The organism is Pseudoruminococcus sp., from assembly GCF_047012705.1.
In the GTDB taxonomy this organism is placed as follows: Bacteria; Bacillota; Clostridia; order Oscillospirales; family Acutalibacteraceae; genus Pseudoruminococcus.
In genome coordinates, this window is sequence record NZ_JBKXNW010000004.1 from 1 (window position 1) to 57671 (window position 57671).

Here is a 57671-nt window from a genome sequence, read left to right on the forward strand (position 1 = left end):
AGTTTTGCTCAAGCTTTTTCAAAAGCTTGCAGTTTCCAAAGGCGGAGCCTTTGGTCGCTCTCCGCAGAGAGCGAAACTCTTTATGCTCCACAAAGCGCAGGAGGGTAGAAAAACATTCCTTTGGAATGTTTTTCGTAGGGAACCCTCGCAGGGGGTTCCCTATTGGACTAATGTTGTTAATACAAAAAAATTAAGAGGTGGACTTTGTCCACCTCTTTGGGAGTAAAGAATGTTAAGGGCGTTGCCCTTAAAACCCACGAGGGACTCCGTCCATCGACCCTGCGAGCCTTTTCAAAGGCTCGCAGCGAAACTTTTAATTTTTTAGGATAGTTAGTTTGCTAATCGGTAGTTTCATCGGTCGCAGCAATTGGTTTTCCTTGTCAGTGTCGAGCGAGGCTTGCCGAGCGATTCCGCGTTTTGGGAGCGGCGGCTCGCCGCCTCGAGCGAAACTTTTAATTTTCTTAGGATAGTTAGTTTGCTAAGTGGTAATTTTGTTAGTTACGGTTCACCGCTGAGTTTATGTTGATTAAGTTTTGTTATGTTATGAAAGGGTGTTGATGATGAAAAAATTAGAATTTCCTAATACTCCGTCACCTTGCTATATTGTTGATGAGGGTGCATTGATTAAAAATCTCAAAATACTTGAATCAGTTCGCAAGCGTACAAGCTGTAAGATTCTGCTTGCACAAAAGGCTTTTTCTATGTATAAATTATATCCGCTTATTTCTAAATATCTTGACGGTACAACTGCAAGTGGTATCTATGAGGCAAGGCTTGGCTTTGAGGAAATGGGCAAGGAAGTACATGTTTTCGCACCGGCTTTTTCAGATAGTGATTTTAACGAACTTCTGAAATATTGCAATCATATTGTGCTGAATTCATTCTCTCAGTGGAAGCATTTTAAAGCTATTGCAAAGCAACACCCTGAAATAGAATTTGGCCTGCGTGTTAATCCTGAATATTCTGAAATTGAAACGGAAATTTATAATCCTTGTGCAAAAAATTCCCGTATGGGCATAACTCTTGCAAACTTCGATGAAAGTGAGCTTGACGGCATTTCCGGGTTACATTTCCATACTATGTGCGAGCAAAATTCAGATGCTCTTAATCGCACAATTCCACATTTTGAGGAAAAATTCGGAAAGTATCTCAAGCAAATGAAATGGGTAAATTTTGGTGGCGGACATCACATAACTCGTCCCGATTACGATATAGAAACCCTTATAAAGTGTATTGATTATATACAGAATAAATATGATGTTACTGTATATCTTGAGCCTGGCGAGGCTGTGGCACTCAACGCAGGATATTTACTTACAACGGTGCTTGATATTGTTAATAACGGAATGGATATTGCGATTATAGACGCATCTGCAGCTTGCCATATGCCTGATGTTCTTGAGATGCCATACCGCCCTGAAATAATTGGAGCAGGAAAGGCAGGAGAGAAAAAATATACTTATCGTCTTGCCGCACCTACCTGTCTTGCGGGAGATATTGTAAGTGATTATTCCTTTGATGAGCCGTTGAAAATAGGCGATAGACTTCTTTTTTGCGATATGGCTATCTATACTATGGTTAAGAATAACACCTTTAACGGTATGCCGCTTCCTTCTATTGCGATTTCTCACGAAAATGGTGATTTTGAACTGTGGAAAAAGTTTGGATATGAAGATTTTAAGCAAAGGCTTTAATCGCTGTTAGGGGATAATGAAATTATGTTGGAAAGCTTTTTGACGGTAGGGCTTCAGGTTCTGACCTTGTTTATATTGATTGCGGTAGGTTTTTTCTGTGGAAAAGGAAAAATGCTCGATGAACATTCAGTAAAGAAAATTACTGATATTTTGCTTTACATAATAGCACCTTGCGTTATTGTTCGTTCATTTATACGAGAATTTGACCCGGATATGATGATTGGAATTTTGATTGTTGCGGTATCTGCCATTGCTGTACACGCATTTTCGATAGCTGTTGCAACGCTTGTTTTCAGAAGTAAAGACGAGGGTAGAAAAAGGGTTTTGAGATTTGGAACAATTTTTTCTAATTGTTCGTTTATGTCAATTCCGCTTCAACAACAGATTATAGGAAATGACGGCGTACTTTATGGCGCTACCTTTGTTGCAATGTTTAATCTCATAGCTTGGAGTTATGGTGTAACGCTTATGCAAGGTAGGGGAAAGGGAATTTCCGTAAAGAAAATCATTATTAATCCAAGTATTATATGTGTTTTTGTTGGAATGATAATTTTCCTATGGTCTATACCAGTTCACGACATTATATATAAACCGCTTAGCTATCTTGCTGACTTGAATACTCCGTTACCTATGCTTGTAATAGGTTATTATCTCTCAAAGGGTAGCCTGAAATCTGCTTTTACTGACAAAATGGCTTATGTTTCTGTTTTTCTGCGTATTATAGCTATTCCTGCGGTTGCGATGACAGTTTTATATCTTTGCGGTGTAAGAGGAGATATGCTTACAAGTCTTGTTATTTCAGTTTCAGCACCGACCGCTTCGATAACAACAATGTTTTCTGCGAAATTTGATTGTGATACAGAACTTTCTGTAAAGCTTGTAACTCTCTCAACCTTACTTTCTATGATAACAATGCCGATTTTCGTATCAATAGCACAATTAAAGTAGCTACCGATTAGCTGATAAATTTCTTTAAAATTATTATAAGTTAATAATTGTTATCAAACCCATATTGTAAATAAACCGACCACCATTTGTTAGATTTTATGTCTAATAAATGGTGGTCGGTTTTCTGATTATATAACTAATAGAAATTTTTTATTATTCTGCGCTAAGCAGAACTACTGCGTGTGCGGCTATTCCTTCTTCTCTGCCTGTGAAACCAAGCTTTTCTTCAGTTGTAGCTTTTACACTTACTTCATCAATATTAAGTTTCATAGCTTTTGCAAGCTTACCTCTCATTTCATCTATGTAAGGTCTAAGTTTTGGTGCTTGTGCAAGAATAGTAGAATCCACATTTGAAATTTCATAACCTTTGTTTCGTATAAGCTCGCAAACCTTTTCAAGTAAAATTAAGCTGTCTGCACCCTTATATTTGTCATCATTATCCGGAAAATGCTTTCCTATATCTCCGAGAGCAGCTGCACCAAGCAGTGCGTCACATATTGCGTGAGCAAGAACATCAGCATCAGAATGACCTAAAAGGCCCTTTGAATGTGGAATTTCAACGCCGCCAATAATAAGTTTTCTGCCCTCAGCGAGTTTATGTACATCATAACCATGACCTACTCTGAATCTCATAAAATATACCTTTCTTTAATCACATAGCTGCGGCATAATTTTTAAAGGTACTGCACATAATAGCCTGACCTTTTTCATTAAGATGTATGCCGTCAACACACAGATAGCTTTTATAATCACGAATTTTAAGGAAAGGCTCTCTTATATCTATAAGCGGAAGATTATATTCATAAGCGAGCTTTTCTATTGCGTGTGAATAGATTTCCTGCTGACGATAGATTATAGTCTTATCTTTAAGCCAGTATAAGACCTTATCACCATCTACTCCGTCCATATGGCTTATCCAGTCAAAATACATATCAGAGCTTATCGGAGGAAGATTAGACAGAATAGGCTTTATATTATGCTTGGTAAGTTCATCAACCATATTTTTCATAGAATCCACAAATTCAGGAAGTGGTGTGTTAGGCTGATGTTCTATCTCAGGATTTGCAGAAACCTCCGCCCAGTTAAAATCGCAGTCATTTCCGCCAAATTCCAAAAGCACTGCGTCTGCTGAAAATCCTTTTTGTAAGGATTTTTCAAGATTAGCTTCTGCTTTTGGAGCGGTACAACCAAAGCGGGAATTATTTTTAATATCTACTGTACTAAAAACTCTTGAGAAAAGATTTACCGCACATTTTTTAGTTGCACGATATTTTCCGGTAACCTCATCGAAGATAACGCCTTTAAGTAAAGAATCGCCCCAAATACCTATTTTTTGCACTACATTTTTCATAAAATCACCCTCACTTAACAAACTCAGAAAATATTTGAGAGTTTTTAACCTATAAAATGCTTATGCTTGATTATACTACCTAAAAATCCCAAAATAATTACCTAAAAGAAAAATAGTTCAATAAATAACAATATAATATTTTAAATTCATAAACTTTCGATATTTCTCTGTAAATAATAACACAATAATATACTTACCAAGGATATGTTTCTCCACCTTTTATATTTAATTCCTTATAATAAAGAAGTTCCTCAACAGTTACAAGCTGATAGCCTTCCGCTATTAACTTAGGGACTATTTCCTTCATAGCCTCTGCTGTTGAACTATGTATATCATGCATAAGAACAATACTTCCATCAGAAACTTGATTCATAACAGCTTTAGTTGTTTTATCCTTATCCAAATTCGCCCAATCTTCTGTATCAACACTCCAGAAAATCAATGGCGTTTTGTTAAGAATCTGTTGAACCTTTTCACTATATGCACCATAAGGAGGTCTGAGTGCTGTCGTCGGACTTCCTGTTGCATTTTTAACTATCTTATCGACATAATCAGCTTCTTCTTTTATTTCATCATCTGTAAGTTCTGTGAGATTAGAGTGGTCTTTGGTATGATTACCAATCTGACAGCCGGCGTCTGAAATCTTTTTAAGAACATCAGTATTTGCTTCCGCATTATAGCCTACAACGAAAAATGTTGCCCTTGAATTATACTTTTTCAGAACATCAAGAATAATTTCTGTATTTTCAGCATGAGGACCGTCATCAAAAGTTAGTGCAACCATAGGCTTATTAGGGTCTAAGTTATCACGAATAGTAGATGCTTTTTTGATAGTATTTTTCGCATTTTCAAGAGAAATTTCTAAATATCCATCAAGCTCAGAAAGAGCTATCGGAATTTCATATATTGTGCTTCCCGAACCGAATAGTTCTTTCTGATTCATATAAAGAGTACACTTATTATCATTTATCGAGTATTCTCCGAAATGAATTTTATCAGCGGTTGTAGCAGATAAAAATGTTTCATCTGATGTTTTTTTCTTTGTATCAATGTTATTATTAAAATAAGTTCTTACATATTCAGAAGCAAAATTATAAAAACTATTTTTAAATACCTGCTCATCGTCAAGAAGCTTATTAGAATCAAGTTCAAACATCATTGTAGAAACATAATCTGAAATCAGTTTTTTATTATCATCATACTCCTTAGCTGTAAATACAAGTGAAAGATATTTGTCATCTGCCGTTTCTGTAATATAATCAATCGCAGTAAATCTTGCTGAAGATGCCTCAGCACATTTTGAAAGATACGATACCCTATCATTTATTTCTTTATCAATGTTGTCAATTTTTGTTGCGGGATAATTTATAAGATAATCTTCTGTGCTAACATATTTTGATTCATATTTTTCACCGTTATATGACATATGTTCAATCTTAGATTTATCTAAAAATGTAGATTTTATATTTGAATCATAAAGACCTCCGTTAAAAATTGACATACCTCCCATTATAAAAAATGCCGCCACACAGGCAGCAAGAACAAATAATATAGAAACTAAAGCAATAATCCATATATGATTTTTCTTTTTTCTGCTTCTGTTGTTAGCCGTATATGTATTCCTTACTCCTAAATAAGAATACTGTCTATTATTTCCGTAGTTATAATGATAACGCTTGTTATTTTTCATATATAAGCAACCTCCCTTTTAGTTGTCTTATAAGATTCATTCTATCAAATTAAATATATTTGTCAACATAACTTTCAGAATATTGACGGGTTTTATAGAAATATGTCTGAATTTTTTAAAAGAATTACTTCAAAAGCTTTTATTTATTGTGTTACTTTTTGCTAAAATAATATAAGTGATATTAATTTTTTACAAATTTTAAAAAAATCTATAATATACTTGAAGAATTATATTATAAAATGTTATAATCAATCCATAATTAAAAATAATAAATTAAAAATTATTAGATTGGAATGATTTAGATGTATAACAAAGCAGTCGCTATTATAAATGAAGTTCGCAAAGCAGTTGTAGGAAAAGATGATATTATTGCAAAAATTCTTATGGCTATTCTTGCACAAGGACATATACTCCTTGAAGATTGTCCGGGTGTTGGCAAAACCACTATGGTTTTAGCATTTTCAAAAGCGCTCGATTTATCATATAAGCGTTTACAGTTTACGCCTGAGATTCTTCCGGGAGATGTTGTCGGATATACTATTATAAATAGAGAAACAGGAGGAACAGAATATAAACCCGGTGCGGCATTATGCAATCTTTTTCTTGCTGATGAAATCAACCGTACAAGCTCAAAAACGCAGAGTGCCTTGCTTGAAGCGATGGAGGAGGGTAGTATTACCGTTGATGGAGTAACGCATATTATTCCGAGACCCTATACGGTTATTGCAACTCAGAATCCTATCGGTTCAACAGGAACACAGCTTTTGCCGGAATCTCAGATGGATAGATTTATTATAAAGCTTTCTATCGGTTATCCAAGCGTCAATGACGAAGTTCGTATTCTTAAGCAAAAACAAGGAAACAATCCACTTGATAATGTTGAGAAAGTTGCTGATAAAAACGATATTATAGAAATGCAGAAGTCTGTTGAAAATATTTATATTTCAGATGAAGTATACGAATATATTGCAAGGCTTGCTGCGGCTACAAGAAACAGCCAGATGATAAAGATGGGAGCAAGTCCAAGAGCTTCAATAGCTCTTGCAAGAATGAGCAGAGCAGCAGCATGGGTTTCACGCAGAGAATATGTTGTTCCGGAAGATGTTCAAAATGTATTCTTTGATGTTTTTGAGCATAGAATTTTGATAAATTCTCGTGCAGGTGTAAGTGGTATATCTGCACATACAGCACTTGAAGATGTAATAAAGAGGGTTCCAGCCCCAAGACTTTCATAAAGGTGGCTCACTATGCTCTTTAATAGAATTATGTATTTTTTACTGTTTTTTGCCGCAATAATATTTTTAATATTTTTTGATGGCTATCTTGCAGTATTCTTTTTGTTATTAGTTTTATGTATGCCTGTTATATCATTTATAATTATGTTCTTTTTAAGAAAGCAGATAGTTTTAAATCTTTCATCAAATAAGCAGGCATATCTCAAAGACGAGAAGGCTGTCATTCGCCTTACAAGCTATACTAAGCATCAATTTCTTTCAGGAAAAATTGCAATAAGATTTAAAACAACTAATACTTTTACAGGTGAAGAAAGTAAAGATTACATTTATATTTCACCTACATATTATCCACAAAGTATAGATATGCTTTTCAGCTCTAAAAGCTGTGGTTCTCTTTTATGTGAGATAGATGAGATTAAGATATATGATTTTTTAATGTTGTTTTCTATAAAGAAAAAGTCAGATATTAATTCAATTTTCTGTCGTGTAGCGATATTGCCGGATGCTCGTGTTAATACAATAGAGAATGAATTTCAAAGCGGAATAGAGGACGAAAGCCTGGAGTATTCAAAGCGTGTTTCAGGCGATGACCCATCAGAAATTTTTGATATAAGAGAATATCGTGAAGGTGACAGAATAAGAAGAATACACAGATGGCTTTCCGAAAAGCACGATACTATTATTATAAAAGATTTTGGAGAACCGATAGTAAGTAAGGTCTTAATTCTTGTGGATTTTTCAGATAGCATAAGACTTTCTGAAACAACACTTGAAGTTTTATATGGAGTGCTTCAAAATTTAAAAGATAACGAGATAAAGCCTGTTGTTAAATGGTTTAATTCTAATAATAAAAATATAAATGAATATTCTGAAAATGATTTCGACATTCAAAGCTTTTTTACAGTTATGCTCGAAAGTTCAGGTTGTTGTTCCGGTCTTATATATAATTATAATATTTCAGAGGATTTCGGCAAATATTCTTCAGTTATATATATGGGTTCTAAAATCAGTAAAGATTCAATAGCAGCTTTATATGAACTTTCAAATTCTGTTTCAACAACTGTTTATGAGATATGCGATATGCAAAATCAGCCTCTAAAGGAGCTTAGAAGTCTTCCGGTGAAATCATATGTTTTTAATGCATAGCATAAAGGTGAGTTTTTATAAATTATGAAAAATACAACTTTAAAAAAGAAACAAAATCCAATAGTTTTAGAAGAATTAAAACTTTCAGCCTCTGAACCTAATTTATTTCAAACAGCAATATTTTATTTGTTGTTTCTTATGTTGGGTGTAGGCTCGTCACTTGGCTGTCTTTATTCATCATTTTCAATTCCTATATCAGTGCCAGTAATTGTTTTCTTTTTCATTATTTTTTCTGCAGCGTTTACAGCAATCTATCTTATGAAACGAAAAAATATATGGTTTGTTATAGGCGGAGCAGTCTTTGGAGTGTTATTTTATCTTATATTTCAGAAAGCAATATATCGAGGCTTTCTTATAGGCATAAAATTTGTTTTAGAGCAATTTCGAGAGAAAGGTTCAGGTGTATCATTTCCGATAGGTTGGAATGATATAATAAAAGGTTCAAATTATACATTTGATTCTACAATTTTTCTGCTATTTTTAATGTATATATTTATCTTTCTTGAATCTTGGGCAATAATTAAAAGAAGAAATCTATTTCTTGCAGCATTCGTAACCTTGCCATTTATAATTACTCCTGTATTAGTACCGCTCACACCTTCGTATATTGCAATAGTGCTTTTATTTGCTTTTTATGGAATGTCGCTCTTTCTTTCACCTACTATTAGTGGAATTAAAATTTTCAAGCGAGGATTTCGTGGTTATCATATTTCATCGCCTGCCGCTGCACAACCTATTGCATTTGTGGCATTACCGATACTTCTATCATTAATGCTTATTATTTCATTAGCTTTTCCGCAATCAGCATTTCACCGTTCAGAATTTCTCAACGCTGTCAGGTCAAGTTTAGTAAACGGCTTTGATAGCACGGAAATTTCACGCTATCTTAATTCAAAGTTTGGTGGGGATACAAGCTCTATTAACTTTAGTGATGTTGGAGATATAAGCTTTAAAAATAAACCTGTTTTAAGACTTACACTTACCAATGGTGCAGAATTGAGGAAAGAAGATATACCTCACGATGAATATATAAAGAGCTATGTCGGAAGCGTTTATAGTGAAAGTGGCTGGGGATTGCTTCCAAAAAACAAGTCAGCAGAAGTTAAAAATATTATTGGCGATAACAGTACACAGCAAATTTTTAATAATGTAAATAGAATATTTGGACTTTCAGGAAATTCAACTACATTTTCTGTTATAGCAGAATGGTGTAACGGAGGAAATCCAAGACTGATTTATACTCCATATAATCTAGTTGATATAGAACCAAAAGATGAAATTTCATATATTGATGACGGTTATATAACAGCAAAAAATGAGGAACGAGGTATTGATAAATATTCTTATAGTGCATATTCATCAACAAGCTTTATGAATTTTTCTCTTGATGATTTAGTTCAAATGATGTATAAGCTTAATAGCTATCATTCATTAGATGATTATTTAGACAGAATGGCTGCATTAAATGATTATTTAGACAAAATAACTGTTGAAGATGGAACACTAAAAGTAGATAGCGAAACTGGTGAAATTACCTTCATAGATGAAAATGGAAATGTATATCCGGCAAACGAAAAAATCAATCTTGACGAATACAATTCAAGAAATAAATATATAGACTCAGATGCAGATACACGAACTCTTGTTTCTGAATTATATAATTCTGGTAGTATAGATAGGAATGATTTTAATTATCTTAATATGTTGATAGATTACGACAAGTTTGTTAACGAAAATTACACACAGCTTCCTGAAAATACAAAAAGTTTTCTTCAAAAATTTATAAAAGATAAAAACATCAATACAAGCTCTATGGATAATACAATAATTGATGTTATGAATCTTTTAGTAGGTTCAGATGAATATAAGTATACCCTTTCACCAGGAAAAACTCCTGATGGAGAAGATTTCGTTGAATATTTCTTAACAAAAAATAAAAAAGGTTATTGTAGGCATTTTGCGTCATCAGCAGTTCTATTACTTCGTGCGGCAGGAATACCGGCAAGATATGCAGAAGGATTTAAGTTCGACACATCAAAGCTTTCAAGTATAGGTTCTATTGAAATGCTTGATTCGGACGCACATGCTTGGGTAGAAGTTTACTATTCAGGTACAGGCTGGAAAGCTTTAGAGTTTACTCCGTCTAGTGCATTCAATAATAATGAGAGCAGTATAGAAAGTAGTACGGAAAGCAGTGTGGAAAGTAGTTCTGAAAGTAGCGATTTTGCAGAAAGCAGTTCAGAAAGCCCTGCAGAAAGCCTTGCGGAAAGTAGCAATGAAAGTAATGCAGAATATTCATCTTCACAAACTCCTACAGAAACTAAAAATAACTCAAATTCCACCTCGGTTATATTGTATATACTGTTTATTCCGATGTGTGTTGTGATAGTATTTGCTACGCTTTGGATAAATAGATTTATACGAATTAAAAAGAGAAAATCAAGGTTTAGCAATAAAGATAAGAATAAGGCTTTGCTTGAGATTTATTCATATATAGTTAAGCTATTGCTATATAAGATAAATATTGATGAGGATATTTCAACGTATGATAATATCAAAAAGCTCATCGAGAAAGAAGAAATCTCACCGGAAAAGAAAAAATGGTATGAGATTTTCTGTAATGATGTTTATCCGATAGCGGAAAGGGCTAAATTTAGCGGAAAGGCTATAACTTCTGAAGAACTTTCACTTGTTCTCAGATATTCTCAAGAAATTTATAATTCAACTATAAATAGCTTGAATTATTTTCAACGCTTCATTGCAAAGTATCTTGATGTACTTTGATTTTTAAAAATCTGCAATTTTTTTACAAATATCGAAATTTATGCTTGACATTTCATTTCAGTTGTGCTATTATAAATGAGCGGTTCAGCAAGGACCGTAAGTGCGCCAGTAGCTCAGCTGGATAGAGTGTTTGGCTACGAACCAAAAGGTCGGGGGTTCGAGTCCCTCCTGGCGCGCCAAGTTCAAAAAGTCCGTTACTTCGGTAACGGGCTTTTTTCTGCGATTTAAAAAAACATAATAACTTTATGTTTTTATATGATAATTTTATAGAAGGTCTGATTGTATGAAAGAAGTTAAAGAAGCAAAAATGAGCAAGAAAGAATTAACAAGAAGATATTTACTTTTTGTGATAAGTCTGTTTATATCAGCTTTAGGTGTAGCAATTACTAAAAAAGGTGAATTGGGTGTATCCCCTATATCATCAGTCGCAAATGCTCTTAGTATGCAGTTTAGTTTTTTGACCTTAGGTAATTGGCTTATTATCTGGAATTGCGTTTTGATTCTTGGACAAATTCTACTTATGAAAAGAAAGTTTCAGCTTATTCAACTTTTGCAGATTCCACTTTCGTTGTTATTTGGTTATTTCACAGATTTTGGAATGTGGCTTATGTCACTTTTTGAGATAGATGGCTATATAATACGCATAATCTTTGTAATTATTGGAACTCTTGTTTTGGGTTTTGGCATTTCTTTATCAGTTATAGCAAATGTAGTTATGAACTCTGGTGAAGCTTTTGTAAAGGCTCTTGCAGATTCCTTACATAAGAATTTCGGAAATCTTAAAGTGTTTTTTGATGTTTCATGTGTAGTTACAGCAGTAATTCTTTCTTTGGTATTTTTTAATATGAAAATTGAGGGAACGCGAGAAGGAACGATAGTAGCTGCACTTTTAACAGGTATTGTAGTTAAATTTTATTTGAAGTTTTTAAATAAACCCTTAGATAAGCTTCTTACAAGATAAATGAAAAAAGCATCGCTAAAAGAAGCCTTCACTTAGGGATTGTAAGAAAAAACAGTTTTTGAGTGACGTCTTCAAGCGGTGGCAAAAGAAATAACGACCATACAAGAGTAGAAATGCTCCTGTGTGGTCGTTTTCTTATACTCAAGTACCAAAATGGTATGTGAGATATCAATACCCTCTAATCGCACTAACTATAGAGTCGGTATTCCATTTAACAATTCTATCTGCCGCAGTTTTAACAACAGTCGATGTTCTTTCAGAACCCCATGGTTCGATTGCTATTATTTTTTTATTCATGTTCTTTGCAAGTTCTATTTCAATGTTTATCCATTTACTGTAAGTTGAATAGACACCTGCCATGATTAAGACGCAACTGGCAGGTTGCATTTGTTTTCTAATAGCTTCTTTGAGTTGATATGTATATGGGGCATTGTGAATTGGATCATTCTTTGGAACAGAATAGTCACGATAATCAAAATATGGCTTAGCTCTAAGCATATCCGTTAATTTATCGTATGCATCTCCATATGCCCATGAGTGGCTGATAAATAAATTGTAAGTCATGGTGTTCCTCCTTGTGTATAACATTTGATAGCAACAATAGCAGCAATTGCAATCACATATAAAACAATAAACATTATTGGTAGTGTATTTTCTAATTTAGTACTATCTCTGTATTTTTTATTGCTTTTTAATTTTTTCCATTCATCATTGAATGGTTTAACGGGTAACTTTTTTTCAATGTCGTTAATAACATTAAACTTCTCCGTGTTGAGCAACTTATAGTTTCGAATGAATAATATCCATATAATACAAACAACTATTCCTGCAGCAAGAATAAATAATGATTTTAGATCCCAAGTGATTGAGACAGCTGCGATAATAGCTAAATTTAATGTTACAAAAATATTATTCATTGTATCTCTTCGTTGACTAACTGAATTAGCCATTTCAACACACGTTTGCCATTGTGCTAATATAATTTCTGTTTTATCATCTGTGTTTTTCAATAACAGCCCTCCTTAAGTTCTTTCTTTGAATTTTTATTGTTATTCATTTCGAAATTCAATAAGCATTTTCTGTAATATCTGAGAATTCAAATATTCTTCCTTAATTACATCCATATTGTAACTCTCGATTTTTTCGAAATATGGCATCCATATGTTGTCAGTATAGCTTTGTTTGTTTTTCCAATTAAGTTTGAGATATTCTTTGAAATTTTCTTTTTCACAATCAGTTTCAAACACAAGAATGCATTCCATAAACCTATCATGCGCAATCGTCTCATCGTCACCATCTGGATGATAGTAAAACTCATGGACAATATATTCAATAGAGTTTTTAATATAATACTTAAACGCAATATCCCAATGATGATATTGTGTTAATGATACACCGTCTGTTCTTGGTGAAGGCGTAAAATAGCGTCCTCCATCAAGAGATAGTCCTTCTAATGAAGCAAGCATTGTTTGGTGATAATATAAATTGATATCATACCATCTAGGACGAATATCGGTTTGATTAAATAAGTAATATTGATATCCATTTTTGCTATCATCCATTACTGTTTCTATTGTGAATTCAGGTGAAAATCTGTAATACATTTTTTCTTCATAACTACTCGGAGAAGAATCCCACAAATCAGGTCTTTTCAGATATATCATCATTCTTTCCAATGGTGGTGAAAGTAAGCCGAAACGTTTTTTCCACAGTATCTCAATATGTGATAAATCCGCAGATTTATTCTTTGGCGTATTAGAGTCCATTACTCGTGTATAGATGTTATTAGGCATGACAGATTGAAAGTTTTCAGTCAAGTAAAATGGCGTTGCATCACTGTTATGTATAACAATTACATCTATTTCAATTTTGCCAAAGCCAATACTTTCGACACTGACAATCGGTCTGACACCACCAGCAAAACGCTTTTCTCTCATAAAATCGACCAATTGTTGTGTATTTCTTCTGTTTGGATCATTTTTTACTGAGGAAAATGAATAATCATTTTCCTCATCAACACCAATAATAATATAAGCATCTCTATTAGATAGATTATTTGCCATGCAAATAATATCATGAAGTAAATCTGATTTTTTGTCTTGAGAATACCATTCTCGCTTAAAATCCCAATAGGAGCCTTCTTGTTTAAGTAAAATTAAATTTTTGATTTCACTTTTATTCACAAAAGACACCTCCTACTATATGTATATAACATTTATATTACTAATTACCCCGCTATTACATCATCGATAATCTGCTTAACTTTCTTATTGCTTAACTGTGTATGGAATGAAACAGTATATCCATCAATAGTGAGCTGCTTGAAGAAAGCTTCAGCACATTTTATCTTAGCGTCTTCAATTCCACGAAGTGTGGATTTATTTTCTACCAGTTTTGTTTCGACAACAATATTCAATTCCTTAGTTCCGTCCTTATGCTTTACAACATACATAAAGTCTGGACTATAGTTTTCACCAACTATCGTAGGGATTGCAACACTTGATTTTGGTATTTTTCCGTATACTACAACTTCGTCTATATCGGTCATAATATTTGCTTTTTCAAGAGGTGAATCAAACACAATCTTGTCATATAAATATTTATCAGAAGGTGTACCTTCAGCAAATTTAGTACCTACATTTCCCTGTTTGATAACATCTCTAGGCGAACCGTCTTTATAAGTTAAGGCTGTTTCAGTCACAGGTTGTGCAGAACGTTTATACTTAAATCGAGTTTGCATTTTTTCTATATGCCAATCAGTAAAAGCTGAAACAATATTAGCAACAGAATATTCATTGATGTATTCATCTGGAATATCTTTTTCCTTAGAAAACTCACACATAGCTTTGTGGAGTTCTCTAATAGGAATGCTTGTCTGTTGGCTGATTCTCTTTAAGAATTCATTGTAAGGGATAGGGCGTTTTATGGAATATGATACACCAGAATCCTCTCTTACAATCATAGCGTTTCCTTCTGTTGCAACCTGATCTCTATGGCTATACAAAGTGACATTACCGAAAATTCCGGACTTTCTCAAAATGTCATGAAGCGCCTGTGGTATTTCATCAGACAAGTCTACATCATAAAACAAATAATATTTGTGATTGATACGTTCCCATAACTCCTTTAGTTCAGAGTAAACTGCTTTTCTTACATGGATTTCTTCTTTCTTATTCTTGTTGACATCAGTAACCTTGTTACTGTCCACACCTGTAGCGAATTCAGGATAATCAGCAAAGAAAGTATCTCTCTTGTCTGCGATAATTTCACGATTCATATTAATATAACCCTTTGCTCCCAATTCAAAGAACAGAGCGTTAGGATCTACACCACGCTTTTCAGCTACAATTTTAAGAATGTCATCTGTAATCGTATGTGTCTCTGGCAATTCACCATTTATTTCATCAACAACTCTTTGAGCAAAATCTGCTTCTGTAAAATCCACAATATAGTTAAGTTTGAATTCTTCGTTAGAAATTCTATTACCATTTTCATCAACAGGCAGACGAAGTCCACGACCTACTTCTTGTAGTTTGCTATTATCACTTCCACTGGAACGCAATTTCGCAATTGTAAATACGTTAGGATTGTCCCAGCCTTCTTTAAGTGTCCATTTAGAGAACAAGAATCTTCTTGTATTGAATGAACCATCTTCTTTACGGAGGGAAATAAGTCCTTTCTTGTTGTGAAGAATATCAGCAACTTCATTTGCAATAGCTTCATCTGAATCACTGTTGTCCTGTGCGAAATATCCTGCGTGGCAAGCAGAGATATCAGCTTTACTTGCTTCAAGGTAATCTTTATATTCCTGTTCACTATCTGGAAGTGTTCGCAATAATTCTTCGATTTTTTCAAGTAGAAGTTTTTCAAACATCACTTTTAAATATGCTTCTTTTCCGTCATCAGAATCACGATAAGATGTAATGTCATCTATGAAAAATAATGCTAGAGTTTTAATTTTGAATTGTCTGCCAGAAAAATTCTGACGCTCTGTTTCAAAATGTCGCTGAATTGCTAATTTCAACATTTGCTCTTGGTAAGATGATGAATAGATGTCTGTATTAAATTCTTCACCTTGAAATTTCACTTGTCCGTTTACAAGTTCAATGTAATTTTTACCAATAGCACTTATTGTCAGTCCTTCAAAGGATGAATCAATAACAGATAACGAATCACCTGACGTAAGAGTATATGTTTTTGTTTCTTCTCCACGTTTCTTGAATTGGAATGTAGCAGAAGTTTTTGACGCAACGGACAACAACTTAACCTTTTCTTCCTTTTTCGATAAAGGTTCAAAATGTTCCTTTGCGATACCTTTAATCAAGTTTAGATTAAATGAATCACAAGCATTCAACTCATACACAAGGTTATTAAAATCCTTGAAAGTTACTTTGTTTCTTCCTTTACCAACAGTTGTATCAGGGAAGGTTGCTCCATAACGAATAATCATCTGTGGACATAATTCCTCAACAATAGCTTTATATGCCTTCTGGTCACGAGAAAATCTATGTGGTTCATCAATAATTACAACCGGCTTTGTTGCCTTTAATGCATCAAAGGGTCTGTAAAATCCCTCAACTAAATAATCGTAATCTGATCGTGTAAGCATATTACCATTTGTTAACAACTGCATATTAACAAGTAATACATAAATCTTGTTTGAATTCTGACATGAGCCAGTTACAAAATCACGGACAGCAGGAGGCATAGCTAAAAAGCCTTTTTTCTTTTTCTTCGGACTTTCTAATACACCTAATTCAATATCACAGTTATATCCACACGCATCAGAAAAATGATGCTTTACATAACTGTCATCAATAAACTGTGATGTGCCTGCTTTGATAGGAAGAGATGGTACAGCAATAATAAACTTGTTAAAGCCAAACTTTTTATGCATCTCATAGATGGTTTGAGTGTATACATAGGTTTTTCCTGTTCCTGTTTCCATCTTAATATCAAGATTAAGGTAATCTCCATCATCACGACAACCTCTATAGTCTGCACGGATATTCTTTTGAACTTCAATCAAGTTATGAATAAGACGCAGCTCTTTTCTATCAAATGTAGGATTCTCATAAGCGAGATGAGGCTTTATCATTGTAATTCCATCAAGGGCAGAAATTATGGCATCAACTGCTTTCTGTTGATGGTCTAATTCTTTTTCTAGTATCAGTTCCAAAACCTACACCTCCCTTAATATCTAATGTCCAGATTGATTTTTAAATTCTTTTCAGAGTCACGGAGAATCTTAACATTTGTTTTCAAGTTCTCCATTTCTACATAATTAAAGCTATAACCGAAGAGAACAATGTTCTGAGGGTTAAATGCACCGTCAGTATTGTATTTCTCAACAAGAGACTTAATGGATTCTTCGGTAAGTCCCGGATTGATAAGGTATAAGTGATTTTCACACCAATATGCTGTGTATCCTGCAAGGTCAACCATATCGCACTTATTTATAAATCCATAATTGTCATGCACCAACCAAGTTATAAGCACAGTTGCAGTACCGAATTCATCATATACAGTTGTATCAGTAATAATTCCGCTGTTGTCAAACTTCTCAATCTTATCCAGCGTAGTCTGACTAACCTCTGCTAAAGTATAATGCTTGAACCCAAGGTCTACTGTGGTGTCTGGATTTTCTTCTTTTATTTTCTTTGCTGCACGAATGATTCTTTCAATTCCAACATAATCAAGAGTATGTGGTCTGTTGGCAGAATCCAGAAAATCTAAAACCTTTTTTACTTTAGGTTTTTCAGTTTTTCCAGCAGTTTCATATTTATGATTAAGATTTTCTGGAAGTTGAACAGCAATGATTTTTCTTTTTCCGTTGTCCTCTGCATTTAAAGACATAATTGCTTCTGTTGATGTTGCCGAACCAGAAAAGAAGTCGATGAACAAAGAATCTTCAGAGCCACCTATTTGCATAACTTTTTTCACAAGATAAGTTGGTTTTGGAAAATCAAATGCATCTGCCATACCATACATGCCCAATTCTTTTGAGCCCTGTTCTGTAATAACCCCTGTTTCTTCCCATATATCATCATCTTCTTCAACCAAATCTCCAACGATATTATCTTCATACCATATTGTTTTAGCTTTATATGTGCCTTTACGATATTTCTCGTAAACTCCATATTCACCTGTATTTTTTAATTTGGCAACAACATCACTCTCCATCGAATCAGGATTGTTGTTATCTGCAAGTTTTTTCATCCCCCAACGCCAGCAGCTTTCTTCACCTTCGCTATTAAACGGAAGAATTTCAATTGAAAAATCAGGTGTTTTTTCTAATGAAATTGGACAGTATCCACACTCGTCAACAACATTAGGATTAGCATAAATAGGATAGAATAGATTAGGACGATTAAATTTACCAAACTTTGGATTCCTATTTCTAAGTTCACGTTCTTCAAATTCTCCAATAGAATCTTGTTTGTCGAAAGCACCAGCTGCCTTTGATAATTCGTTCAAAAGTACATCTTCATTTTTTACGTATACCAATAAATATTCGTGAGTCTTTGCAAGTTGCTTATAAGTTTGCCCTCTCTTATTAGCTTGCACAATAATACTAGCAATAAAATTATTTTCACCGAAAATATCATCACATAGCAATTTCAGGTTGTCTTTTTCATTGTCATCAATAGACATAAAAATTACTCCCTGCTTACTCAATAAATCTCTAGCCATTTGCAATCTAGGATACATAAACATCAGCCACGCTGAATGTGATGCACTACCTCTGTTCGTCAAATCAAGAATTCGCTGTGCCTGTTCCTCATCAATACTTAGCTTTTCAACCAAATCCTCAACAGTGAAGTTAAACTTATCATTGTAAACAAATCCATCAGACCCTGTGTTGTAGGGAGGATCAATGTAGATGCACTTAACCTCTCCTGCGTATGATTTAAGCAGGTGTTTCAAACCATCAAGGTTATCACCACTAATATATACATTCTCACTGTTCATATTTTCAGGAAGGCTGTTATGAGCTTCGTCTGGAACAATTACAGTTTCTGTGTCGAGTGATGCCAGCATCTTTGAGTAGTTTTTGCCTAAGAATTTCAATTCATAACCTTCATGGGTAACATCAATTTTGTCCTTTAAAAACTCTGAAAATCTTACCATGTCAAAAGCGCCATCAGCATTAAAACATGATGGGAAATTTTCTTTTAGAACATTTATTTCTTTTTGATTTGGTGTAACCAATTCATTTGCAGTCATTATGTCTTTAATCATTTTGATTTTCCCTCCACTTTAAAATCAAGCCATGCCTCTTCAACGCCTGCATAGTCAACATCATTCTTAAGGCAGAACTCCTTTATATTTTTCATTGCAATAAGGTTAGGCTTTGCTTTACCGCCTTCCCATCTATTAACAGTAGAAAATGCCACTTGTACTTCTTTGGCAAAGTCCTGCTGTGTCAAAAAACATCTCTGTCTGATTCTTTTAATCTCTTCTGTAAATCCCATATTGCATCTCCTTCCCGGAATTATCTCAAAAATATAGCGTTATTATACCACAATATTATGAATTTTTCTACCCCTCCAGTCCATCTGTAACATTTGCAGATGGATTTTTTATTTTCTTCCTAAAAAACGTCCTTTTGATGCCTCTTTCAAGGCTAACAGTTAGGAAGGACAGAAATTCTTTCAAATGTATCCGCTCAAACTGTAAAGCTTTCTCCAGCGGGAAAGTGTAAAGACGATACAGAGAGCTGTCCTTAGGAAGGAGGTCATACAGATGTATGGATAAGAAAAACGAAAAACTGAATGTGGAGATTTTCGATTACTCCACGATACCCAAGTTCATGAAAGACCATGGCAGGTTCTGTCTGTGGAAGCTTGTAATGAAACCGGGTAAGACAAAGCCTGACAAAATACCATATCAGCTTAACGGAAAACGAGCCGATGCTACTAATCCACAGCATTATTCATCTTTTGATGAAACTGTGGAGGCATTTGCTAATGGTGGTTATGCAGGTATCGGTATTGGGTGCTTTGAACCATTAAGGCTTGTGGATGTTGATGACTGCGTTGTTAATGGAAAGCTTGATGCAAGAGGTCAGGATATTGTTGATACCCTTGACTCCTATACTGAACTTAGTCCGTCAGGCAATGGTATTCATATCTTTATTCTTGCAGATGGATTTGCCTATGACAGTGAACGCTACTACATCAATAATCGCAATACCCATGTGGAAGTCTATGCCCCTGATGTTACAGGCAAATTTCTCACACTGACAGGAAAAGCAATTCATGGTGCAGATGTTAATGAACATAGTGAGCAATTACAGATGGTTTTGGATAAGTACATGAAAAGACCCGATGCAGATGTTACTGCTCCTGTTGTAGACACTCCCGGTAGTTTTCTATCCGATGAAAGTGTCTATACCAAGGCATCAAAATCAAAGCAGGCAGATAAGTTCAACTCTCTGTGGAATGGTGAAATACCTGAAGGTAAATCTCAAAGTGAAGCAGATATGGCATTAGCTGAAATACTTGCTTTCTGGTGTGGTGGTAACACCGAGCAGATGGACAGACTTTTCAGACGATCAGGCTTGATGCGTGACAAGTGGGACAGAGTTCAAAGTGGTTCTACCTATGGAATGATTACACTCACAAATGCAGTAAAGAAATGTACTGCATTTTACAGTCCGATGATGGCAACTGCTGATGAGGATTTCAACGACATTCTTTCAAAGCTTACTGAATTCAACCTGCTTGAAAACAGACGCTACCGAAGTGGTGATATCGGCTATGGCAGACTCTTCGCAGATATGTTCAAAGCAATCGCAAGATATGTACCTGAACGTAAGAAGTGGTTTGTCTATGACGGTAAACGATGGGTACCCGATATTGCGAATCTTAAAATCATGGAACTTGGTAAGGACTTGGCAGATGCAATGCTTCTTTACACTTCAACGATTAAGGATGAAGAAAAAAGACTGCTTTTCTTAAAGGAAAGCAAGTACTGGCAGCAACGCAGATTCCGTGAAACCTATATCAAGGAGGCACAGAGCGTTTATCCCGTGCCGATGGAGAAATTCGACAGTAACAGATACCTGTTCAACTGCAATAACGTCACTTTTGATTTAAGGACAGGCATTCCTAAGGAGCACTCCCCGGAGGACTTCTTAACCAAAATCAGTCCTGTCGATTATGACCCCGATGCAACAAGTGAACGCTTTGATAGGTTTATTGATGAAGTTATGAGCGCTGACAGAGATAAGGCATTGTTTCTTCAAAAGGCACTCGGCTATGGTATCTGTGGTGATACCCGTTATGAATGTATGTTTTTCCTTTATGGCGAAACTACCAGAAATGGCAAAGGAACGCTTATGGAAAGTGTACTCAGGGTTCTTGGTGATTATGGTAAAGCCGTAAGACCTGAAACTATCGCACAAAAGCATACTGTTAATTCGCAGGCTCCAAGTGAAGATATTGCCCGACTTGCAGGTATCCGATTTGCCAATATATCTGAGCCGAGCAGAGGCTTAGTACTTAATGCTGCACAGGTAAAGAATATGACAGGAAATGACACACTTAACGCAAGATTTCTCAACGAGAACAGTTTTGATTTTGAACCACAGTTCAAACTCTACATCAACACCAATTATCTTCCTGTGATTTCCGATATCACGATGTTTTCTTCAAACAGAGTTATCATCATTCCTTTTGACAGGCACTTCGAGCCTTGGGAGCAGGACAGAACGCTCAAAGAGGAATTCGCAAGACCAACAACGCAGAGTGCAATCCTTAACTGGCTTATAGCCGGGTATCGCATTCTTCATGATGAAGGGTTCGTACAGCCATCAGCAGTAACTGCAGCTATCAGTGCTTATCAGTATGAAAGCGACAAGCTGGCACAGTTTGCAGAAGAAAGGCTTGTGCCTGATGCTACCGCTGAAGTTAAGACTGCAGTTGTATATGAAGAATATCGCAGATGGTGCAGTGACAATGGGTGCTACTGCGAAAACAACAGAAACTTCCTGCACGAACTTCGCAAATTCGGTCGTGTAGAAAGAAAGAGACCACAGTCAGGCGGTGACAAAACCACAATCCTGATTGGTTATTCCATTAAGGATTATGTGGAGCCACTGTTCTAACTATTTTTTGTGGCACTTTGTGGCAGGTATTTTAAGCCCTATCACGTAAGGTTTTATATTTTTTTCTAGCTGAAATCATCTGCCACAACCTGCCCCAAGCGTGAAAGGAGAACCGATAATGGATATTCATTACTATCCCGTAGTGGATTGTGACCCTAAAGGTACGGAGAAGATTGCACTGTGTATGTGCAGGGATGAAAAGACCGTATCCGACAACCATGCCATGTGGCTTGAAGAGGTGGTGCCTTATTACTTCCGATTAAAGGTTCGTAATACCAATACCAACAGAGCCAACGGCAAATACAAAATACGCTGTCCCTTCTGCAACAGTCACTTAAGACCTGTTACCAAAAGAGCCAGCGATACAAGACTTGAACTGTATGTATGCAGTTCCTGTGCAGATACCAAGAAAGGAGGCATACACCATGCTTAATAAAGAGTTCTTTGATAAGCACTTCAAGATGCATAACAGGCTTGTTCTTTATACACCTGAGAACATCAAGATTACCATCTCAAAGGCTTACCACTTCCATCTTAATGGCGGTCATCAGGACTTTGATATCCATGACAGTCAGGACTTAGCAGAGCTTTGTGAATATTACAAGCTTTCTATCGAAAGACATGATGATATGTAACTGACACTTCGTGGGCAGGGGCAGTTGAAATCTCTACAGTGCATAGAGCGACTACCGGTTGGGCAAAGCCACGCACAAAAATCGCAAAATCAAAGGGGTAATTAACCCCTAATCAAAAATCAAACAAATTATGGAGGATTTATATCTATGAATACAAGTTTTATTACTACACATGACCCTGAATATGACAAGGCATTCTGGAATGCAATGAAGGGGAACAATGCATCTGCTGAAACACTTAGCAGTGGCAAGACATCTATGGGCACTATCAAGCTTCCTTCCTATACTGCAGGCAAGTTTTCAGAAGCATTAGCCAAGGAAAGCTTATTCCGTAATATTGGTACTGTTCTTTACAATCAGGGAGACCACAAGTTCTGGGCGAGAGACTGTGATGATACCGCATCATTCGTTCCTGAAGGTACTGCTATTCCTATCTATGACGGTATGGAAGATTTTACTCCTTATGATATTTACAGTCACAAGCTTGCAGCAGTCATCCGTATGGACGAGGATTTTGTTTTCAGTCCCGGCTATAACTTTGAAAAGCACATGACTGCTCATCTTACAAAGGCATTCTCCCGTGCAGAAGAAAAAGCCTTTATCACAGGTAACGGTACTACAGAACCTGTTGGTATTCTTTCTGATAATGGTGGTGCTGAAGTCGGTGCTACTGCATCAGCACTTACATACGATGATGTTGTGGCTCTTTACTTTTCTGTAAAGCCTGAATATCGCAAGAACGGTAAGTGGCTTATGAACGATGAAACGGCATTTGCACTTCGCAGAGTAAAGGATGCTGATGGCAACTATATCTGGAATCACAGTAACGATACCATTCTTGGTAAAGAAGTAATGATTTCAGAATTCATGCCTAATGCAGCTGCAGGTGCATCACCTGTTGCCTTTGGTGATTTCAGCTACTACACCATCGTAGACCGTGACCATACAAGCGTTAAGGCACTTCGTGAGAAGTTCGCTATGAACAGTCAGATTGGATATCTTGGCATTGAATTCCTTGACGGAAAGCTTGTAAGACCCGAGGCAGTCAAGGTGCTTAAGATTGAGGGTTAATGTCTATGGTAGAAACATTACATGAAGGTAAACCTTGTCGTGTTTCTGAAATGCAAATTGGTGCAACACTCTTTACAGTTATTTCTGTAGAGAGTGTTGATGCCAAGGAAACAGCCTATGACAAGGTGAAGAAACTGATTGTTAATCACACAAATTCACTTGCAAAAGTTTGTGCAGATTATTATCCGAAAGTTTAGGAATATGACTTGATATAAGTGTGATAGTACGGGAATATATAATCCCGCTTGAAGACTGTCGGAAAGGAGCAAATATGATAAAACAAAATAATAACAGACAGTCTTTCAGTACTATCGCAAATGATAGAATTACGGCATTATATTGCCGACTTTCAAGAGATGATGAACTTCAGGGAGAAAGTAACAGTATCGTCAATCAGAAGGCTATTCTCAAAAAATATGCCGATGACAATGGTTTTAGAAACATTGAATTCTTTGTGGACGATGGTTACAGTGGTACAAACTTTAACAGACCCGACTGGTTAAGACTTATTGCCATGGTCGAGGAAGGAAAAATCGGAACAGTCATTGTCAAGGATATGAGCCGACTTGGAAGAGATTACCTTCAGGTAGGAATGTATACCGAGATGGTATTTCCAAACGCTGATATCCGATTCATTGCAATCAATAACGGAGTTGATAGCGATAATCAGCAGGACAGTGATTTTACACCATTCCTTAATATCATTAACGAATGGTATGCCAAGGATACTTCCAAGAAAATCAGAGCAGTATTTAAAGCCAAAGGTGAAGCTGGAAAACCACTATGTACAAATCCACCTTATGGATATGTGAAAGACCCGGAGGATAAGCACCATTGGATTATTGAAGAAACAGCAGCAAATGTAGTACGCAGGATATTTAACCTTTGCGTTGACGGATATGGTCCAAGTCAGATTGCGTCAATACTTGAAAAGGATAAGGTTCTTGTACCTTCTGCTTACTACAAATCACTTGGCATAAATTATCCTGCAGTTGTACCGAATAATCCATATGCTTGGCAGTCAAGAACTGTTGCAGATTTGCTTTTACATCAGGAGTACTTAGGTCACACAGTTAATTTCAAAACTTACAAGAAATCATATAAGTCTAAGAAAACATTACAAAATGACCCTTCCAAGTGGCAAATATTCGAAAATACCCATGAGGCTATTATCGATCAGGAAACTTTTGATATTGTTCAACGAATCCGTGATGGCAGACGTAGACGAACACCTATGGGTGAAATGCCTATTCTTTCCGGGATGTTGTATTGTGCAGATTGTGGTGCAAAGCTTTATCAGGTAAGAGCCAAAGGCTGGACACACGAGCAAGAACATTTCGTATGTGCTACATATCGTAAGGTCAAAGGTGGATGTTCATCGCATCAGATTCACAATGTTCAAGTGGAAGAAATACTCCTTAGAGAACTCCATCGAATCACTGCGTATGCTCGTGAGCATGAAAGTGAGTTTATCGCACTTGTGACAAAGCAAAGTGAGAAAGAACTTAATCGTCAACTGCGTGATAGCCACAAGGAATTAGAACAGGTAAAAAGTAGAATTGCAAAGCTGGACACCATTGTTCAAAGACTTTATGAAGATAATCTTGATGGTAAGATTTCGGATGAGCGTTTTGCAAGAATGTCAGCAACCTACGATGCTGAGCAGACAGAACTTGAGCAAAGACAGACTGAACTTCAGGAGTTCATCGACAAATCAAATGAGCAAACATTGAATGTGGACTCATTTCTCAAGGTGGTACGAAAGTACACTGATATTACAGAACTTACTGCTGAAATCATCAGAAGTTTTGTTGAGAGAATTGATGTTTACAAACCTGAAAAGGTGCCGGGAACAAGAACTAAAAAGCAGACCATCTGCATCCATTGGAATTTTATTGGTGCAGTTGATATCCCGGCAGACAAAGAAAAAACGGCATAACCTACATTGTCGTAAGTTATGCCGATTATTTCAGAGATTAAAAATCCCTAATTGAAGCCACCTAATGCGGTGCTTTTTTATTTTAATTATAAAAATAATGTCAAAAGGTTTGTTTTATATTGAAAAATCTGTTAAATTTTGCTACAATTAGTCTGGGTGGTATAAATTTTGTTTCAGGAGGGAAAGATTGATGGTAAACAAAATCCACGATGAAGAAATAAGAATTTTAATTTCTGATAGCAATCCTGAAAACCGTAAGATTTTTGCAAAGGCTCTTGAAGAAAAATATCTTATTATAGAGGCAGAGAGCGGAGACGAAACCTTACAAATTTTAGTTAAAAATAATTATAGCATAGACCTTATGATTATTTCGGATAAACTTTCTGATAGGGCAGATGTTGATGTCCTAAAAAATCTTAAAAACAGCTATTATTTGAACGATATTCCTGTTATGCTTATTGCGGATGGTATTGAGGAAAATATTCAGAGTGTATATGATATAGGAATACTTGATTGTATTTCGGCAAATATGAATAAAGCGGCTATAATCAGAAGAGTTGAAAACGCTCTGATGCTTACTGCAAGAGAAAAAAACTTTATACGAATTATTAGTGAGCAAAAGAAAGAATTTGATGATAATAATTTTCAGTTTCAGGATATAGACCAGCTTACCGGAACACTTAATATTAATGGTTTTCGTAAGCGTGCAGAATATCTTATAAGAAATAATCCAAACGAAAAGTATGTTATGTGGTTTTGCGATATAAAGAAATTTAAGTTTGTAAATGATTTGTTTGGATATGAAGTAGGCGATAGGCTTATAAGATATTGGGCGGGACTTGTTGTAAAGCTTATTGGTGATAATGAGGCATGTGGAAGATTTTCAGGTGATACACTTGTTACTCTGACAAAATTCAAGGGTGAAGATGATATTCGTAAAAACTTTGATATAGTTTGCAATAAGGTTTGCAATTATCTTATAAGACCTGGAACAAGCTACAATGTAGAAATTGCAGCAGGTATATATGAGCTTAAGCCAGAGGATATGAGCAATCCTAATATAAATCAGATGTTCGATTGGGCTAATGTTGCACAAAAAAGCGTTAAAAATCTCAGCGGAAATCAGCTTGGAATTTTTGGCGAAGAAATGTGGCGTAAGCAGTGGAGAGAACTTGTTATAAGCCAGAGCATAGATAGTGCCTTAGAAAATGGTGAGATTTCGGTTTGGCTTCAACCTCAATATAATTTTGTAACAGACAGAATCATAGGTGCAGAGGCCCTTTGCAGATGGACTCATAGTTCATTAGGCTGGATTTCTCCAGGAGAGTTTATACCTATCTTAGAGAGAACAGGTCAGATTGCTCAGCTTGATTACTATATTTGGGAGCAAGCTTGTAAGCTTATGAGAAAATGGCTTGACCAAGGAAGCTTTATCCCTGTTTCCGTTTCTGTCAATATTTCAAGAATAGACCTTCTTGATGACAGAATATATAGTCGACTTACTAACCTTCTTAAAAAGTATGATATTCCAGCATCTATGCTCAGGCTTGAAATTACAGAAAGTGCATATATGAGTAAGCCTGAGGTTCTTATAGGTGTTGTCGATAAACTTCATGAGCTTGGATTTACTGTTGAAATGGACGATTTCGGTAGTGGTTTTTCTTCTCTCAATATGCTCAAAGAAGTTCAGGTTGATGTACTTAAAATGGACCTTAGGTTCTTGCAAAATGAAAAAAATGGCAATGGAGATAAGGGCGGAAAAATCATAAACGCTGTTATTCGTATGGCACATGAGCTTACAATTCCAGTTGTTGCAGAGGGTGTAGAAACCAAACAACAAGCACTTTTTTTAAGTAATGTTGGTTGTGCCTTAATGCAGGGTTATTATTTCTCAAAACCTTTACCAGTAGAAGAATTTGAAGAGCTTGTAAAAACTATGCACGAAAGAAAAGATAATGAAATCCGTAATCTGGATTCTATTATAGAAGATGATATTAAGGAAAGCTCTGCACAAATTACACCTCTTAAATATTCTCATTATCTCTTGACACCTGATTTTAAATTGGCAAAGTGCGATGCTAATTTTACAGAAATAACAGGCTATACTTGGGAAGATGTTATAGAAAATCAGCTTACACAGTATGATTTGATTTTAGAAGAAGAGAGAGCAGTTTATCGCAAGATAATAGATGATACACTCAAAACTTCTCAGGAAGTATATCTAAAACATAGAATCAAACGCAAAGACGGAACATTGGTCTTTGTTAATTGCTTAGGCCACCCTGCAATAAATGGCTATACTGGCGAACATTGCTTTGCAGTAAGAATAGTTGCAGATATGACAGAAAAATAATATAATAATTCAGTTTAAGCCTGTATCGTAAGGGTGATTATGATACAGGCTATAATTATATGGTGTACATTTTAAGAAATATGTGATATAATAGCTTTAAATGTCTTAATTTAATTATCCTATAAATGAAGTATTACATTTTTGAAAAATAAAATTTTGACCAAAAGAGGTTTTTGCATTGAAAAAAAGAATAACATTCGTTGTTGCATTAGTTCTTTTGCTTACAACGATTTTTGTCTTGCCTCTTACAAGTACCGTAAAAGAACAAGAAGAGGATAAGACTATATATAAATCCTCGCTTGTTATCAACGATAAAGTTAATACAGAGAATAAGGTAGAATTTATAAATAAAGATGAGAATTCTACCATTCCATATAAGAATACAGATATAGTTACGGTAACAACGGAGCTTACTACCGCCTCATTAAGTGAAAGCTATTTAAAGTCTGCACAAAAGATAAGTTTACAAAAATATATTTCTGATAAACAGACAAAAAATCTTCTTGCGAGTATTAAAAACGAACAAAATAAATTTATAAACTCTCTTGAAAATATAATAGGAAAGCAAGAAACCGATAGCATAAAATCAACGGCAGTCGTTATGAATTCGGTATCTTTTAGTTGTGAATACGAAAAAATTGCTGAGATTAAAAAGCTTGATGGTATTAAGCGTATATATCTTTCTATAGAGCTTAATCCTTATGAAGATACCGAAAATAAGTCTATTCCGGTATCGGATAGTGCTGATATAAAAGAAGATTCAAAAGAAACAGAATTGACAGGTTCAGGAACGGTTACTGCTATTCTTGATACTGGTTTTGATATAAATCATGAAATTTTTACACTTGATGCAGAAAACGGAAAATATAAGCAAGATGATTTTATGTATCTTGTTTCAAATCTTCACACTTGTATAAATGGCGATTTTACACCAACTGCATTATATATAAACCAGAAACTTTTATATGCTTATGATTATGCCGATAACGATAACAATGTTCTTTCTGATAATTGTGAGCATGGAACTATGGTTGCCGGAATTATCGGAGGCAGTATAGAGAATATTTCTTCTGCAAGTAATGCGTATAATAGTCAACTTCTGCTTATGAAATGCAGTTCTGATTTATCAAAGGTGGCAGATAGTACAGTTATTTTGAGTGCGATAGAGGATTCTCTTATTTTAGGTGCGGATATTATCAATATAAGCTATGGCAGTGAAAAGATACTTGATAGCAATTTTGCGGCAAGTTTTAATGCTATGTTTGAGAGAATTCATAAGTGCGGAACAGCAGTTGTAATGCCTGCCGGTAACCTCGGAAAGGCTGATTCTGACAGTACTGTTGAAAATGGTACGGCATCGCCAATAGCTTCACTTTCCGGAGTTCTTTCCGTTTCATCTGCTGAGGGACAAAGTAATTATTCTCTGTTTTTCCTTTATAATGATGAAAGAATAGAATATATACTGCCAAAGTTTTCTGACGGAAGAACTGATTATTCTTTCTATAATATAAATGATGGTGATTATAATTATGTTATATATAATGATAGTCTGAAAGATGATAAAAGTATAGAACTTAAAAACAAAGTTGTTTTTGTATCTGATAAACAAGAGAATATAGAATCTGCCATAAATCTCGCTGAGCAGAGAGGTGCTTTGGCAATAGTTATTTTTGGCAATGATAAAACAAAACTTACTGAAACAACAACAGTTCCGACCGCTATTGTGAAGAATACATCAATCGAGGATTTTAAAGAATCCGGTGGAATAAGAATATCAACAGAATATATTCTTACAAGTGATAATGAAAACTACAAAAAGATTTCTACAAATGCATCTTATGGTTCTAATGGCAGTCTTTCAATAAATCCTTTGCTTGCTGAAACTTCACCAAGTTATTCTTCAATTCCAAATAATCGCTATGGTACAGCAAACGGTTCATCGTTTTCATCGGCACTTGTTTCAGGAAAGCTTGCACTTTTAAAAGAGTATATCAATAATGATAAACGCTTTGAGAAATACTCAGCAGAGCAGAAAAATGATCTTGCATATAAGCTTATAACAAGTACGGCTGATATTATTGAGGACAGAGATGATTCAGCGAAAGAAACTGTTCGCACACAGGGGGCAGGTCTTGTTAATTTAGATAACGCTTTAAGTGCAAACGCTTATATTTCAAGTGGGTTTACAGTTCTTGGCAGCAGTGATATTGGCTCGTATGAAGTTAATCTTGATATTACTAATATAACTGATAAAAAAATTACCCTTACTCCATCGCTTATACTTTCCTCTGAAAAATATGATTCAAAAGGTAAAAAGACATATCGTGAGGACATTATAAGCAGTAATTATCTTGTAAAATTTATTGTAGATGATAAGGAAATAAATACCATAAGCCTTGATGCAAATAAGACTAAAACCGTTACTATTAAAATTAAGCTCAATTCAGCTTTTATTCTTGAACAAAGAGCTTATTTCTCAGAAGGTTTTTATCTCGATGGATATGTTCTTTTTTCTCAAGAAGATGATGTAACAATAAGTTCATCGTTACTTGGTTTTGTAGGAAACTATGCACAGGAAAGTGCTTTTGGCAGCTTTATATATGATAGCAATGAAAAGGCTGATAAACAAAGCAGCTATCTTTATCTTTCTACTAACAACGAAGAAGAATTTAACTATTCTATGTTGCTTGGATATAATAAATTTACTAAGGTCTTTGATGGGGAAAATATTTCGTTTAATGCAAATACCTTGCAAACAGCTTTGAACAATTTGTCAGCTACAAATCCTACATTATATATACGCTCGCTTGCTAAAAGAAATCTTATTGATTTTAAATGCGTTATAAAGAACGATAGCGGAGCTGTTATATATGAAAGCGAAGCCTTTAACAGAAACAGAGCGGATTCTAATGATAATTCTACTTCAATAAATACTATGCTTTCTTCACTTAGCGATGGAAAATATATTCTTACAATAAGTGGTAAAATCGAGGAATCTATAGGAAATATTTCAGAGCAGAAAAGAAGCTTTAACTTTACTGTGGATAATAAAAAACCAAGCAAAACATCATATAAGACTTATTTTGCTGATAAGAAAACTTATCTTGAAATTTCGGGATATGATAATAATGCAATACAGGGTTTTGATATATATGTTGCGGTTTATAATGGCAAAGCTGGAAAGTATGAATATAGCAGTTCTATCTATAATCTTATGGAAGACGCAAATATAGGCTTTGATAAAAGTTCTATAGTTTATGTTGGACAAAAATCTGATTCTAACGGAAACACAACATTTACTTATGATATTACAAAGCTGAAATCTGCGTTAAAAAAACTTGCTAAAAAATATGATGACGATGAAAAATCCCTTAAAATTTCGCAAAATAAGGTTGCTTTTGCAGCGGTAGATTATGCCTATAATATTTCTGATATTAAGCTTTGCGACACTATTGTATATGATGACCTTACGCTTGAATTTGTTGATAAAGATGGAAAGGCTGTAAGCGGAGTTGAAGCCGAGATAAATTCAAAGAGCTTTACATCTGATGAAAACGGAAAGATTGTTTGTGCAAATCTTCCGGCAGGTGAATATAAGGTTAAGCTTACAAATATTCCAAATAAGCTTTGCATTGAAAAAAATCCGTTTAGGGCATCTACGGGAAAAAGTTCAGAGGATTTTGTTAATACAATAAAACTTATGCCTGAGGGAACTTATAAAGAGAGTAAAGATGAATCATCTGTGATTCAGCAATCCGGCGGTAATCGTGATGAACAAAAACCAAGTAAGGAATTGAACCCGATAGAACAACCTGATGACGCAGATAATTCTATTTATGCTTTAATATTCGTTGCAGCGCTTCTTGCCATAAGTATTGCTTCGTTCTTAATCAGCAGAAAAAAATTTAAGCATTAAGTTTTGAATTTTAAAGACAGAAAGCTCTTTTTGGGCTTTCTGTTTTATTATAAAATAAAAGTATTTATATCCCTCCTAAATAATGTATAATAATAAACTCTTAATTGGCAACGACCTTATGCCTTACACACTTTTAGCGGTTTATTCACTGCAAGTATAATTAAGGTTTATTGCTTACTATCAACACTAAATGTGTATCTATATATTATTATAGGCAATAATTTTAGTTATGTCAAGGCAATAAACACAATTTGTGTAAAAATGGAATTTATTTAAGTGATTATAGTTATTTGTTAAAAAATTGTCAGAAAGTTGTCAGCGATTTTTTGAGATTTCTTAAACATCTATTAACAATATTTTTACTGAAATATGTTAGAATATGTTGAAAAAAGGGGGATTTATTTTGAAAAAATTGAGTATTGTTAAAATTATATTAAGAGTGCTATTTTCGTTGATATTTTTAGGATTGGCGATATGGTTCATACTCCCTATGAGAGTTTCAATTTTTGATATTGGCAACTTACTTGGATTATTTTTATCTATATGTGGTTTTGTGATTTCAATTTTTTGGAATAAATTTAAAAGTATTTTGAAGAAAATCAGCAGTAAAAAACTTGGAAAATGTATACTTGCAGTAGTTATTTCTTTAATTACTATTGGGGCTTCATATGTTGTGGTTATTAGTGGTTTTATGATTGCAACGGCAGTAAAGGCTCCGACTAAAAACTCTACGGTAGTTGTACTTGGCTGTAAGGTTAATGGGACAAATCCAAGTTTGATGCTTTCAAAAAGGCTTGAGGCTGCATATGAGTATCTTAATGAAAATAAAAATTCAGTTTGCATTGTTTCTGGCGGAAAAGGTTCTAATGAGGGGATAAGTGAAGCTCAGTGTATGTATAATTATTTGACTGAAAAGGGAATATCTTCCGATAGAATAATTATGGAGGATAAGTCTACTACCACCTCGGAAAATCTTGAATTTTCTAAAAAAATCATTGAAGAAAAAGGTTATAGTAAGGATATTGCGATAGTTACAGATGGATTTCACGAATTTAGAGCGAATATGCTTGCAAAAAAGGTTGGCTTGAATCCTACAGGTGCAGTGAGTGCGGATACGCCGTTATATCTTCTTGCAACATATCATTTTAGGGAAACGATAGCGATTGCTAATGAAGCAATTTTCGGGTAAATATTTAGAAATTTAATTAAGCAAGAAAGCAAGTGATGGTTTAAACTGTCACTTGCTTTTTACTATATTTAGATGAAATATAGAGTACAGTTTCTAAAGCAGTTGAAATTTTTGTATCTATAAATATATATAAAATGCACAAAAAAATTAAACGGATTGACAGTAAAATGATTGAGTGGTATAATAAATATAGGAAAATATAGATTTTTCTGTATTTTTTAGTAAAATAAAGGCGGTGTTAACAATGGTTAATGTTTTTGGAAAGAAAGCCGTTAGTTCTGTTTTGGCAGTTCTCATTTTTCTTTCGGTATTTTTGACATTACCAATGACGGCAGAAAAAGTAAATGCAGCGGTTTCTGCTCCGGAAAATCTAAAAGCTGTATCTTATTCGGATAGTGCTGTAAGGCTCAACTGGTCTAAAGCTAATGGTGTGACTGGCTATATTGTGTATTATAGTACTGATAACTCTAATTTTACCAGATTGAAAAGTATTACATCCCAGTCAGTAACAGCTTATACTGTTTCTGGACTAAAGGCCGGAACATCTTATTATTTTGCACTTATTTCCTATACAGATGTAAATGGTAAAATTACAAAAAGTTCAAGAACATCTTCAATTAAAGTTACTACAACAAGCAAATCATCTTTATCGGCACCAACAAATTTTAAAATTACGAGATATTCAGATAATGCAGTTATATTAAATTGGAATAAATCATCTAATGTAACAGGATATTATATCTATAGAAGTACAGACGGAAAATCATATTCAGCAATAAGGACATTATCAGCTTCAGCAACATCTTACAGTAATACTTCACTTACATCAGGTAAGAAATATTACTATATGATTTCAGCTTATAAAAAGACATCAACGGGTGCGACAGCAATTAGTCCTAAGAGCAGTGCTGTGAGCGTTACTACAACAAGCAAATCATCTTTACCGGCACCAACAAACTTCAAAATTACGAGATATTCAGATAATGCAATTATTTTAAAATGGGATAAGGTATCTAATGCGACGGGATATTATATCTATAGAAGTACAGACGGAAAATCATATTCAGCAATAAAGACATTATCGGCTTCAGTAACATCTTACAGTAATACTTCTCTCACATCAGGTAAGAAATATTACTATATGATTTCATCATATAATAAAACATCAACAGGTGCTATAGCAATTAGCCCTAAGAGCAGTGCTATAAGCGTTACTACGACAAGCAAATCATCTTTATCAGCACCAGCAAACTTCAAAATTACAAGATACTCGGATAATGCAATTATTTTAAAATGGGATAAGGTATCTAATGCGACGGGATATTATATCTATAGAAGTACAGACGGAAAATCATATTCAGCAATAAAGACATTATCGGCTTCAGCAACATCTTACAATAATGCTTCTCTTACATCAGGTAAGAAATATTACTATATGATTTCAGCTTATAAAAAGACATCAACAGGCACGATAGCAATTAGTCCTAAGAGCAGTGCTATAAATGTTACTACAACAAGTAAATCATCTCTGCCGATACCAACGGGTCTTAGTGGTTCTGCAATCTCTAATAATACAATTAAATTGGCTTGGAACAAAGTATCTAATGTAGCAGGATATTATATTTATAGAAGCACAGACGGAAAATCTTATTCGGCAATAAAAGCACTTTCTCCATCAACAACAACCTATATAGATACTTCTCTTGCAGTAGGTAAGAAATATTATTATATGATTTCATCATATAATAAAACATCAACAGGCGTAGTAGCTATTGGTCCAAAGAGTAGTGCTATAACTGTAACTGCAACTGATAAGGGATTAGTATCGTGTCCTTCAGGCTTGAAGGTTACAGAATGTTCACCAAAAACTATAAAAATCGTATGGAATACGGTTTCTGGCGTAAGTGGATATTATATTTATAGAAGTAGTGATAATGCAAACTTTTCTAATATAAAAACTGTTTCTGCATCAGTAAATTCTTTTACTGACTCAGATTTAAACGCAGATTCTTCGTATTATTATAAGATTGCAGCATATAAAAAGAATAGCGATGGTACTATTACAACAAGTGCTAAAAGTTCTTCTGTAAAAGCAACTACTACATTTCAACCGGTTAATATAACAGAAACAATTCCAACATCGAGCACTTCTATAACCTTAAAGTGGGAAAAATATCCATATGCAAATGGTTATCAGATTTTTAGATTGAATGAGAGCACAAATAATTATGAAAAGGTTGGTTCTACAAATTCAACATCATATACAGATAAAAATTTAAAACCATATACCAGATATTATTATAAAGTCAGAGCATATATAGTAAGCAATGGTATTACATCATATTCTTCTTTTGATATGGCTGATGAAATGACATGCCCTGAAGCAGTTACTAATTTTAGTGCAAAAACTATGACTTATTATTCTATAATGCTCAAGTGGAATGCATCAAGTCTTGCTAAAAGCTATGAGATATATCAGCTTGCACCTAATGAATCGGCGTATCATCTTGTAGCAACGGTTGATTATGATAAAACAAGCTATGTTATTAATAATCTTAATATAAATACTGAATATAAATTCAAAATAAGAATGAACACAAGAACCGGTTCAAATAAGTTTTATAGTGATTTTGCAACAGCGTCTGCTACTACAAAGAGTGTAACTGATGAAATTTCAACATCTAATGAACTTTTTAAAGTAATCAATAATTATAGGGCGTCAAAGAATATTGGCGAACTTAAAAGAAATAAAAATCTTGATAGCCTTGCAGCTATTCGTGCTGAAGAGATAACACAAAAATTCTCTAATACCAGACCGGACGGAACAAATTACGACACAGTTCTATATTATGCGGATATGGATAACTACTATTATGTTGGTGAAAATATCGCTATGGGTATGAAAACTGCTAAGGACGTACTTAATGTTTGGCTTGACAGGGATATTGAATCTCAAAATATAAACAGTAGTCATTATAATGAAATGGGTGTTGCGATGTGTTATAAGGGAAATGTACCTTATTATGTTGTAATATTCTATCGTGCTATGTAATATGGAAAATATCTGATGAATTTTGTAAAAGTAATTAAAAATATCCTTTACAAATTGCTTTCTATGTGGTATACTAATAAGGCTGATTGCCCTAATCTCGGTTATAGGTTTAAGCCATAGGAATTAATAAATTCGGTTTGGAATTCCACATCCTTTTTCTGAGATTCAGCTTAGTAGGGTAAATTTATTAAAAGGTGGAAAAACTAATGCTTAAAGAAGAAAAGGAAGCAATACTTAAAGAGTATGCTACACACGAAGGCGACACAGGTTCACCAGAGGTTCAGATTGCTCTTCTCACAAAGAGAATCAACGACCTTACTGAGCATCTCAAGACTCATAAGAAAGATCATCACTCAAGAAGAGGTCTTTTCAAGATGATTGGTCAAAGACGTTCACTCCTCAACTACCTTATTAAAGTTGATATTGAGCGTTACCGTTCAATCATAGCAAGACTCGGCATCCGTAAGTAATAAGTGGCTGAATGCTGCACGATTGTGTGTTATTTCGCATACGGATTCGACGAGGCATTTTAGTTGCAAAATTAAGCCGAAAATAGCTATATTATGCTATTATACGGTTTCGGGGCAGTCTGTTTATATCACAGACTGCCTTTTTCTTTATAATAAAGAAAAGGCAAGCATTCGCCTTTATCAGTGAGACGAGGATATATAATTATAATGTACGTTTGATAATAACTGTTAGTTTATAATAGTTATCAGAATGTTTTAGCAAAACTTGTTGAGCAATTTCGCATCTTGACGGCGGAGGCACTCCGCCTTGAGCGAAACTTTTAAGTTGAAGCTACACTATAAATTTATATCTTGGTTTCATTGTTAAAGACGGGCTTTGTCGATAAAATTTAAAAACGGAGGAAAATAAATGTTCGAAAATTTTAAGGTTTATGAAACAGAATTTGCGGGTCGTCCTTTGAAAATTGAAACAGGAAAAATGGCTCAGCTTGCAAACGGCTCTTGCCTTGTAAGATATGGAGAAACTTGCGTTCATGTTGCAGTAACAGCAGCTGCAAAGCCAAGAGATGGTGTGGACTTTTTCCCATTGTCTGTTGATTTTGAAGAAAAGCTATATTCTGTTGGCAAAATTCCCGGCTCTTATACAAAGCGTGAAGGTCGCCCTTCTGATAAGGCTATTCTTGTTTCAAGAGTTATAGACCGCCCAATCAGACCGCTTTTCCCTAAGGATATGAGAAATGATGTTTCTGTTGTCTGCACAGTTATGAGCGTAGACCCTGACTGTCAGCCGGAAATCGCAGCAATGATTGGTACATCATTTGCTCTTAGTATTTCAGATATTCCTTGGAATGGCCCTATTTCAGGCGTTTCTGTCGGCTTGATTGACGGCGAATTTATTATTAACCCTACAAAGAGCCAGCGTGAACTTTCACAAATGGCTGTTACAGTTGCTTCAACAGATAGCAGAATCGCTATGATTGAAGCAGGTGCAAATATTATTCCTGACGATGTTATGTATAACGGCATTATGGCAGGTCATCAGGCTAACCAGCAGATTATTGAGCTTATAAAACAAGCTCAGAAGGAAATCGGTAAGCCTAAGTTTGAGTATCCAAGCAATAAGCCTGCAAAGGAAATGTTTGAGTCTATCAGTGATTTTGCTATTGAGGATATTAAGCTTGCTCTTGATACAGACGATAAAAAGGTTCGTGACGAAAGACTTAAGCCTATCTATGATGCGGTTCACGAGAAATTCGATGAGATTTATCCTGATTCTGAGGCTAAGATTGATGAATGCCTTTATCTTACACAGAAGAAAGTTGTCCGCCGTTGGCTTCTTGATGAGCAAAAGCGTGTAGACGGCAGAGGTATGGACGAAATCAGACCACTCGCAGCGGAAGTTTCACTTCTTCCAAGAGTTCATGGTTCAGGTATGTTCACAAGAGGTCAGACACAGGTTCTTACTGTTGCAACTCTTGGCCCTGTCAGCGAACAGCAGACATTTGACGGCATTGACGATGAGGAATCTAAGAGATATATTCATCACTACAATTTCCCATCATACTCTGTAGGCGAAACAAAGCCTTCAAGAGGTCCGGGAAGAAGAGAAATCGGTCATGGTGCATTGGCTGAAAGAGCTTTAGTACCTGTTATTCCTCCAGTTGAGGAGTTCCCATATACAATGAGATTGGTTTCTGAGGTTCTTTCCTCTAACGGCTCAACTTCACAGGGTTCTATCTGTGGTTCTACACTTGCACTTATGGATGCAGGCGTACCTATTAAAGCACCTGTTGCAGGTATTTCTTGCGGACTTATCACAGAGGGCGACCGTTGGATGACTATGGTTGATATTCAGGGTCTTGAGGACTTCTTCGGTGATATGGACTTTAAGGTTGCCGGTACACATGAGGGTATCACAGCTATTCAGATGGACTTGAAGATTAGCGGTCTTACACCTGAAATGATTAAAGAAGCTCTCTATAAGACACACAAGGCAAGAGATTATATCCTTGACGATATTATGCTTCCTGTTATTCCTGAGCCACGCAAGGAGCTTTCTAAGTATGCTCCAAAGATGCTTTCAACAATCATTCCTGTTGATAAGATTCGTGAGGTTATCGGTTCAGGCGGAAAGGTTATCCAAAAGATTTGTGCTGAATGTGATGTCAAGATGGATATTGAAGAGGACGGCCATGTTTATATCAGTGGTATAGACCTTGATAACTGCAAGCGTGCATTGGGTATTGTTGAAACTATTGCACATGACCCGGAGCCAGGTGCGATTTATAAGGGCAAGGTTACAAGAATAATGGATTTCGGTGCATTTGTAGAGATTGCACCAGGAAAAGAAGGACTTTGCCACATTTCACAGCTTGATGTTAAGCGTACAGAAAAAGTTACAGATGTAGTAAATGTTGGAGATATAGTTATAGTTAAGGTTCTTGAAGTTGATGATAAGGGCAGACTTAATCTTTCTCGCAGAGAAGCTCTTATTGAAGTAGAGGGCTTAACACCTGAAAATGAACTTCCACCACGCAGACCAAGTAATGTCGGAAATAGAGGTAAGGGCGGTTTCAGACCAAAGAACAATCAATAAAATCCCTAAGACAATCAAAAGTTTTGCTCAAGGCGGCGAGCCGCCGCTCCCAAGACGCGTTCTACTTTTTTATTAAATTACTGTTTATTATTCGCGTCGAAGTTCTTTAATTAAAAACTTTTTCCAAAGTCAGAGCCTTTGGTCTCCGTCCACAGACGGCGAAATACTTTATACTTCTCTAAGCACAGGAAGGTAGGAAAGCATTTCAATGAAATGTTTTTCGTAGTCAAGCCTCAGAATTGCTTGTGGTGGACTTAGGAAGTTTGCTGTTGTGTATGAAGTAATTACCAATTAACTAATAAACTTGTAGTGGCGAAATGTATTCGCCTATAGATTATAAAAACACTTTCAAAGGCAGTTGCCTATGAAGTAACTGCGGAGCCTTTGGTGTGTTTCGGGGTGAAGCCCCGAAAAAAGAAATAAAAGGAGGATATTGATAGAGATGGCAAAAGAGCTTGCTAAAGCTTACAATCCAAGTGAGGTTGAAGACAGAACATATGAATTTTGGCTGAAAGGCGGATACTTCCACGCTAAGTGTGAAAAGGATAAGAAGCCTTACACAATAGTTATGCCGCCGCCTAATATTACAGGTCAGCTTCATATGGGTCACGCTCTTGATAATACCTTACAGGATATTTTGATTCGTTATCATAGAATGAGTGGATTCGATACATTATGGCTTCCTGGAACAGACCATGCGTCTATTGCTACTGAGGCTAAAATCGTTGAGGCTATGAAAAAAGAAGGTCTTACTAAAGATGACCTTGGCAGAGAAAAATTCCTTGAAAGAGCATGGGATTGGAAAAAACAATACGGCGGAAGAATCTGCGAACAGCTCAAGAAGATGGGTTCAAGCTGTGACTGGGACAGAGAACGCTTTACTCTCGACAGCGGCTGCAACAAGGCCGTTAATACAGTTTTTGAGAAACTCTATAATAAAGGTCTTATTTATCGTGGAGAAAGAATTATCAACTGGTGTCCTCACTGCTTGACATCAATTTCTGACGCTGAGGTTGAGTATGAGGAACAGCAGGGACATTTCTGGCATCTTCGTTATCCTTTCAAGGACGGAAGCGGTTATCTTGAACTTGCTACAACTCGTCCTGAAACTCTCTTGGGCGATACTGCAGTAGCTGTAAACCCTGATGACGAAAGATATAAAGATATTGTTGGTAAGACACTTATTCTTCCTATTGTACACAGAGAAATTCCTGTTGTTGCAGACAGCTATGTTGAAATGGATTTCGGAACAGGTGTTGTTAAGATTACACCTGCTCATGACCCTAACGACTTTGAGGTTGGTCTTCGTCATAATCTTGAGGTTATCAATGTTCTTACTCCTGATGCAAAGATTACTGAGGATTATCCTAAGTATGCGGGTATGGACAGATACGAGGCAAGAAAGGCAATCGTTGCCGACCTTAAAGAAGAGGGTGCTTTGGTCGAGATTGAGGACTACTCTCATAATGTTGGTACTTGCTATCGTTGCGGAACAACTGTTGAACCAAGAGTTTCAAAGCAATGGTTCGTTAAGATGAAACCTCTTTCAGGACCTGCTATTGACGCTGTTAAGAATGGCGAAACAAAGTTTATTCCACAGAGATTTGAGAAGATTTACTTCCACTGGCTCGAAAATATTCGTGACTGGTGTATTTCCCGTCAGCTTTGGTGGGGACACAGAATTCCTGCTTGGTACTGCTCTGATTGCGGTGAGATTACTGTTTCTTCTGAAACTCCATGTGCTTGCGGAAAGTGCGGAAGCAAAAATATAGAGCAAGACCCTGATACACTTGATACATGGTTCAGCTCTGCACTTTGGCCTTTCTCAACACTTGGCTGGCCTGAAGAAACTGAGGATTTCAAGCATTATTATCCTACAAGCACGCTTGTAACAGGTTATGATATTATTCCTTTCTGGGTTATGCGCATGATGTTCTCTGGCATTGAGCAGACAGGAAAAGCTCCGTTTGATACGGTTCTTATTCATGGACTTGTTCGTGATGCACAGGGCAGAAAGATGTCTAAGTCGCTCGGCAACGGTATTGACCCACTTGAGGTTATCGACAAATATGGTGCTGACGCACTTCGCTTTACTCTTGCAAACGGAAACAGCCCTGGAAACGATATGCGTTTCTCTGATGAAAAGGTTGAGGCAAGCCGTAACTTTGCAAATAAGCTTTGGAATGCAAGCCGTTTTGTTCATATGAATATTGATGATTATGATGTTAAGAACGAGCTTCCTGAAAAACTTGAGGCAGAGGATAAGTGGATTATCAGCACACTTAACGCATATACAAAGGAAATTCGTGAGAATCTCGATAAATTCGAGCTTGGAATTGCTGTTCAGAAGCTTTATGACTTTATCTGGGATTGTTTCTGCGATTGGTATATCGAGCTTGCAAAATCTCGTTTGCAGTCTGAGGGTGAATCCGCACAGAATGCAAGACAGGTTCTCGTATGGGTTCTTACAAGGATACTTCTTTTGCTCCACCCATTTATGCCATTCATCACTGAGGAAATTTGGCAGTCGCTTCCACACGATGGCGAAACAATTATGACGCAGTCTTATCCTGAGTATGACGAGGCTCTCAATTTCCCTGAGGCATCTCACGAAATGGAAATGGTTATGGAAGCTATCAAGGCTATCAGAAACCGCCGTGCAGAAATGAATGTACCGCCTTCAAGAAAGGCTAAGGTTTATATTGCGGCTAAGGAACAAAAACCATATGTAAACGGTGAGAAGTTCATAATCAAGCTCGCAAGTGCAAATGAAGTTGAAATCGGAGAATCATTCGAGCTTGATGGCGCTGTAACAATCGTCACAGCAGACGCAAAAATTTATATTCCGATGGACGAACTTGTTGACAAGGAAGCTGAACTTAAGCGTCTTAACAAAGAACTTGAAACAGCTAAGAAAGAACTTGCAATGGCAGAGGGTAAGCTTGCAAACGAAAAGTTTGTATCAAAAGCTCCACAAGCTGTCGTAGACAAGGTTAAGGCAACTGCTGAGAAGATGACTGAGAAAATTTCTCTTATAGAGGCAGCTATGTCGGCTTTGAAATAATTATATAGTTTTAAGCAAACAAAATGCGATAAACTCTGTTTTGGGGTTTATCGCATTTTTATTTAAACTCTCTTAATCACATTTTATAGGAAGTTTAAAAATTTGATTTTTTGACAGCAAGACAGTAATTTACATTTTCAAGGGCTTTTATAGGATTTTTGTAGTTTGATAAGTTATATTTTTCAAAGAATTGATGTGTAATTTCCTGTGGACTGAGATGTTCATATATCAAAAAGCCGTATTCTGACAGAAGTTTTTCTATTTCCTGATAAGAATAAGCTGCAAGCATTTCTTCATTGGCAGCTTTGGCAAGTTGAATTTGTTTTTTGGAGGCTTCTCCGATGTTTTTATTTGGATAATCAAATAAAATAGAGCTTCCTTCCGGCATAATATCATAAAGAGAAGAAATTAAATCTTTAAAAGTTTGTTCAGAAAGGTAGTATGAAACACCAAGTATACTGCAAAAGCTGGTTTTACCTGAATTAAACGACGGATTATCAGTTAGACTATTTAGCCAATTTTTATCAGAAAAATCAGCAGAGATAAACTGTAAATTTTTTGGAATTTGAATGTTTGCTTTTTCTAATCTTTTCTTTTTATCACTTGATGTGGGATTACAATCAATTTCAAATATCTGAAGTTTACTTGCCCAACAAGGCTGACGATATGCAAAGGTGTCATAGCCTGCACCTAAAATAAGATATTGTTCGGTTTTGGCATATAATACGGCGGTTTTTAAAGTGGTTTCTGCAAATACAGCTCGTCCGAGTGGGGAGGGAGCAAGCTGATTATTTACAATCCAACGGAGAGCGGAAGATTTATCACCATTAAAGTTTGGGTTAAAGAATGATATTCCGTTTGTCATTGTTTCACAAATTTGAAGATATTCCTCGTCACTGAAAAGCATTCGTGCAATTTTATCATCAAATATCTTTTCAGTAGAGTTTGTTGCATGATATGCTCGTGAAAATGCACTGATTAGTGCGGTTATACTTTTTTGTTCCAATTAAATCACCTCATATATCTAATACAATAGATTATGAGAAATTACAAGACTTGATTTTTTAACCATTTCGTGGTAATGTGAATATATAAAAATAAAATTATTTATTATTTTAGTAAATTAAATCTGATTACTAAATAGTAATTTGAAAGTGAGTGATAAATTTGATAAATAATAAATTTAAAAAAGAAATGCTGTATTCTATTGTGTGGATAATTATATATTTTATATTAGTTATACTTGCTAATATACTATCTGATAAAATAATAAAAATACCTAATAGTATAAATGCATTAGTAGAAATAATTTTTCCGATAATTGTTATAATTTGTTTAAAAAGAAAAAATTACTTTCTTATTATGGTCTAAATAGCTTAAAAAAACTTGAACTTAAAAATTTACTTTATTTTATTCCTATGGCTATTATTTCATTAGTTAATTTAGGATTTGGTATATACATAAATTATTCGTGGCAACAAATACTATTAATTTCTATAGCAATGTTAGGTGTAGGTTTTTCCGAAGAAATATTATTTCGTGGATTTTTAATGAAAGCAATAATGAATAAAAATCCTAAAGCTGCTATTTTATTCCCAAGTATAATTTTTGGAATAATTCATATGACAAATTTATTTAGTGGTGCAAATATAGTAATGACAACATTACAAGTTATCTATGCAACTTTTTTTGCTTTAATGTGTTCAATGTTCTTTTATAAAACGAATAATATTATACCTTGTATGATATGTCATAGTATAACAAATATAACAAATATTTTTTTGCCAAATAATTTATCAATAGAATATCAATGTATAGGATGTATTGCATTGATAATTCCATCTGTATTTTATACTTGGTATTTATATAAAACTAAAAAATGTCTAGTAAAAATTGTTTGACACCTATAGGATTAATTTATTATTTTATACGACAAAAACAACCAATATTATGGGAGTATCTAAAATCTCAAATCAACTTAATGCCTTACTATGTATTCTGAGAATTCAGATAATAGGACTTTATTTTGAAAATTACATAAATAAAAGTATTTTTGCTTATTAAATTTACAAGACCAATCGATTTTGGCTTTGAGTTCATCACTCATATTATTTTTCTTCTTAATTATTTTAATCATATTATATCACACCGTTCTTTGCAATGACGCACAAAAAAATCAACTAGTAATAGTTGATTTAATCATTAACATCACATTGGTGCGACAATATTATTTTATGGAGCGGAAGACGGGAATCGAACCCGCATATTCGGCTTGGGAAGCCGATGTTCTGCCACTGAACTACTTCCGCATAATATAAATATATTTTATCACAACATTTTTATAAAAGCAAGGAGATTGACGCAATATTTACATATGAAGTGAATTGTGATAAAATTGCTATGCAAGGAGGTTTTCAGAATGTCAAGTTGGGATTCAAAACAATATCTGAAATTTTCAAAAGAGCGTACACAGCCAGCAATTGATTTGGCTAATCGTATAGAAATAAATCCGCAGAGCATAATTGATATTGGTTGCGGACCTGGAAATAGTACAGCAATTTTGGCTCGAAAATTTCCAAATGCAAAAATTCTTGGCATAGATAATTCAGAAAATATGATTATTTCGGCAAAGAAAAATTACACGAATATAGAATTTATACTTTGTGACGCAGAGAACGGATTTTCAGATATTGAATGTAAGTTTGATGTAATTTTTTCAAACGCCTGTATTCAATGGATTCCGAATCACGAAAAGCTTTTGAATAATATGATGTCTTTATTAAACAAAGATGGCACATTAGCTATTCAAACTCCAATGAACTATGAAGAACCCATACATAAAATAATTGCAAAAGTAACTAAAAGCGATAAATGGAAGGATAAATTTCCAAATCCGAGAATATTTTATAATCTTATGCCAAACGAATACTACGATATTCTTTCTGAAATTTCTTCTGATTTCAGTATGTGGACTACAACATATTTTCATAGAATGAAATCTCATAATGATATTATGGAATGGTATAAGGGTACGGGCTTAAGACCGTATCTTAGTGTTCTTGATGAAAATGATAAACTTGAATTTGAGAAAGATATTTCAGATGAAGTTATTAAAGCTTATCCTAAGCAAAAAAACGGAGAAGTAATTTTTAGATTTCCGAGATTTTTCTTTATAGCAAGAAAATAGCGAAAATTGCGAGTTAAATAAATCTTTTTCGATTCTAATTTCTTGACATATAATTAACGCTTTTATATAATAATAAGTATTAGTGAATTTTGAAAGGACTGATTTCACACTATGCAGAAACAGGTTATTCTGACAGATGAAGGACTTAAAAATTATGAGGAAGAGCTTGAATTTCTCAAAACCGTTAAGCGTAAAGAAATAGCAGAAAAACTTAAAGAGGCTCGTGCACAGGGCGACCTTTCTGAAAATGCTGAATATGATGCAGCTAAAGATGAGCAGGGTATTAACGAATCCAGAATTCAAGAGCTTGAGGCTATGCTCAAGAATGTAAAGGTTATCGACTCAAGTGAACTTACAAATGAAATGGTTCATGTTGGCTCTAAAATTAAGGTACACGACTATGATTTTGATGAAGATGTTGATTATCAAATAGTTGGCGCAAGTGAAGCTGACCCATTTAACGGTAAGCTTTCTGATGAATCTCCTGTTGGTATGGCGCTTCTCGGTCACGCTGTTGGCGATGTTGTAGAAGTTGAAACTCCGAACGGAGAGGTTAAATTTGAAATTCTTGAAATAAGAAAGTAATTTTACCAATTAAGAATTTTTACTGACGGATTTTGATCTTACGACTCCGTCAGTTATTGATGTTGAAAAAGAGAGGAATGACTTAAATGGAACAGAAGCCACAGCAGAGCAACACAAGCGATGTTATCAAGGTTAGATATGAAAAGCTTGAGGCTCTCAAGGAAGCAGGCAGAGATCCGTTTGTAATTACAACAAGTGCTCGTGATATTCTCACGGAAACAATAAAGAATAATTTTGAAGAATACGAAAACAAAGATGTTTGCGTTGCAGGCCGTTTACTTTCAAAAAGAGGCAAAGGCAAGGTTTCGTTTATGGATCTTTGGGATCGTTCAGGCAAAATTCAGATTTTTGCAAAGTTTGACGACCTCGGCGAAGAGGAATACGGTTTCCTCAAAAAGTGGGATATTGGCGATATAGTTGAAGTTAAGGGCTTTGTTTTTAAAACTCAGATGGGTGAAATTTCTATTCACGCAAAAGAGGTTAAGCTTCTTTCAAAGTCACTTAAACCGCTTCCGGAAAAGTATCACGGTCTTACAAACACCGACCTTCGTTACCGTCAGCGTTATGTTGACCTTATTATAAATCCAGAAGTAAAGGATACCTTTATCAAGCGTTCTAAGATTATCAGCACAATTCGTAAGTATCTTGATTCACAGGGCTTTATGGAGGTTGAAACTCCTATGCTCGTTTCAAATGCCGGTGGTGCTTCTGCAAGACCGTTTGAAACACATTTTAATGCTCTTGATGAGGATTTAAAGCTTAGAATTTCACTTGAGCTTTATCTCAAGAGATTGATAGTTGGTGGACTTGAAAAGGTTTATGAAATTGGTAGAGTATTCCGTAATGAAGGACTTGACACAAGACATAACCCTGAATTTACTCTTATGGAACTTTATCAGGCATATACAGACTATCACGGTATGATGGATTTGACAGAGAATCTCTATCGTCATGTTGCACAAGAAGTTCTTGGTACAACAACTATCGTATATAATGGCATAGAAATGGATTTAGGCAAGCCATTCGAGAGAATCACAATGGTTGACGCCGTTAAGAAGTATGCAGGTGTTGACTTTAACAAAATACATACTCTTAAAGAGGCAAGAGCCATTGCTAAGGAAAAGGGCGTTGAATACGAAGAAAGACACAAGAAGGGCGATATTCTCAACTTGTTCTTTGAAGCTTTCGTAGAAGAGCATCTTATTCAGCCTACATTCCTTATGGATCACCCTATTGAGATTTCTCCTCTTACAAAGAAAAAGCCGGAGAATCCTGAATATGTTGAGCGTTTCGAGTTCTTTATGAATGGTTGGGAAATGGCTAATGCATATTCTGAGCTTAATGACCCTATTGACCAGAGAGCAAGATTTAAGGCACAGGAAGAACTTCTCGCACAAGGAGATGAAGAGGCTAACCGCACAGATGAGGACTTCCTTAATGCCCTTGAAATCGGTATGCCACCAACAGGCGGAATCGGTTTCGGTATTGACCGTATGTGTATGCTTCTTACAAATGCTCCTGCAATCAGAGATGTACTTCTCTTCCCGACAATGAAAAGTTTGGATAAGTAAAGCCGCATAAAATCAGGGTTTTCGTATAGCAAGCGTACAAATTTACGACCAATTTACGACCAAAAGAGAACACGTTCAAAAAGTTCAGGACTTCCGGCGGTAAATGTCGGGAGTCCTGTTTTAGTCAGGTTCAGTATGATAATGCAGTTGTATAAGATTGCATAATGAAGAAAGGCGGCAATTATGAAAAATTGGTATCTTGCAACTTACAAGAAAACAGACGGCACATACGGCACAGCTCTTGTCCTGAGTGACAGCGAAGCCAAAGCGGAGGAACATTTCAAAGACTATAATATGGCATCTGTCCGTATTGCAGCAGAGGACGAGATTTACTACTACCGCAGCAAGGGCTGTCCGATTGTAGAGCTTTGAACAACAGAATAAACAAAAGAAAGCAGGAGTATCAGACCTTAATTACAAAGGTTGATGCTCCTGCTATTTTATTTCTTGTTCGGTTTTATTGTAAGCCTTTGGCAATGGCTATCAGATGTTCCAACTGTTCTGATTTTAAGCGTTTAGATACCTCATAAAGCTCTGATGCTTTTTCAGGATTGGCATTATCGGTGTCAAAAAACTCTTTCGGAGTGATACCAAGATACTCACAGATGTAGAAGAAAACAGCCATAGAAGGCAGATTTACGCCATTTTCAATATTGTTGATATATCCGGCACTCTGACCTAAAGAAAGGCTCATATCCCTTGCAGATACGCCTTTTGCTGTGCGTAGATCGGCTAATCTTTTAGCAAAATCGTTCTTATCCATAATCATCACCATATATAATTCTACTATACATAGTTGCCAATAATATTTGGTTTATTCATCAATTTATTTTATAATATCTAATTAAAGTAGATAATATATCTTGAATATCAGATTGAATAGGTGATGTATATGGAAAAGAATAAGACTTGCTGCTTCTTCGGACACCGTGAGGTTACGCACAATATCAGACCGAAGTTGACAGCAATTATTGAAAAGCTGATTACAGAGGACAGTGTTACAGAGTTCTATGTCGGTCATCAGGGACAGTTTGACAGTATGGTTTATTCCGTTCTGAAAGAGCTGAAAGCGAAATATCCGCAGATCAGATATACCGTTGTCCTCGCATATATGCCGGATGAACATATTAAGGAAGTGTACGGCGAAGATACTCTCTTTCCTGATGGTTTGGAAAGTGTACCAAAGAAATTTGCTATCAGCAAGAGAAATGATTGGATGATACAGCAGTCTGGTTTTGAGGTGTGCTATGTGCATAAGATTACAGGTGGTGCAGTAAAGTTCAGGGAGAAGGCAGAAAAGAAAGGATTACAGGTAATAAATATATTGAATTGGAGGTAGATTGTGAACTTGTGAATACTTAAGCAAGATAAAAATATTATAATGTTTTATATCTTATCGAAAAATAATACATCTTATTATTTTTACTAAATAGCTAAATAATCTGCACTATCTGCACTATTTTATTGAAAATTTTATATTATGACTTGATTTGCTATATATTTTGGAATATAATAGTAAACGGTGTATTGTGTCATTTTAGAGGTGATAAGGTGAAAAAAGTTGCTATACTTGATGAAATAGCTTCTGAAACAAATGGAAAAAGCTATAAGACTTATAAGTATTGTTTTGATGGTGTAGATGTGCCTCGTATGGATTACGATGATCACAAGCAACAGTTTACATGGAAAGATCATGGGGAAACAGAATATCATGATAAACCCATAAGTCTAAAACAATATGCAGATAGAATAATAGTGGCTCAGCCTCCGCTTTTTTGTTTTTTTCTTGATGGTTCAAGAAAAACATACAAAGTTGATGATATGGCATATACAAATAGAGTTTATCCAATTATTGCCGGACAAGTTGGCATCGGTTGTTGTGAACGTGTTAATGGGTATATGTTTCCTTTACGAAGCCATGAAAGGATAATGTTTTGGAGAGATTTAGTAATTGCCTTGCCCAAAAAGGCAAAAAGTAATGATTGGGTTGATGATAAGGTTGCTTTTGAATTATTAAGGAAAAAAATAAATGAAAATCCAGAATTGATAAGTCGTCAACTTGAATTTGCAAGTATAATTCCTTATTCGACAAAAGTTGAAGTAGGAGATAAAATTGAGAATAAAGGTATTGCCGTAATTCAAGATTATATGGTTGAACGTGAAAAAGCAATGGTTGCTGAGTTAGTGAGGCTTGGTTTTCTTATGCCAAATCAATATCTCCTTAAAGATGGAAGCCTTGAATATCAAGTACATAAAATCGGCAGCAAAAGAGAGCTTGAACGATTTAGAAACAATTACCAATTTGTTGTTGGCGTATCAAAGTGGACCATAGTCAATAAAGTAGACAAGTAAAAGAGCAAATTTTACAAAAAATTCATTTCTGCCTGATCAGGAGAGAGGCCGTTATTGTGAGAATGAGGTCTGAAAGAATTGTAGAAACCGTGGATATACTGAAAAATGCTCAGTTTGAGTTCATCAAAGGAAGAGTAAGTTCTGCGGTTGGTTTCTTCTTTTTTCAAGTATTTGAAAAAGCACTCCATTACAGCATTATCATAAGGATGCCCTTTTGCGGAAAATGACTGAACAATATTTAGCTCGTCCAAATGTTTCCTGAAAGCTTCTGCTGTAAACTGACAACCTCTGTCACTGTGAAAGAGTAGGCTGCCTGAAATATTACGGTTGGCGACAGCTGAATCAAGTGTTTCAATTGCAAGCTTTGTGTTGAGATGTGGAGATAACTTATATGCGATAGCCTTTCTTGAAAACAGATCAAGTATTACACAAAGGTAATAAAATCTTCCCGCGGCACGAAGATATGTAAAATCACATACCCATACTTTATTAGGTTGGGACGGATTAAAACGCTGTTTCAATATGTTTGGGCAATGCTCATTCGAAGCTGTTTTGTGTTTTGGATAGGACGGCTTGATTGTACTCATTTTTGGCAGATTCATACCTTTCATAAGGCGATAAACCCTTTGCGTACTTATATTTATGCGATATTCACCGGCAAGGCAATTTTTTATCTTGTAAGCTCCGAAGCGTTTTTTTGACCTTGCATAAAGCTCGGCAATACAACTTCGAATCCTACGGTTTTCAAGCTCTCTTTCGGAGGGCTTGTGATGAAGAAATTTGTAATATGTGCTTCGGTTGACACAAAGAACGCGGCAAAGCGTTGTAACAGCGTGTTCCGATGACAGCAGCTTTACGGCATTCAGTCTTTGCCTGAGTTTGGCGTGAATATCGCAATGGCTTTTTTTAGTATTAGATTTTCCTCCTCAAGTTGGGCATTGCGTTTTTGAAGCTCCTTTATTTGTTTGGCTGTAAAAACTGTTTCATCATCAATTTTTACTTCTGAGTACTGCTTTATCCAATTGGATAAAGCACTGTGAGAAATTCCATATTCCTTGTGTATTTCAGAATATGTTTTTCCCGAATGGTACAGATTGACTATTGTTTGCTTATATTCCTGGGTGTATTTCGGATTTTTTGAAGACATTTTTTATTCCTCCTTTTTCTGTCTTCTATTTTATCATACTTGTCCACTTTTTTATTATATATCCAGTAATGGGAAAATATCTGAGAAAAAACATAATACCAATCATAATAGAGAGTGTATTTATATTATCCTGCTTTATATTTCCAAGGGAGTATTTTATTTATACTAATTTCATATTTTATCTGCTATTGCTGATATACTTTTGTATAAAGAAAGATTTTTCGTTGAAAGAATGGTTGAGTAACATAAAGGGCGGTAAGAGATTTTGGAAACAAGTAAGTATTACTGCATTACTTTTTGTTAGTGCATTTATTATAACAATAATTCTGGAAAATTTATTTCCAAATTACAACACAGGAACGATTGCGCTAAGAAGAGATAGTTGGCTGACATTAACGATATTTGCAATATCTACAATCATATTACCTGCAATTACGGAAGAAACATTTTATAGAAAAAACATGATTTCTTTTCAGAATAAAAGAATGCTCATAAGTACAACTTTATTAAGTATGTTTTTGTATGCTATAGAACATTCATTAACGATATGGGGAATATTTTTAACGATGATATGGGCGCTTCCTTTAAGTATTTCATACATAAAGACTAAAAATATATATGTACCAATGACTGCCCATTTTATAGGAAATTTATTAGGAAATGGAATAGATGTTATTATTACAGTCATTTCAATGATATAGGCTCTGCAAATTCCAGTTTTTCAACTTGCCCTTTGAGTGAGGAGAAATGCAAATTGATGTTTGGTGAAGTATTGTGTGTAAACAAAATTTATAATTATTGAGAGAATGAAGAATGAATATAGATTTTCAGTATCAAAGATTTTATTTAAGATATGGCTTTTGTGGTTTGTTTATAGCTATATGGATACTAATATCCCCAATTTTGTCAGAAACATTTGCCATGCCATGGATTTTTTGGCTTATTTCTGTGATAGTTACCATTACTATTATCACAATCTATTTAAAATTGACAGAACATTCGTCATGGTTTAATAAGACTGGAAGTTTTGAAAAAACAGATTATGGATATAAATTGGTCATTGGAAAAACTTATTTGTTTAAAGATGTTGAAAGATTGTGTGCCTGGAAAAGTAATATTTATGGAACAAACTTATGGTTTTTGCAGATTGAGGCAGAGAAAAAGATTAAAATTATATCGAAACCTTTGATTAATGAGCAAACATTTGTAAGTGTAGATTTATATAAAATATACAATCAAATTCTTACAGATAATTCTGATTTAAAGCAGGAAAAAAATATTGATGGAACAGTAATACCTTATTTTTATTCTAAATAAAGATTCATAAAATTCCAGTTTGTCAGTTTGCCCTTTGAGAGAGGAATAATCCTTTTCTCAAAGGGCTTTTTTTATCGTAGATATTCGTAAACTACAATGAAGAGTTTAAACTCTTCATTATTTTAATTGCTTGGAATGGTTCTTAAATCATATTAACAAATTATTTTTTAAACATCATATTTTTCCATTGAAAAATAGTTACAAAATTGATATAATTAAAAAAGTATTGTACGCATTAAATTTATTAGTATAATTTTTAAAGTGAGGTTTTATGATGAAGCACGCTTCTGAAAGTCAGAATAATAAAGGGCATTTCATTGATGATGAAATCATTAATCAAAAGCGTAATAAAAAGAAAATACTTATCGGAATTTTAGTTGCTGCGATTGCTGTATCAGGAGTGCTTGTTCCACTTTCAATCACAGAGCAAAGTAAATCGTCTGGTAGTGAACAAACCTTAACACCTGCTGAGATTTCATATACTGATGCAAGAATTGCGGAGGCAAGAACCCTTACTGCTGCTGCAAAGGCAACAAAATCTATGAGTGAAAATATAGAAATTCCTATAACCGCATATTCACTTAAAGTAGACGGAAAAACTATTGCCGTTATGACATCTGATGACGATATAAGAACGATTCTATCATCTATAAAAAAGAAAGCAGTTAAGAATTTTGCTGACGCTAAAGCACAGTTTGTTGAGAAGGTAGAAATTCTTGAGGGTATGCACATGAAAAGCGAGCTTACCGACAAAGATGGTTTGCAATCAATTTTAAGCGAAAAATCAGAAGTTACAACTACGCATACAATTAAAAATAAAGAAACAAGAGCTTCTATTGCTAAATATTATGGAATATCTGTTGATGAACTTGAAAAACAAAATCCTGCTATAAAGAAAAGCAAGATTAAGACCGGTGATAAGCTTACAGTAAAGTATAAGAAATCACCAATATCTATAAAGTTTACTGTTACAAAAACAGAAACTGAGGTGGTAAAATTTAAAAAAGAAACTGTTAAAGACGATAAACTTAGTACCTCATATAAGGAAGTTACAACTGAAGGTAAAAACGGCGAAACAAAGACTACATCTCAGATTACATATATTGATGGGAGAGCGGTTTCAGAAAAGGTTCTTGATAAAGAAATTATTTCTGAGGTTGTGAATGAAGTTACAACTATTGGAACGAACGATAATGTTGGTGCTTCTCTTGGAAAATTTAGTTGGCCTTTACCAAACTATGATACTATTACAAGTGGATTTGGACCAAGATGGGGAACAAACCACAACGGACTTGATATTTCTGGCAGCGATGTGTATGGTGCAGATATTGTAGCATCTGATGGCGGTACAGTTATACTTGCTCAGGAAGATAATTCTGGCTATGGAAGATATGTTATAATTGACCACGAAAATGGTTATAAGACACTTTATGGTCATTGCAGTAAGCTTTGTGTATCAGCAGGGGATAAGGTTAGCGCAGGACAAAAGATTGCAGAGGTAGGTTCGACAGGATATTCTACAGGACCACATTTACATTTTGAGATTATCGACAATGGTACAAAGATAGACCCATATCCTTTCTTGTTTAGTTAATTCTAATATAATAGTACAAAATATGTAGCTAATATGCACAATAATTTGTTTTTAAAAAACTTGCTATTGGCTAAGTAACCATTCTTTTGATAAACAAGCCATTTTTAGCCGTTTGCGTTTGACAATTTGATTTTTAAAAGCTATAATAAAACCATAAACATACTATAATGTTAAAATAGAAAAGGAGAAAAAGATATATGGCTACAACTAGGAAACCTGCTGTTAAAACAGCAAAGGCTGTTAAGGAAACAAAGGAAGTAAAGACAACTGCGGCTAAGGAAGTAGCGGCTGCTCCTGCAAAAACTGCTGAGGTTGCTCCTGCTGTTAAGGAAGAAGTTGCTCCTAAAAAGAAAGCTTGCAAGAAAGCTCCTGCAACAAAGGCTACTATCACAGTTCAGTATCAAGGCAAGGATTATACAGACGCTGAGCTTATTGAGGCTTGCAAGGCTGATTATATAGCAAACGGCTTTGATGATGCTATTGAAACTCTTGATATTTATGTACAGCCTGAAAATGGTGTTGCTTATTATGCAGTTAACGGTTTTGGCGGCGACAAGAAGATTGACCTTTAATCTTCTGTACATATAAAACTTAAATTTAATCCTGAATATTATAAAATGAAGTGCGAATCTTGAAAGGATTCGCACTTTTATTATGTGATTGATATTATTACACAATTTAACCAATAGTAACAAGCTTGTAATTGAAAAACTTATTCAAATTGTGTATAATAAAATTAGCTTAGTATGGATATTAGAAATGGGGGTGAATTTATGACAATAAACAAAAGAAAGGTAATTATATCTGTTTCTTTGATTTTGTCAATAATAGCTGTTGCTGCCATTATTATTGCCTTTTTGATACATATGGGTTTTGGAAAGCCTCTTTCAAATAAGGAACAAACAGATGTAAGTATATCTACTGATACAATTGTAGACAGAATAATCGGTGAGCTTGATTATAGTGGTATTTCTCGTGTAAGCTCTGATAATATTTCAAAATATTATGATATTGATGAGAAACTTATTTCTGAGGCTACAGTATATATTTCTGATAGTGCAGATTCGTGCTTTGAGGTGTCTTGTTTTAAGCTAAATGATGAAAATGATTACTCGAAGGTGGAATCTAAAATAAAAAATCATATTAACTCTCAAAGCGCTAATCTTCAAATACTTAATCCTAAGGAAAGCAAAAAGCTTGGTAATACAAAAATAGAATATTGTAATCCATATATTTTGGTAGTTGTAGCTGATAATAGTGAAAGTGCAATTACTTCGTTCAGAAATTTTATTACCGGAAAAGTTAGTTCAGGGAAAAATTAAAACGCACCGTATAATATTCAAATACTATATGGTGCGTTTATATTAAAGGAATGTTTATTGATAAAATGGAAAATAAAAGAACCGAAACAGTTTTTATAGTTCCACAGTCGCTTGATGGAATGAATGCGGGAATATTTTTAAGAAAGCACTGTGCTGTTTCTGCAAGGCTTTTAACAAGGTTGAAACGCACAGAAAATGGTATAACAAGAAATGGTAAGCTTCTCAGAAGTATTGATACGGTAAATGCAGGAGATATAGTAACTCTGAAATTTCCTGATGAAGAAATTTCGGTAGAGCCGACGGAAGGAAAGCTTGATATACTCTTTGAAAATAAAAACATTTTATCGGTAAATAAACCGCCGTTTATGCCTGTTCACCCTGTACACGACCATATTTTTGATACACTTGCAAATATAGTGGCATATCATCAGCTTCAAAATGGTGAAAGCTATACATTTCGAGCTGTAAATCGTCTTGATAGAAATACTTCAGGAATTGTTATAATTGCTAAGGATAGACTTACTGCATCAATTTTGCCAAATACTGTTCAAAAGAAATATACAGCGGTTTGTGAGGGGGAACTTTTAGGCAGTGGAACGATAGATGCACCACTCGCATTAAAGGACGGTCATACGATTTGTAGAGAAGTTCGTGCTGATGGTGTTCGTGCAGTTACGCATTGGAAATCTCTTGCAGTAAGAGGAAATCATACAATGCTTGAATTAGTTCTTGAAACAGGCAGAACGCATCAAATCAGAGCTCATATGGCACATATAGGACACCCTTTAGCCGGCGATGATATGTATGGGGGACACCTTGACATATTTGAAAGGCAATGTCTACATTGTTCTCAGGCGGAACTTGAGGACCCTTATTCAGGAGAAAAAATAGTGATAAATTGTCCTGCAAAGGAATTTTGGGATAAGTTTAATAATCTTGCTTAGACAAGAATTTTACTTTAAATTTATCAATAAAAAAACGCTCTTTGAGGAAAGGATTTTTCCTATCTCAAAGGGCGTTAAGTAAACTGAAATTTATAAATCCAACATATATAAAATACTGTTTCTATCAGGATACGAATAAGAAATTGGTAATTCTATACTGCTAATTTTACGAAATCCTGATTTTTCATAAAATTTGTGGGATACTTGAGCTACAGATGGTGTATCCAATATGATACACTGAACGCCTGCATTCTTAGCAAACTTTAAAAGTTCATTATATAAAGCAAGACCTATCTTCTGTGAACGGAATTCCTTTTTTACAAAGAACTTTTTCATCACAGCACAGTTCTGTTCTTTTAGCATTAATCCAATTGTTCCAACCACCTTATTACCAGATAAGGCTATCCAAAATTCACCACCTTCTTGCTGATAACAACGACTTATATCAAGTAAGTCTGGCCGTTCTTGAAGTGACAAATTAATATGTGATTCATTGTTTTGAATATCAAGAATAAGTGAAATAATATCATCTTTGTATTTTTCACGATATGTTTCAATCTGCAAAATAGTCACCACCATAAATTTCAACTTATATTTTCTTTTCTAAAAATGGGCAATCTCAATATGAAATTGCCCATTTATTTTATTATACTGATTTTTTAAGATAGAATCAAGATATTAGCATTTGGACTTCCTAAATTCCTATATTGTTTTGCCAGTTATATGCTGCATACTCTGGATTTTTTTGGGGTTATGCTATAGCTTGAATTTTTTATACAAGAGTGTTAAAATAATAGTTGTTCACAATTTGTTATTTTAGAGAAAATAAATTATTTCTATTTATTTTAAATTTATTTAATTTTATTATCGAATTTTCTTAATTTTCTAACGATATAATCTAAACATCAAATGAAAAACAAATATTTGGAGGTTCTACATTATGACAGATTATAACAGAGATAACGAACAATATACCCCTGAAAACAATAGCCGTTCTTATGATGATATTTATTCATCAAAGCCGGAACAACAGCCTATAAATCAAGCTGCTGAACAATCTACAGTTGAAACTTCAACAACTTCAGAAGTTCAGGAGAATACACAACAGTATTCTGCTTCACAAGCTGAACAACAAGTGCCTGTACAAAACACAACATATGCACAGACACAACAGCCTATTACTTATAATAACCCTTATTCACAGCAATACCAACAGCCTACTTACAGCACACCTTACTATCAGCAACAGCCAACAGAGGTAACTGATGTAACACCTGCTCCAAAGAAAAAGAGCAAAACAGCTAAGCGTGTTGCAATTATTACAGCTTCTCTTGCTTTGGTAGCTTGCATTGGTATTGGCGGCGGTTTCCTCGGTTCTAAGCTTGCTTCCAATTCGCCTATTACAGCTACAAGTACAGAAAGCAGTTCAAACAAGGCTGCAAGTTCA

Annotated in this window: 47 protein-coding genes and 2 tRNA genes (1 of these 49 running past the window's edge); 35 read left to right on the forward strand and 14 right to left on the reverse strand. The window is 34.9% G+C overall.

Annotated elements, in window-relative coordinates:
• From ACLU24_RS04725 to ACLU24_RS04735, 3 genes are all read left to right on the forward strand, one after another.
• Positions 1–226, forward strand: a 226-nt coding sequence (locus tag ACLU24_RS04725; protein WP_412610690.1) for a hypothetical protein, incomplete at its 5' end; no start/stop codon positions are given.
• Between the two features lie 331 nt (positions 227–557).
• Positions 558–1694 carry a carboxynorspermidine decarboxylase gene (gene nspC / locus ACLU24_RS04730; protein WP_412610692.1) on the forward strand — a complete coding sequence of 379 codons (1137 nt, stop codon included), beginning with the start codon at positions 558–560 and terminating at the stop codon, positions 1692–1694.
• Between the two features lie 24 nt (positions 1695–1718).
• The gene (locus ACLU24_RS04735) at positions 1719–2642 is read left to right on the forward strand and encodes an AEC family transporter (RefSeq protein ID WP_412610693.1); all 924 of its coding nucleotides are present in this window, start codon (positions 1719–1721) and stop codon (positions 2640–2642) included.
• 153 nt (positions 2643–2795) lie between these two features.
• Here the strand turns inward: ACLU24_RS04735 and ispF are convergent, their stop codons facing one another.
• The 3 genes from ispF to ACLU24_RS04750 form a co-directional block, all read right to left on the reverse strand.
• On the reverse strand, positions 2796–3275 hold the full coding sequence (ispF, locus tag ACLU24_RS04740; protein WP_412610695.1) for a 2-C-methyl-D-erythritol 2,4-cyclodiphosphate synthase: 480 nt from the start codon (positions 3273–3275) through the stop codon (positions 2796–2798).
• A 19-nt stretch (positions 3276–3294) separates the two neighbouring features.
• Complete coding sequence (locus ACLU24_RS04745) at positions 3295–3993, reverse strand: SGNH/GDSL hydrolase family protein (RefSeq protein WP_412610696.1); 699 nt, start codon at positions 3991–3993, stop codon at positions 3295–3297.
• A 193-nt stretch (positions 3994–4186) separates the two neighbouring features.
• A complete protein-coding gene (locus ACLU24_RS04750; RefSeq protein ID WP_412610697.1) occupies positions 4187–5683 on the reverse strand; it encodes a polysaccharide deacetylase family protein in 1497 nt (498 codons plus the stop codon).
• A 302-nt stretch (positions 5684–5985) separates the two neighbouring features.
• On the opposite strand from ACLU24_RS04750, the gene ACLU24_RS04755 reads away from it, so the two are divergent.
• The 5 genes from ACLU24_RS04755 (at position 5986) to ACLU24_RS04775 (ending at position 11809) form a co-directional block, all read left to right on the forward strand.
• The gene (locus tag ACLU24_RS04755) at positions 5986–6918 is read left to right on the forward strand and encodes an AAA family ATPase (RefSeq protein WP_412610698.1); all 933 of its coding nucleotides are present in this window, start codon (positions 5986–5988) and stop codon (positions 6916–6918) included.
• A gap of 12 nt (positions 6919–6930) precedes the next feature.
• Positions 6931–8064, forward strand: coding sequence for a DUF58 domain-containing protein (locus ACLU24_RS04760; protein ID WP_412610700.1), 1134 nt, complete (start codon positions 6931–6933; stop codon positions 8062–8064).
• A 24-nt stretch (positions 8065–8088) separates the two neighbouring features.
• Positions 8089–10848, forward strand: coding sequence for a transglutaminaseTgpA domain-containing protein (locus tag ACLU24_RS04765; RefSeq protein WP_412610701.1), 2760 nt, complete (start codon positions 8089–8091; stop codon positions 10846–10848).
• 102 nt (positions 10849–10950) lie between these two features.
• A tRNA-Arg gene (locus tag ACLU24_RS04770) sits at positions 10951–11027 on the forward strand.
• 104 nt (positions 11028–11131) lie between these two features.
• Positions 11132–11809: a YczE/YyaS/YitT family protein gene (locus ACLU24_RS04775; protein ID WP_412610702.1), complete on the forward strand. Its 678-nt coding sequence runs from the start codon at positions 11132–11134 to the stop codon at positions 11807–11809.
• A gap of 168 nt (positions 11810–11977) precedes the next feature.
• Here the strand turns inward: ACLU24_RS04775 and ACLU24_RS04780 are convergent, their stop codons facing one another.
• From ACLU24_RS04780 to ACLU24_RS04805, 6 genes are read right to left on the reverse strand one after another with little or no spacing between them, the layout of a single operon-like run.
• Positions 11978–12373, reverse strand: a complete 396-nt coding sequence (locus ACLU24_RS04780) for a TIR domain-containing protein (protein WP_412610704.1) — start codon at positions 12371–12373, stop codon at positions 11978–11980.
• On the reverse strand, positions 12370–12819 hold the full coding sequence (locus ACLU24_RS04785; RefSeq protein WP_412610706.1) for a RipA family octameric membrane protein: 450 nt from the start codon (positions 12817–12819) through the stop codon (positions 12370–12372). The genes ACLU24_RS04780 and ACLU24_RS04785 overlap by 4 nt, the downstream gene beginning before the upstream one ends.
• Positions 12820–12858: 39 nt before the next feature.
• Positions 12859–13992 (reverse strand): ATP-binding protein, encoded by a 1134-nt coding sequence (locus ACLU24_RS04790; protein ID WP_412610707.1) that lies wholly within the window; start codon positions 13990–13992, stop codon positions 12859–12861.
• Positions 13993–14036: 44 nt separating this feature from the next.
• Positions 14037–16988, reverse strand: coding sequence for a type III restriction-modification system endonuclease (locus tag ACLU24_RS04795; protein WP_412610708.1), 2952 nt, complete (start codon positions 16986–16988; stop codon positions 14037–14039).
• Positions 16989–17002: 14 nt separating this feature from the next.
• Entirely contained in the window at positions 17003–19051 is a 2049-nt protein-coding gene (locus ACLU24_RS04800; protein WP_412610709.1) for a site-specific DNA-methyltransferase, read from the reverse strand.
• A complete protein-coding gene (locus tag ACLU24_RS04805) occupies positions 19048–19284 on the reverse strand; it encodes a helix-turn-helix domain-containing protein (protein WP_412610711.1) in 237 nt (78 codons plus the stop codon). The genes ACLU24_RS04800 and ACLU24_RS04805 overlap by 4 nt, the downstream gene beginning before the upstream one ends.
• Positions 19285–19559: 275 nt before the next feature.
• On the opposite strand from ACLU24_RS04805, the gene ACLU24_RS04810 reads away from it, so the two are divergent.
• From ACLU24_RS04810 to ACLU24_RS04870, 13 genes are all read left to right on the forward strand, one after another.
• Positions 19560–21920, forward strand: coding sequence for a phage/plasmid primase, P4 family (locus ACLU24_RS04810; protein ID WP_412610712.1), 2361 nt, complete (start codon positions 19560–19562; stop codon positions 21918–21920).
• A 118-nt stretch (positions 21921–22038) separates the two neighbouring features.
• Entirely contained in the window at positions 22039–22353 is a 315-nt protein-coding gene (locus ACLU24_RS04815; protein WP_412610713.1) for a hypothetical protein, read from the forward strand.
• Positions 22346–22555 (forward strand): hypothetical protein, encoded by a 210-nt coding sequence (locus tag ACLU24_RS04820; protein ID WP_412610715.1) that lies wholly within the window; start codon positions 22346–22348, stop codon positions 22553–22555. The genes ACLU24_RS04815 and ACLU24_RS04820 overlap by 8 nt, the downstream gene beginning before the upstream one ends.
• Before the next feature lie 147 nt (positions 22556–22702).
• Positions 22703–23626, forward strand: a complete 924-nt coding sequence (locus ACLU24_RS04825) for a phage major capsid protein (RefSeq protein WP_412610717.1) — start codon at positions 22703–22705, stop codon at positions 23624–23626.
• 5 nt (positions 23627–23631) lie between these two features.
• Entirely contained in the window at positions 23632–23823 is a 192-nt protein-coding gene (locus ACLU24_RS04830; protein WP_412610718.1) for a transposon-encoded TnpW family protein, read from the forward strand.
• Between the two features lie 74 nt (positions 23824–23897).
• A complete protein-coding gene (locus tag ACLU24_RS04835) occupies positions 23898–25565 on the forward strand; it encodes a recombinase family protein (RefSeq protein ID WP_412610720.1) in 1668 nt (555 codons plus the stop codon).
• 190 nt (positions 25566–25755) lie between these two features.
• A complete protein-coding gene (locus tag ACLU24_RS04840; protein ID WP_412610721.1) occupies positions 25756–27918 on the forward strand; it encodes an EAL domain-containing protein in 2163 nt (720 codons plus the stop codon).
• Between the two features lie 178 nt (positions 27919–28096).
• Positions 28097–31834 (forward strand): S8 family serine peptidase, encoded by a 3738-nt coding sequence (locus ACLU24_RS04845; RefSeq protein WP_412610723.1) that lies wholly within the window; start codon positions 28097–28099, stop codon positions 31832–31834.
• Positions 31835–32237: 403 nt separating this feature from the next.
• The gene (locus ACLU24_RS04850; RefSeq protein WP_412610724.1) at positions 32238–33023 is read left to right on the forward strand and encodes a YdcF family protein; all 786 of its coding nucleotides are present in this window, start codon (positions 32238–32240) and stop codon (positions 33021–33023) included.
• A gap of 244 nt (positions 33024–33267) precedes the next feature.
• Positions 33268–36075, forward strand: a complete 2808-nt coding sequence (locus ACLU24_RS04855) for a fibronectin type III domain-containing protein (RefSeq protein ID WP_412610725.1) — start codon at positions 33268–33270, stop codon at positions 36073–36075.
• Between the two features lie 206 nt (positions 36076–36281).
• Positions 36282–36545 (forward strand): 30S ribosomal protein S15, encoded by a 264-nt coding sequence (gene rpsO, locus ACLU24_RS04860; RefSeq protein WP_022264901.1) that lies wholly within the window; start codon positions 36282–36284, stop codon positions 36543–36545.
• A gap of 409 nt (positions 36546–36954) precedes the next feature.
• On the forward strand, positions 36955–39141 hold the full coding sequence (locus ACLU24_RS04865; protein WP_412610727.1) for a polyribonucleotide nucleotidyltransferase: 2187 nt from the start codon (positions 36955–36957) through the stop codon (positions 39139–39141).
• Positions 39142–39583: 442 nt separating this feature from the next.
• A complete protein-coding gene (locus ACLU24_RS04870; RefSeq protein WP_412610728.1) occupies positions 39584–42205 on the forward strand; it encodes a valine--tRNA ligase in 2622 nt (873 codons plus the stop codon).
• Positions 42206–42299: 94 nt separating this feature from the next.
• Here the strand turns inward: ACLU24_RS04870 and ACLU24_RS04875 are convergent, their stop codons facing one another.
• The gene (locus tag ACLU24_RS04875) at positions 42300–43211 is read right to left on the reverse strand and encodes a class I SAM-dependent methyltransferase (protein ID WP_412610729.1); all 912 of its coding nucleotides are present in this window, start codon (positions 43209–43211) and stop codon (positions 42300–42302) included.
• Positions 43212–43536: 325 nt separating this feature from the next.
• On the opposite strand from ACLU24_RS04875, the gene ACLU24_RS04880 reads away from it, so the two are divergent.
• Positions 43537–44106: a CPBP family intramembrane glutamic endopeptidase gene (locus ACLU24_RS04880; protein WP_412610731.1), complete on the forward strand. Its 570-nt coding sequence runs from the start codon at positions 43537–43539 to the stop codon at positions 44104–44106.
• A gap of 334 nt (positions 44107–44440) precedes the next feature.
• Here ACLU24_RS04880 and ACLU24_RS04885 read toward each other — a convergent pair.
• Positions 44441–44514, reverse strand: a tRNA-Gly gene (locus tag ACLU24_RS04885).
• A gap of 110 nt (positions 44515–44624) precedes the next feature.
• On the opposite strand from ACLU24_RS04885, the gene ACLU24_RS04890 reads away from it, so the two are divergent.
• The 4 genes from ACLU24_RS04890 (at position 44625) to ACLU24_RS04905 (ending at position 47920) form a co-directional block, all read left to right on the forward strand.
• Positions 44625–45392: a methyltransferase domain-containing protein gene (locus ACLU24_RS04890; RefSeq protein ID WP_412610732.1), complete on the forward strand. Its 768-nt coding sequence runs from the start codon at positions 44625–44627 to the stop codon at positions 45390–45392.
• Between the two features lie 111 nt (positions 45393–45503).
• Complete coding sequence (gene greA / locus ACLU24_RS04895; protein WP_412610733.1) at positions 45504–45977, forward strand: transcription elongation factor GreA; 474 nt, start codon at positions 45504–45506, stop codon at positions 45975–45977.
• Positions 45978–46063: 86 nt separating this feature from the next.
• A complete protein-coding gene (gene lysS, locus ACLU24_RS04900; protein ID WP_412610734.1) occupies positions 46064–47548 on the forward strand; it encodes a lysine--tRNA ligase in 1485 nt (494 codons plus the stop codon).
• A 183-nt stretch (positions 47549–47731) separates the two neighbouring features.
• Positions 47732–47920, forward strand: coding sequence for a hypothetical protein (locus ACLU24_RS04905; RefSeq protein ID WP_412610735.1), 189 nt, complete (start codon positions 47732–47734; stop codon positions 47918–47920).
• Positions 47921–48005: 85 nt separating this feature from the next.
• On the opposite strand, the gene ACLU24_RS04910 is transcribed toward ACLU24_RS04905, so the two are convergent.
• Complete coding sequence (locus tag ACLU24_RS04910) at positions 48006–48311, reverse strand: helix-turn-helix domain-containing protein (RefSeq protein ID WP_412610736.1); 306 nt, start codon at positions 48309–48311, stop codon at positions 48006–48008.
• 129 nt (positions 48312–48440) lie between these two features.
• On the opposite strand from ACLU24_RS04910, the gene ACLU24_RS04915 reads away from it, so the two are divergent.
• Positions 48441–48887: a hypothetical protein gene (locus ACLU24_RS04915; protein ID WP_412610738.1), complete on the forward strand. Its 447-nt coding sequence runs from the start codon at positions 48441–48443 to the stop codon at positions 48885–48887.
• Between the two features lie 212 nt (positions 48888–49099).
• The gene (locus ACLU24_RS04920; protein ID WP_412610739.1) at positions 49100–49900 is read left to right on the forward strand and encodes a hypothetical protein; all 801 of its coding nucleotides are present in this window, start codon (positions 49100–49102) and stop codon (positions 49898–49900) included.
• 11 nt (positions 49901–49911) lie between these two features.
• On the opposite strand, the gene ACLU24_RS04925 is transcribed toward ACLU24_RS04920, so the two are convergent.
• Positions 49912–51047, reverse strand: a protein-coding gene (locus ACLU24_RS04925) for an IS3 family transposase (protein ID WP_412609987.1) whose coding sequence is annotated in 2 segments (ribosomal slippage) — positions 49912–50798 and positions 50798–51047 — 1137 coding nt in all. Because the reading frame shifts where the segments join, the coding sequence is not laid out codon by codon here.
• A gap of 224 nt (positions 51048–51271) precedes the next feature.
• On the opposite strand from ACLU24_RS04925, the gene ACLU24_RS04930 reads away from it, so the two are divergent.
• From ACLU24_RS04930 to ACLU24_RS04955, 6 genes are all read left to right on the forward strand, one after another.
• Positions 51272–51748 (forward strand): CPBP family intramembrane glutamic endopeptidase, encoded by a 477-nt coding sequence (locus ACLU24_RS04930; RefSeq protein ID WP_412610741.1) that lies wholly within the window; start codon positions 51272–51274, stop codon positions 51746–51748.
• Positions 51749–51860: 112 nt separating this feature from the next.
• A complete protein-coding gene (locus ACLU24_RS04935) occupies positions 51861–52364 on the forward strand; it encodes a hypothetical protein (RefSeq protein WP_412610742.1) in 504 nt (167 codons plus the stop codon).
• 271 nt (positions 52365–52635) lie between these two features.
• On the forward strand, positions 52636–53958 hold the full coding sequence (locus ACLU24_RS04940; RefSeq protein WP_412610743.1) for a peptidoglycan DD-metalloendopeptidase family protein: 1323 nt from the start codon (positions 52636–52638) through the stop codon (positions 53956–53958).
• 197 nt (positions 53959–54155) lie between these two features.
• A complete protein-coding gene (locus ACLU24_RS04945) occupies positions 54156–54530 on the forward strand; it encodes a DUF6465 family protein (RefSeq protein ID WP_412610744.1) in 375 nt (124 codons plus the stop codon).
• Between the two features lie 201 nt (positions 54531–54731).
• Positions 54732–55280 (forward strand): DUF4358 domain-containing protein, encoded by a 549-nt coding sequence (locus ACLU24_RS04950; RefSeq protein WP_412610746.1) that lies wholly within the window; start codon positions 54732–54734, stop codon positions 55278–55280.
• A gap of 65 nt (positions 55281–55345) precedes the next feature.
• Positions 55346–56224: an RluA family pseudouridine synthase gene (locus tag ACLU24_RS04955; RefSeq protein ID WP_412610747.1), complete on the forward strand. Its 879-nt coding sequence runs from the start codon at positions 55346–55348 to the stop codon at positions 56222–56224.
• Between the two features lie 90 nt (positions 56225–56314).
• Here ACLU24_RS04955 and ACLU24_RS04960 read toward each other — a convergent pair whose 3' ends face one another.
• A complete protein-coding gene (locus ACLU24_RS04960) occupies positions 56315–56788 on the reverse strand; it encodes a GNAT family N-acetyltransferase (protein ID WP_412610749.1) in 474 nt (157 codons plus the stop codon).
• A 376-nt stretch (positions 56789–57164) separates the two neighbouring features.
• Here ACLU24_RS04960 and ACLU24_RS04965 point away from each other — a divergent pair, with 376 nt between their 5' ends.
• Positions 57165–57671: the start of a trypsin-like peptidase domain-containing protein gene (locus ACLU24_RS04965; RefSeq protein ID WP_412610750.1), read on the forward strand. It continues 1068 nt past the right edge of the window; 507 of the gene's 1575 nt are visible here — the first part of the coding sequence; it begins with the start codon at positions 57165–57167; the stop codon falls past the right edge of the window.

Excerpts from the sequence above, each read along its gene's own strand:
- ACLU24_RS04870 (WP_412610728.1), top strand. The coding sequence starts at position 39,584 with ATGGCAAAAGAGCTTGCTAAAGCTTACAATCCAAGTGAGGTTGAAGAC.
- ACLU24_RS04800 (WP_412610709.1), bottom strand. The coding sequence starts at position 19,051 with ATGATTAAAGACATAATGACTGCAAATGAATTGGTTACACCAAATCAA.
- lysS (WP_412610734.1), top strand. The coding sequence starts at position 46,064 with ATGGAACAGAAGCCACAGCAGAGCAACACAAGCGATGTTATCAAGGTT.
- ACLU24_RS04745 (WP_412610696.1), bottom strand. The coding sequence starts at position 3,993 with ATGAAAAATGTAGTGCAAAAAATAGGTATTTGGGGCGATTCTTTACTT.
- ACLU24_RS04935 (WP_412610742.1), top strand. The coding sequence starts at position 51,861 with ATGAATATAGATTTTCAGTATCAAAGATTTTATTTAAGATATGGCTTT.
- ACLU24_RS04910 (WP_412610736.1), bottom strand. The coding sequence starts at position 48,311 with ATGGATAAGAACGATTTTGCTAAAAGATTAGCCGATCTACGCACAGCA.
- rpsO (WP_022264901.1), top strand. The coding sequence starts at position 36,282 with ATGCTTAAAGAAGAAAAGGAAGCAATACTTAAAGAGTATGCTACACAC.
- ACLU24_RS04750 (WP_412610697.1), bottom strand. The coding sequence starts at position 5,683 with ATGAAAAATAACAAGCGTTATCATTATAACTACGGAAATAATAGACAG.
- ACLU24_RS04905 (WP_412610735.1), top strand. The coding sequence starts at position 47,732 with ATGAAAAATTGGTATCTTGCAACTTACAAGAAAACAGACGGCACATAC.
- ACLU24_RS04950 (WP_412610746.1), top strand. The coding sequence starts at position 54,732 with ATGACAATAAACAAAAGAAAGGTAATTATATCTGTTTCTTTGATTTTG.
- greA (WP_412610733.1), top strand. The coding sequence starts at position 45,504 with ATGCAGAAACAGGTTATTCTGACAGATGAAGGACTTAAAAATTATGAG.
- ACLU24_RS04915 (WP_412610738.1), top strand. The coding sequence starts at position 48,441 with ATGGAAAAGAATAAGACTTGCTGCTTCTTCGGACACCGTGAGGTTACG.
- ACLU24_RS04735 (WP_412610693.1), top strand. The coding sequence starts at position 1,719 with ATGTTGGAAAGCTTTTTGACGGTAGGGCTTCAGGTTCTGACCTTGTTT.
- ACLU24_RS04755 (WP_412610698.1), top strand. The coding sequence starts at position 5,986 with ATGTATAACAAAGCAGTCGCTATTATAAATGAAGTTCGCAAAGCAGTT.
- ACLU24_RS04835 (WP_412610720.1), top strand. The coding sequence starts at position 23,898 with ATGATAAAACAAAATAATAACAGACAGTCTTTCAGTACTATCGCAAAT.
- ACLU24_RS04780 (WP_412610704.1), bottom strand. The coding sequence starts at position 12,373 with ATGACTTACAATTTATTTATCAGCCACTCATGGGCATATGGAGATGCA.
- ACLU24_RS04865 (WP_412610727.1), top strand. The coding sequence starts at position 36,955 with ATGTTCGAAAATTTTAAGGTTTATGAAACAGAATTTGCGGGTCGTCCT.
- ACLU24_RS04940 (WP_412610743.1), top strand. The coding sequence starts at position 52,636 with ATGATGAAGCACGCTTCTGAAAGTCAGAATAATAAAGGGCATTTCATT.
- ACLU24_RS04820 (WP_412610715.1), top strand. The coding sequence starts at position 22,346 with ATGCTTAATAAAGAGTTCTTTGATAAGCACTTCAAGATGCATAACAGG.
- ACLU24_RS04815 (WP_412610713.1), top strand. The coding sequence starts at position 22,039 with ATGGATATTCATTACTATCCCGTAGTGGATTGTGACCCTAAAGGTACG.
- nspC (WP_412610692.1), top strand. The coding sequence starts at position 558 with ATGATGAAAAAATTAGAATTTCCTAATACTCCGTCACCTTGCTATATT.
- ACLU24_RS04775 (WP_412610702.1), top strand. The coding sequence starts at position 11,132 with ATGAAAGAAGTTAAAGAAGCAAAAATGAGCAAGAAAGAATTAACAAGA.
- ACLU24_RS04840 (WP_412610721.1), top strand. The coding sequence starts at position 25,756 with ATGGTAAACAAAATCCACGATGAAGAAATAAGAATTTTAATTTCTGAT.
- ACLU24_RS04830 (WP_412610718.1), top strand. The coding sequence starts at position 23,632 with ATGGTAGAAACATTACATGAAGGTAAACCTTGTCGTGTTTCTGAAATG.
- ispF (WP_412610695.1), bottom strand. The coding sequence starts at position 3,275 with ATGAGATTCAGAGTAGGTCATGGTTATGATGTACATAAACTCGCTGAG.
- ACLU24_RS04890 (WP_412610732.1), top strand. The coding sequence starts at position 44,625 with ATGTCAAGTTGGGATTCAAAACAATATCTGAAATTTTCAAAAGAGCGT.
- ACLU24_RS04810 (WP_412610712.1), top strand. The coding sequence starts at position 19,560 with ATGGATAAGAAAAACGAAAAACTGAATGTGGAGATTTTCGATTACTCC.
- ACLU24_RS04805 (WP_412610711.1), bottom strand. The coding sequence starts at position 19,284 with ATGGGATTTACAGAAGAGATTAAAAGAATCAGACAGAGATGTTTTTTG.
- ACLU24_RS04945 (WP_412610744.1), top strand. The coding sequence starts at position 54,156 with ATGGCTACAACTAGGAAACCTGCTGTTAAAACAGCAAAGGCTGTTAAG.
- ACLU24_RS04855 (WP_412610725.1), top strand. The coding sequence starts at position 33,268 with ATGGTTAATGTTTTTGGAAAGAAAGCCGTTAGTTCTGTTTTGGCAGTT.
- ACLU24_RS04955 (WP_412610747.1), top strand. The coding sequence starts at position 55,346 with ATGGAAAATAAAAGAACCGAAACAGTTTTTATAGTTCCACAGTCGCTT.
- ACLU24_RS04765 (WP_412610701.1), top strand. The coding sequence starts at position 8,089 with ATGAAAAATACAACTTTAAAAAAGAAACAAAATCCAATAGTTTTAGAA.
- ACLU24_RS04825 (WP_412610717.1), top strand. The coding sequence starts at position 22,703 with ATGAATACAAGTTTTATTACTACACATGACCCTGAATATGACAAGGCA.
- ACLU24_RS04760 (WP_412610700.1), top strand. The coding sequence starts at position 6,931 with ATGCTCTTTAATAGAATTATGTATTTTTTACTGTTTTTTGCCGCAATA.